Origin of the sequence: Natronomonas sp. CBA1123, from assembly GCF_009741925.1 — an archaeon.
Classification (GTDB): Archaea; Halobacteriota; Halobacteria; order Halobacteriales; family Haloarculaceae; genus Natronomonas.
Genome location: NZ_WPCC01000011.1, coordinates 1 through 53,666 on the forward strand (window position 1 = coordinate 1; position 53,666 = coordinate 53,666).

63 protein-coding genes and 3 pseudogenes (1 of these 66 running past the window's edge) are annotated in these 53,666 nt (G+C 64.3%); 30 read left to right on the top strand and 36 right to left on the bottom strand.

Annotation, left to right across the window (positions count from 1 at the left end; translation table 11 throughout):
• Positions 1–773 (bottom strand): annotated as a pseudogene (locus GJ631_RS07015) (hypothetical protein); the annotation flags it as partial.
• A 97-nt stretch (positions 774–870) separates the two neighbouring features.
• On the opposite strand from GJ631_RS07015, the gene hisC reads away from it, so the two are divergent.
• Genes hisC through GJ631_RS07035 form a run of 4 tightly spaced genes read left to right on the top strand, consistent with a single transcriptional unit; the run spans position 871 to position 3,672 of the window.
• Positions 871–1,938, top strand: coding sequence for a histidinol-phosphate transaminase (gene hisC / locus GJ631_RS07020; protein WP_156708475.1), 1,068 nt, complete (start codon positions 871–873; stop codon positions 1,936–1,938).
• A complete protein-coding gene (locus GJ631_RS07025; protein ID WP_156708476.1) occupies positions 1,935–2,441 on the top strand; it encodes an adenylate kinase family protein in 507 nt (168 codons plus the stop codon). Before hisC ends, GJ631_RS07025 begins: the two co-directional genes overlap by 4 nt.
• Positions 2,438–3,067: a CDP-alcohol phosphatidyltransferase family protein gene (locus GJ631_RS07030; RefSeq protein WP_156708477.1), complete on the top strand. Its 630-nt coding sequence runs from the start codon at positions 2,438–2,440 to the stop codon at positions 3,065–3,067. Before GJ631_RS07025 ends, GJ631_RS07030 begins: the two co-directional genes overlap by 4 nt.
• 38 nt (positions 3,068–3,105) lie before the next feature.
• The gene (locus GJ631_RS07035) at positions 3,106–3,672 is read left to right on the top strand and encodes a multiprotein bridging factor aMBF1 (protein WP_156708478.1); all 567 of its coding nucleotides are present in this window, start codon (positions 3,106–3,108) and stop codon (positions 3,670–3,672) included.
• On the opposite strand, the gene GJ631_RS07040 is transcribed toward GJ631_RS07035, so the two are convergent.
• Both GJ631_RS07040 and GJ631_RS07045 read right to left on the bottom strand, forming a co-directional pair.
• Positions 3,656–4,462, bottom strand: coding sequence for an alpha/beta fold hydrolase (locus tag GJ631_RS07040; protein ID WP_156708479.1), 807 nt, complete (start codon positions 4,460–4,462; stop codon positions 3,656–3,658). The genes GJ631_RS07035 and GJ631_RS07040 overlap by 17 nt on opposite strands.
• Positions 4,462–4,650 (bottom strand): hypothetical protein, encoded by a 189-nt coding sequence (locus GJ631_RS07045; protein WP_156708480.1) that lies wholly within the window; start codon positions 4,648–4,650, stop codon positions 4,462–4,464. The genes GJ631_RS07040 and GJ631_RS07045 overlap by 1 nt, the downstream gene beginning before the upstream one ends.
• A gap of 171 nt (positions 4,651–4,821) precedes the next feature.
• Between GJ631_RS07045 and GJ631_RS07050 the strand changes: the two genes are divergently transcribed.
• The 6 genes from GJ631_RS07050 (at position 4,822) to tpiA (ending at position 8,884) form a co-directional block, all read left to right on the top strand.
• Positions 4,822–5,637 carry a spondin domain-containing protein gene (locus GJ631_RS07050; protein WP_156708481.1) on the top strand — a complete coding sequence of 272 codons (816 nt, stop codon included), beginning with the start codon at positions 4,822–4,824 and terminating at the stop codon, positions 5,635–5,637.
• A 24-nt stretch (positions 5,638–5,661) separates the two neighbouring features.
• Complete coding sequence (locus GJ631_RS07055; protein ID WP_156708482.1) at positions 5,662–7,164, top strand: molybdopterin-dependent oxidoreductase; 1,503 nt, start codon at positions 5,662–5,664, stop codon at positions 7,162–7,164.
• Positions 7,165–7,210: 46 nt separating this feature from the next.
• Positions 7,211–7,489, top strand: coding sequence for a winged helix-turn-helix domain-containing protein (locus GJ631_RS07060; protein WP_156708483.1), 279 nt, complete (start codon positions 7,211–7,213; stop codon positions 7,487–7,489).
• A gap of 2 nt (positions 7,490–7,491) precedes the next feature.
• Entirely contained in the window at positions 7,492–7,788 is a 297-nt protein-coding gene (locus tag GJ631_RS07065; RefSeq protein WP_156708484.1) for a hypothetical protein, read from the top strand.
• A 205-nt stretch (positions 7,789–7,993) separates the two neighbouring features.
• Positions 7,994–8,191 carry a hypothetical protein gene (locus tag GJ631_RS07070; protein ID WP_231753915.1) on the top strand — a complete coding sequence of 66 codons (198 nt, stop codon included), beginning with the start codon at positions 7,994–7,996 and terminating at the stop codon, positions 8,189–8,191.
• A 48-nt stretch (positions 8,192–8,239) separates the two neighbouring features.
• Positions 8,240–8,884 carry a triose-phosphate isomerase gene (gene tpiA / locus GJ631_RS07075; RefSeq protein WP_156708486.1) on the top strand — a complete coding sequence of 215 codons (645 nt, stop codon included), beginning with the start codon at positions 8,240–8,242 and terminating at the stop codon, positions 8,882–8,884.
• A gap of 6 nt (positions 8,885–8,890) precedes the next feature.
• On the opposite strand, the gene GJ631_RS07080 is transcribed toward tpiA, so the two are convergent.
• The 7 genes from GJ631_RS07080 to GJ631_RS07110 all read right to left on the bottom strand — a co-directional run bounded on the left by GJ631_RS07080 (position 8,891) and on the right by GJ631_RS07110 (position 15,348).
• Positions 8,891–9,367 (bottom strand): HTH domain-containing protein, encoded by a 477-nt coding sequence (locus GJ631_RS07080; RefSeq protein ID WP_156708487.1) that lies wholly within the window; start codon positions 9,365–9,367, stop codon positions 8,891–8,893.
• 143 nt (positions 9,368–9,510) lie between these two features.
• Positions 9,511–10,125 (bottom strand): HTH domain-containing protein, encoded by a 615-nt coding sequence (locus tag GJ631_RS07085; RefSeq protein WP_156708488.1) that lies wholly within the window; start codon positions 10,123–10,125, stop codon positions 9,511–9,513.
• A 103-nt stretch (positions 10,126–10,228) separates the two neighbouring features.
• A complete protein-coding gene (locus GJ631_RS07090; RefSeq protein WP_156708489.1) occupies positions 10,229–12,130 on the bottom strand; it encodes a helicase HerA domain-containing protein in 1,902 nt (633 codons plus the stop codon).
• 65 nt (positions 12,131–12,195) lie between these two features.
• Entirely contained in the window at positions 12,196–12,630 is a 435-nt protein-coding gene (locus GJ631_RS07095; RefSeq protein WP_156708490.1) for a DapH/DapD/GlmU-related protein, read from the bottom strand.
• Positions 12,631–12,669: 39 nt separating this feature from the next.
• On the bottom strand, positions 12,670–12,945 hold the full coding sequence (locus GJ631_RS07100) for a hypothetical protein (protein WP_156708491.1): 276 nt from the start codon (positions 12,943–12,945) through the stop codon (positions 12,670–12,672).
• Positions 12,946–12,984: 39 nt separating this feature from the next.
• Positions 12,985–14,199 (bottom strand): DNA polymerase IV, encoded by a 1,215-nt coding sequence (dinB, locus tag GJ631_RS07105; RefSeq protein ID WP_156708492.1) that lies wholly within the window; start codon positions 14,197–14,199, stop codon positions 12,985–12,987.
• Between the two features lie 63 nt (positions 14,200–14,262).
• A complete protein-coding gene (locus GJ631_RS07110) occupies positions 14,263–15,348 on the bottom strand; it encodes an SMP-30/gluconolactonase/LRE family protein (RefSeq protein ID WP_156708493.1) in 1,086 nt (361 codons plus the stop codon).
• 117 nt (positions 15,349–15,465) lie between these two features.
• On the opposite strand from GJ631_RS07110, the pseudogene GJ631_RS07115 reads away from it, so the two are divergent.
• Both GJ631_RS07115 and GJ631_RS07120 read left to right on the top strand, forming a co-directional pair.
• Positions 15,466–16,327 (top strand): annotated as a pseudogene (locus tag GJ631_RS07115) (RimK family alpha-L-glutamate ligase).
• Positions 16,328–16,368: 41 nt separating this feature from the next.
• Positions 16,369–16,986 (top strand): DUF2391 domain-containing protein, encoded by a 618-nt coding sequence (locus GJ631_RS07120; protein ID WP_156708494.1) that lies wholly within the window; start codon positions 16,369–16,371, stop codon positions 16,984–16,986.
• Here the strand turns inward: GJ631_RS07120 and GJ631_RS07125 are convergent, their stop codons facing one another.
• Positions 16,987–17,259, bottom strand: coding sequence for a hypothetical protein (locus tag GJ631_RS07125; protein WP_197424888.1), 273 nt, complete (start codon positions 17,257–17,259; stop codon positions 16,987–16,989).
• Positions 17,260–17,324: 65 nt separating this feature from the next.
• Positions 17,325–18,944, bottom strand: a complete 1,620-nt coding sequence (locus GJ631_RS07130) for an FAD-binding oxidoreductase (protein WP_156708495.1) — start codon at positions 18,942–18,944, stop codon at positions 17,325–17,327.
• Between the two features lie 94 nt (positions 18,945–19,038).
• Between GJ631_RS07130 and GJ631_RS07135 the strand changes: the two genes are divergently transcribed.
• Both GJ631_RS07135 and GJ631_RS07140 read left to right on the top strand, forming a co-directional pair.
• Positions 19,039–19,344, top strand: coding sequence for a hypothetical protein (locus GJ631_RS07135; RefSeq protein ID WP_156708496.1), 306 nt, complete (start codon positions 19,039–19,041; stop codon positions 19,342–19,344).
• Positions 19,344–19,529 carry a hypothetical protein gene (locus tag GJ631_RS07140; protein WP_156708497.1) on the top strand — a complete coding sequence of 62 codons (186 nt, stop codon included), beginning with the start codon at positions 19,344–19,346 and terminating at the stop codon, positions 19,527–19,529. Before GJ631_RS07135 ends, GJ631_RS07140 begins: the two co-directional genes overlap by 1 nt.
• A 3-nt stretch (positions 19,530–19,532) precedes the next feature.
• Here the strand turns inward: GJ631_RS07140 and GJ631_RS07145 are convergent, their stop codons facing one another.
• On the bottom strand, positions 19,533–20,516 hold the full coding sequence (locus GJ631_RS07145; protein WP_156708498.1) for a hypothetical protein: 984 nt from the start codon (positions 20,514–20,516) through the stop codon (positions 19,533–19,535).
• A 133-nt stretch (positions 20,517–20,649) separates the two neighbouring features.
• On the opposite strand from GJ631_RS07145, the gene GJ631_RS07150 reads away from it, so the two are divergent.
• The gene (locus GJ631_RS07150; RefSeq protein ID WP_156708499.1) at positions 20,650–21,819 is read left to right on the top strand and encodes a HAMP domain-containing sensor histidine kinase; all 1,170 of its coding nucleotides are present in this window, start codon (positions 20,650–20,652) and stop codon (positions 21,817–21,819) included.
• A 155-nt stretch (positions 21,820–21,974) separates the two neighbouring features.
• Positions 21,975–22,319, top strand: coding sequence for a hypothetical protein (locus GJ631_RS07155; RefSeq protein ID WP_156708500.1), 345 nt, complete (start codon positions 21,975–21,977; stop codon positions 22,317–22,319).
• Positions 22,320–22,644: 325 nt separating this feature from the next.
• Here the strand turns inward: GJ631_RS07155 and GJ631_RS07160 are convergent.
• The 3 genes and pseudogenes from GJ631_RS07160 to GJ631_RS07170 all read right to left on the bottom strand — a co-directional run.
• Positions 22,645–23,070 (bottom strand): annotated as a pseudogene (locus GJ631_RS07160) (DUF5796 family protein); the annotation flags it as partial.
• A gap of 123 nt (positions 23,071–23,193) precedes the next feature.
• On the bottom strand, positions 23,194–23,817 hold the full coding sequence (locus GJ631_RS07165) for an OsmC family protein (RefSeq protein ID WP_156708501.1): 624 nt from the start codon (positions 23,815–23,817) through the stop codon (positions 23,194–23,196).
• 223 nt (positions 23,818–24,040) lie between these two features.
• A complete protein-coding gene (locus tag GJ631_RS07170) occupies positions 24,041–24,835 on the bottom strand; it encodes an aldo/keto reductase (RefSeq protein WP_156708502.1) in 795 nt (264 codons plus the stop codon).
• 77 nt (positions 24,836–24,912) lie between these two features.
• On the opposite strand from GJ631_RS07170, the gene GJ631_RS07175 reads away from it, so the two are divergent.
• The 5 genes from GJ631_RS07175 to GJ631_RS07195 all read left to right on the top strand — a co-directional run bounded on the left by GJ631_RS07175 (position 24,913) and on the right by GJ631_RS07195 (position 28,635).
• Complete coding sequence (locus tag GJ631_RS07175; protein ID WP_156708503.1) at positions 24,913–25,329, top strand: VOC family protein; 417 nt, start codon at positions 24,913–24,915, stop codon at positions 25,327–25,329.
• A 56-nt stretch (positions 25,330–25,385) separates the two neighbouring features.
• Positions 25,386–26,228 (top strand): shikimate kinase, encoded by an 843-nt coding sequence (locus GJ631_RS07180; RefSeq protein WP_156708504.1) that lies wholly within the window; start codon positions 25,386–25,388, stop codon positions 26,226–26,228.
• Entirely contained in the window at positions 26,186–26,536 is a 351-nt protein-coding gene (locus tag GJ631_RS07185) for a chorismate mutase (protein WP_370518579.1), read from the top strand. The genes GJ631_RS07180 and GJ631_RS07185 overlap by 43 nt, the downstream gene beginning before the upstream one ends.
• Before the next feature lie 665 nt (positions 26,537–27,201).
• Positions 27,202–27,846, top strand: coding sequence for a CPBP family intramembrane glutamic endopeptidase (locus tag GJ631_RS07190; RefSeq protein ID WP_197424890.1), 645 nt, complete (start codon positions 27,202–27,204; stop codon positions 27,844–27,846).
• A 504-nt stretch (positions 27,847–28,350) separates the two neighbouring features.
• Positions 28,351–28,635: a ribbon-helix-helix domain-containing protein gene (locus tag GJ631_RS07195; RefSeq protein ID WP_370518582.1), complete on the top strand. Its 285-nt coding sequence runs from the start codon at positions 28,351–28,353 to the stop codon at positions 28,633–28,635.
• 82 nt (positions 28,636–28,717) lie between these two features.
• Here the strand turns inward: GJ631_RS07195 and GJ631_RS07200 are convergent, their stop codons facing one another.
• Together GJ631_RS07200 and GJ631_RS07205 are read right to left on the bottom strand one after the other, a co-directional pair.
• Positions 28,718–29,071, bottom strand: a complete 354-nt coding sequence (locus GJ631_RS07200) for a type II toxin-antitoxin system PemK/MazF family toxin (protein ID WP_156708506.1) — start codon at positions 29,069–29,071, stop codon at positions 28,718–28,720.
• Positions 29,068–29,307, bottom strand: a complete 240-nt coding sequence (locus GJ631_RS07205) for a hypothetical protein (RefSeq protein WP_156708507.1) — start codon at positions 29,305–29,307, stop codon at positions 29,068–29,070. The genes GJ631_RS07200 and GJ631_RS07205 overlap by 4 nt, the downstream gene beginning before the upstream one ends.
• A 358-nt stretch (positions 29,308–29,665) precedes the next feature.
• Between GJ631_RS07205 and GJ631_RS07210 the strand changes: the two genes are divergently transcribed.
• Both GJ631_RS07210 and GJ631_RS07215 read left to right on the top strand, forming a co-directional pair.
• Positions 29,666–29,986 (top strand): hypothetical protein, encoded by a 321-nt coding sequence (locus tag GJ631_RS07210; protein WP_197424892.1) that lies wholly within the window; start codon positions 29,666–29,668, stop codon positions 29,984–29,986.
• Entirely contained in the window at positions 29,987–30,511 is a 525-nt protein-coding gene (locus GJ631_RS07215; protein ID WP_156708508.1) for a hypothetical protein, read from the top strand.
• Positions 30,512–30,671: 160 nt separating this feature from the next.
• Here the strand turns inward: GJ631_RS07215 and GJ631_RS07220 are convergent, their stop codons facing one another.
• From GJ631_RS07220 to GJ631_RS07240, 4 genes are all read right to left on the bottom strand, one after another.
• Positions 30,672–31,106, bottom strand: coding sequence for a hypothetical protein (locus GJ631_RS07220; RefSeq protein WP_156708509.1), 435 nt, complete (start codon positions 31,104–31,106; stop codon positions 30,672–30,674).
• 447 nt (positions 31,107–31,553) lie between these two features.
• Entirely contained in the window at positions 31,554–33,356 is a 1,803-nt protein-coding gene (locus GJ631_RS18520) for a hypothetical protein (RefSeq protein WP_197424894.1), read from the bottom strand.
• 205 nt (positions 33,357–33,561) lie between these two features.
• Positions 33,562–34,242: a carbonic anhydrase gene (locus GJ631_RS07235; RefSeq protein ID WP_156708510.1), complete on the bottom strand. Its 681-nt coding sequence runs from the start codon at positions 34,240–34,242 to the stop codon at positions 33,562–33,564.
• A 58-nt stretch (positions 34,243–34,300) separates the two neighbouring features.
• Positions 34,301–34,693, bottom strand: coding sequence for a CopG family ribbon-helix-helix protein (locus GJ631_RS07240; RefSeq protein WP_370518580.1), 393 nt, complete (start codon positions 34,691–34,693; stop codon positions 34,301–34,303).
• A 142-nt stretch (positions 34,694–34,835) separates the two neighbouring features.
• On the opposite strand from GJ631_RS07240, the gene GJ631_RS07245 reads away from it, so the two are divergent.
• The gene (locus GJ631_RS07245; RefSeq protein ID WP_156708512.1) at positions 34,836–35,708 is read left to right on the top strand and encodes a hypothetical protein; all 873 of its coding nucleotides are present in this window, start codon (positions 34,836–34,838) and stop codon (positions 35,706–35,708) included.
• 3 nt (positions 35,709–35,711) lie between these two features.
• Here the strand turns inward: GJ631_RS07245 and GJ631_RS19460 are convergent, their stop codons facing one another.
• The 10 genes from GJ631_RS19460 to GJ631_RS07290 form a co-directional block, all read right to left on the bottom strand.
• Positions 35,712–36,083, bottom strand: a complete 372-nt coding sequence (locus GJ631_RS19460) for a molybdopterin-binding protein (RefSeq protein ID WP_370518581.1) — start codon at positions 36,081–36,083, stop codon at positions 35,712–35,714.
• A 67-nt stretch (positions 36,084–36,150) separates the two neighbouring features.
• Positions 36,151–36,402, bottom strand: a complete 252-nt coding sequence (locus GJ631_RS18975) for a winged helix-turn-helix domain-containing protein (RefSeq protein WP_231753917.1) — start codon at positions 36,400–36,402, stop codon at positions 36,151–36,153.
• A gap of 37 nt (positions 36,403–36,439) precedes the next feature.
• Positions 36,440–37,204, bottom strand: coding sequence for a phosphate ABC transporter ATP-binding protein (locus GJ631_RS07255; protein WP_156708513.1), 765 nt, complete (start codon positions 37,202–37,204; stop codon positions 36,440–36,442).
• Positions 37,204–37,920: an ABC transporter permease gene (locus tag GJ631_RS07260; RefSeq protein ID WP_370518583.1), complete on the bottom strand. Its 717-nt coding sequence runs from the start codon at positions 37,918–37,920 to the stop codon at positions 37,204–37,206. Before GJ631_RS07260 ends, GJ631_RS07255 begins: the two co-directional genes overlap by 1 nt.
• Positions 37,917–38,846 carry a substrate-binding domain-containing protein gene (locus GJ631_RS07265; protein ID WP_156708514.1) on the bottom strand — a complete coding sequence of 310 codons (930 nt, stop codon included), beginning with the start codon at positions 38,844–38,846 and terminating at the stop codon, positions 37,917–37,919. The genes GJ631_RS07260 and GJ631_RS07265 overlap by 4 nt, the downstream gene beginning before the upstream one ends.
• A gap of 119 nt (positions 38,847–38,965) precedes the next feature.
• Complete coding sequence (locus GJ631_RS07270) at positions 38,966–39,856, bottom strand: DUF4382 domain-containing protein (RefSeq protein ID WP_156708515.1); 891 nt, start codon at positions 39,854–39,856, stop codon at positions 38,966–38,968.
• Positions 39,857–40,000: 144 nt separating this feature from the next.
• Positions 40,001–40,777 (bottom strand): 5'/3'-nucleotidase SurE, encoded by a 777-nt coding sequence (surE, locus tag GJ631_RS07275; RefSeq protein WP_156708516.1) that lies wholly within the window; start codon positions 40,775–40,777, stop codon positions 40,001–40,003.
• Positions 40,778–40,828: 51 nt separating this feature from the next.
• Positions 40,829–42,250 (bottom strand): small ribosomal subunit Rsm22 family protein, encoded by a 1,422-nt coding sequence (locus tag GJ631_RS07280; protein WP_156708517.1) that lies wholly within the window; start codon positions 42,248–42,250, stop codon positions 40,829–40,831.
• Positions 42,247–42,978, bottom strand: coding sequence for an NAD(P)-binding domain-containing protein (locus tag GJ631_RS07285; RefSeq protein ID WP_156708518.1), 732 nt, complete (start codon positions 42,976–42,978; stop codon positions 42,247–42,249). Before GJ631_RS07285 ends, GJ631_RS07280 begins: the two co-directional genes overlap by 4 nt.
• Positions 42,979–43,161: 183 nt before the next feature.
• On the bottom strand, positions 43,162–44,331 hold the full coding sequence (locus GJ631_RS07290) for a Xaa-Pro peptidase family protein (protein WP_156708519.1): 1,170 nt from the start codon (positions 44,329–44,331) through the stop codon (positions 43,162–43,164).
• A 78-nt stretch (positions 44,332–44,409) separates the two neighbouring features.
• Between GJ631_RS07290 and aroA the strand changes: the two genes are divergently transcribed.
• Complete coding sequence (gene aroA / locus GJ631_RS07295; protein WP_156708520.1) at positions 44,410–45,720, top strand: 3-phosphoshikimate 1-carboxyvinyltransferase; 1,311 nt, start codon at positions 44,410–44,412, stop codon at positions 45,718–45,720.
• A gap of 16 nt (positions 45,721–45,736) precedes the next feature.
• Here the strand turns inward: aroA and GJ631_RS07300 are convergent, their stop codons facing one another.
• The 3 genes from GJ631_RS07300 to GJ631_RS07310 all read right to left on the bottom strand — a co-directional run bounded on the left by GJ631_RS07300 (position 45,737) and on the right by GJ631_RS07310 (position 50,006).
• Positions 45,737–46,126, bottom strand: coding sequence for a MaoC/PaaZ C-terminal domain-containing protein (locus tag GJ631_RS07300; RefSeq protein WP_156708521.1), 390 nt, complete (start codon positions 46,124–46,126; stop codon positions 45,737–45,739).
• 148 nt (positions 46,127–46,274) lie between these two features.
• A complete protein-coding gene (locus GJ631_RS07305) occupies positions 46,275–49,301 on the bottom strand; it encodes a PAS domain S-box protein (RefSeq protein ID WP_156708522.1) in 3,027 nt (1,008 codons plus the stop codon).
• A gap of 69 nt (positions 49,302–49,370) precedes the next feature.
• Entirely contained in the window at positions 49,371–50,006 is a 636-nt protein-coding gene (locus tag GJ631_RS07310; protein ID WP_156708523.1) for a helix-turn-helix domain-containing protein, read from the bottom strand.
• An 85-nt stretch (positions 50,007–50,091) separates the two neighbouring features.
• Between GJ631_RS07310 and paaA the strand changes: the two genes are divergently transcribed.
• From paaA to paaE, 5 genes are read left to right on the top strand one after another with little or no spacing between them, the layout of a single operon-like run.
• A complete protein-coding gene (gene paaA / locus GJ631_RS07315) occupies positions 50,092–51,033 on the top strand; it encodes a 1,2-phenylacetyl-CoA epoxidase subunit PaaA (protein WP_156708524.1) in 942 nt (313 codons plus the stop codon).
• Between the two features lie 2 nt (positions 51,034–51,035).
• Positions 51,036–51,365, top strand: coding sequence for a 1,2-phenylacetyl-CoA epoxidase subunit PaaB (gene paaB, locus GJ631_RS07320; RefSeq protein WP_156708525.1), 330 nt, complete (start codon positions 51,036–51,038; stop codon positions 51,363–51,365).
• Positions 51,365–52,201, top strand: a complete 837-nt coding sequence (gene paaC / locus GJ631_RS07325) for a 1,2-phenylacetyl-CoA epoxidase subunit PaaC (RefSeq protein ID WP_156708526.1) — start codon at positions 51,365–51,367, stop codon at positions 52,199–52,201. The genes paaB and paaC overlap by 1 nt, the downstream gene beginning before the upstream one ends.
• Positions 52,194–52,616 (top strand): 1,2-phenylacetyl-CoA epoxidase subunit PaaD, encoded by a 423-nt coding sequence (paaD, locus tag GJ631_RS07330; RefSeq protein ID WP_156708527.1) that lies wholly within the window; start codon positions 52,194–52,196, stop codon positions 52,614–52,616. The genes paaC and paaD overlap by 8 nt, the downstream gene beginning before the upstream one ends.
• Positions 52,613–52,783: a 1,2-phenylacetyl-CoA epoxidase subunit PaaE gene (gene paaE, locus GJ631_RS18525; RefSeq protein WP_197424896.1), complete on the top strand. Its 171-nt coding sequence runs from the start codon at positions 52,613–52,615 to the stop codon at positions 52,781–52,783. The genes paaD and paaE overlap by 4 nt, the downstream gene beginning before the upstream one ends.
• Before the next feature lie 19 nt (positions 52,784–52,802).
• Here paaE and GJ631_RS07335 read toward each other — a convergent pair whose 3' ends face one another.
• Positions 52,803–53,666 carry the 3' portion of a hypothetical protein gene (locus GJ631_RS07335; protein ID WP_197424898.1) on the bottom strand. It continues 12 nt past the right edge of the window, so 864 of the gene's 876 nt are visible here — the last part of the coding sequence; its start codon lies off the right edge, out of view; it ends in the stop codon at positions 52,803–52,805.

The window sequence follows — 53,666 nt, forward strand, 5'->3', positions numbered from 1 at the left end:
CAGTCGCTCCAGCGCCATCGTCGGTTCGCCGAGTCGGAAGTCGTCTTCAGCGGCGACGACGTGCCACTCGCCGGCGGCTTCGAGTCGCTCGACGGACGAGGGGGGTCGTCGGGCGCCAACACGACCACGTCCTCGGCGCCGAGGACCGCGCTGGCCGCGCTGGCGGCGTCGTGCAGTCGTCCGGCAGCGGACGCACACAGCAGTCTGTCCGCGCCGGCTTCGGGGTCGGCATCGGCGGCGTTGACGACGAGAACTGGGCTGCCGTCGCCGTCGCGTATCTCCGCCCACGATTCGGTCAGAGGTTCGTCTGTGGCCGCGTCGGCACGACCGCGTCCTCGCAGACCAATGCGCGCGACCGTCTCGAAGGCGCCCTCGGGGTCGGCACGGATTTCGGGGGCGACCGTGTCGAGAACCGTCGTGGGGGCGTGCCAGCCACAGCCACCGAGAACGCGACGCGTGCCGACCGACAGCGGGCCCTCGGTTGGCTGCGGTTGGCCGTCGCCGTCGGCGACGGCCTCGGCCTCGGCTGTCGGGAGTCGTCCTTCTTCGCAGGCATCGAGGAGTCGCTGGACCGTCGAGGCGGTGACGGCGGCGTACAGCGCCGTTCGGTCGTCGACTGTCAGATAGGCGTACGGGCCGTTCGGGCCGCCGGTGGGTCCAGTTTCGACTACGCGCGTCTGCTCGGCACGGTCGCGGGCGGCATCGAGACACGCTCGGTCGGCCGCCCCGGCGACGGTCAGGCGGAGCGTCGGGCCATCGGCTGAATCCGTCATCTCGTGGAGGGTGGGCCGATGTCGTGAAAAGCGTTGTCGCACCTCCTCGCAGACCGGATGGACGCCTACTTATGGCCCGCCGCATACAACGTCGGATATGGAACCACGGGACCTGTCGGCGCACGTTGCCTACGAGGCCGGCCGGGGCGTCGAGGAAGTCGCCCGCGACCTCGGTCTCGACCCCGAGTCCCTCGTGAAACTCTCCTCGAACGAGAACGCCTACGGCCCCGCGCCGAAGGCGGCCGAAGCGATTCGGGAGTACGCTCCGAACGTCCACACCTATCCGAAGTCCTCGGCGGCGGACCTCCGGGAGGCGCTCGCCGAGCAGTGGGCCGTCACACCCTCGCAGGTGTGGCTCGCAAACGGCGGCGACGGCGCGCTGGACTACCTCGCCCGCGCCATGCTCGACCCCGGCGACGGCGTCCTCGTCTCCAAGCCCGGCTTCGCCTACTACGCGATGAGCGCCCGGTACCACCACGGTACCGTCTCGGAGTATCCGATTCGGAAAGCCGAGGACTTCGAGCAGACCGCCGAGGCGGTCCTGCAACACTACGACGGCGAGCGCATCGTCTACGTCACCAGTCCGCACAACCCCTCCGGGAGCGAGATGTCGCTGTCGGAAGTCGAGAAACTCGCCGAGAGGACCGACGAGGAGACGCTCGTCGTCGTCGACGAGGCGTACGGCGAGTTCTCCGACTCCCCGTCGGCGGTCGCACTCGTCGAGGAACGCGACGACGTGGCCGTCCTCCGGACGTTCTCGAAGGCGTACGGACTGGCTGGGGTCCGACTCGGCTACGCCGTCGTCCCCGGCGAGTGGGCCGATGCCTACGCCCGTGTGAACACGCCGTTTGCGGCGTCGGAAATCGCCTGCCGGGCCGGCCTCGCCGCACTGGACGACCCGGACCACGTCGAGAAGACCGTCGAGGGGGCCCGCTGGGCGCGACAGTACATGTACGATGAACTCGACTGTCACACCTGGGAAAGTTCGGGTAACTTCGTGCTGTGTGAGGTCGGCGACGGGTCGGCCGTCGCCGAGGCGGCCCAACGCGAGGGCGTCATCGTCCGCGACACCACCTCCTTCGGTCTGCCGGAGTGTATCCGCGTCACCTGCGGCACGCGCGAGGAGACGGAACGAGCGGTGGAGGTGTTGAACGAACTGGTATGAGGGTCGCTATCACCGGCACCCCGGGAACGGGTAAGACGACGGCGACCGACCGCCTCGACACCGACCTCGATGTTGTCCACCTCAACGCCCTGATTCGGGAAGAGGGACTCGCCACCGGTGAGGACCCCGACCGCGGCAGTCTCGTCGCCGACATCGACGCGCTTCGCGAGCGACTGGCCGACCGCGAGGACGCGATAATCGAATCCCACCTCGCACACCACCTCGAGGCCGACCGAGTTGTCGTGTTGCGCTGTCATCCCGAAACGCTGCGGGAGCGACTGCTGGACCGCGGCGAGGACGAATCGAAGGCCGAGGAAAACGCCGAGGCGGAGGCACTGGACGTAATCCTCTCTGAGGCGGTCGACGCCCACGGCCTCGATTCGGTGTACGAAATCGACACGACCGACCGAACACCCGACGAAGTCGCCGCCGACATCGAAGCCGTCATCGCCGGCGAGCGGGCGCCCTCGGCAGGGGAGGTGGAGTTCCTCGATTACCTATGACACTCGATAAGTTCCGGCCGCTGGCCGACCGCATGCTCGACCCATTCGTGACCGCCGCCGACCGCGTCGGCCTGTCGCCGGACGGCGTCAGCGTCATCGCCTTCGGCTTCGCCGTCTTCGCGGGTACCGCCTACGCACTAGCGGGGGCGGCGGCGGGCATCTGGCGTCCCGACCCGCTTCTGTACCTCCTCGGTGCGGCCTTCGTGTTGGTCAACGGCTGGCTGGACCTCTTGGATGGAGCGTTGGCTCGTCGGCAGGGCACCGATTCGAAAGCCGGCGACCTCTTGGACCACGTGCTGGACCGCTACGCCGATATCGTCATCATCGCCGGACTGGCCGCCGGCACCGAGGAGTACTTGCTGGGCTTCCTCGCAGTTACCGGCGTGTTGATGACCTCCTATCTCGGGACGCAGGCACAGGCCGTCGGCCTTGACCGGGTGTACGGCGGCCTCGTCGGTCGCGCGGACCGGTTGGCCATCATCGGCGTCGTCACTGCCGCCGCCGCCTTCTACACCGCCGAACCGTACGGGTTGACGCTGGTCGGGTGGCTTTTGGTCTTCTTCGCCGTCGTCGGCCACGTCACCGCACTCCAGCGGTTCTACTACTCGATGGTCGCCCTGGAGTAGGCGGAAAACCCTTTTGCGCCCCGACGGTAAGGGCGAGTATGGTACAATGTGAGATGTGCGGCGCCGAGACGGCGTCGCCGAAGACCGTCAAGGTCGAGGGGGCCGAACTCGACGTGTGCGACGACTGCGCGGACTTCGGCACGGAGGTCCAGACGCAGGACACGTCCTCGTCGTCGACGAAGTACTCCACGTCGTCCTCGTCGTCGTCCTCGTCGTCCAGTTCCACGTCGTCTTCGTCGTCGTCCTCGTCGTCCAGTTCCACGTCGTCTTCGTCCTCGTCGGGTGGCGGCGGTGGCGGCCGCCGTCGCGACATGTTCGACGAGATGGACGAGGTCGTCACCGATTACGACGACCGCATCCGTACCGCCCGGGAGTCCGAAGGGCTCACCCAAGAGGAGTTGGCGAACCAACTCAACGAGAAGGCCAGCCTCATCCGGAAACTGGAGCGGGGTGACGTACTGCCGAGCGACAAAGTCCAGCGCAAACTCGAGAAGGCCCTCGACATCACGCTGTCCGAAGGCGGGTCGACCGACGACAGCGAGTGGTCCGGTGGGTCCTCGACGGGCGGGACGACCCTCGGCGACGTCGTCAAGCGGAAGGACTGACGAACGAGACGCAGTCGTCTCGCGCTTCGCACAGCGTTTCGAGGTGGTCCGTCGATAACGCGACGGTTTCTGCGCCAGTTTCGTCGGCGACAGCCTTCGCGACAGACGGCGGGACGTTCTCGTCATCCTCGCCGTACCAGACGGTTACGGCGACCTCCGGGTTCGGAATCGACCACGATTCACTGAGCAGTGCTAACTCCCGTGCGAGCCACTTGCCGCCCTGCTCGGTTGCGGTCAGGGCGTCCTCGGCGAACACTTCGACCGGGTCGACGCCGTCGGGAATCGATAACTCGGAGGGGTCAGCATCGGTGTACAGCGATAGTGCGGCATCGGGGTTCCGGCGAACGATTGGGCGCTGGACCGCAAAGAGCCCACGGAGCAGTATCGGCGCGTACCGACCGGCCACTGTGAGCGGGTCGGTTGGGCTCACTTCGGGGGGACCGCTGGGGGCGAGGAGTCCCACTGCCGTCGCGCCTGGTGCGTCTCCAGCGGCGAGTGCGAAGGGGCCACCACCGGAGAAGCCGACGACGCCGAACTCATCGATTCCGAGTTCGTCGGTCAGGGCGACCACGTCCTCGCGCCAGGAGTCGAAGTCCCGTCCGGGGTCGGGGTCTGACCCACCGATTCCGGGGCGGTCGGGAGCGATGACGCGAACCGAACAGTCGTCGAAGACGGCCGCAGAGCGCCGCGACCCGGGCGTGCCGTGACAGAAGACGACCGGCGGCGCGTCGGCGTCGCCGTACTCGTCGTAAGCGAGGCTGCGGCCGTCGGGGAGGGCAATCGAATTCATCAGGCGTCGCTGTCGAACAGTACGTCGTCTATCTGTGGGTTTACGACCACTTCGTCGGTGTCGCCGACCGGGTCGTCCAACTCGACGGCCAGAAGCGGTGCCCCCGTCTTCGGGGCGTACGAGTACCTGACCACCGTCCCGAGTCGCGGTTCGCCGTCGACCGACACCCACGTGCGGCGTCCGTTCATGTGTTGGCGTAGCGACTCCGGCACCGTGTATCCGTCGCTCTCGATATCGGTACGTCGATGCCGGATAACGATTTGAGACGAATTCTAGAGGGAGTTCCAACGGACTCACCTCGAACCTGCGACGGACCTTGAAAAATCTCCTTTATCCACTACCCTCTCCGCCCGAGTGTGATGACGGACGACACGACTCGACGGAAACTACTGCTCGCAGCGGGAACGACCGGTACCGTCCTCGCCGCCGGCTGTGCCGGCGCTGGCGGGATGGACGACGGCAACGACGGCGGGATGAACAACGAGAGCATGGACGACGGCGGGTCGACTGACGACGGGATGGACGGCGACGCGACGACCACCTTCACCGTCCGAATCGAGAACGTATCGACCGGCCAGACGCTCGAAACCTCCGAGGGGACGGTTGCCGTCCCGCTGTCACCGACGGCCTACGCGGTTCACGAGTCCGAGGGCGCACTCTTCGAGTCGGGTGGGTCCGCGAGTGCCGGTCTAGAGCGACTCGCGGAGGACGGTTCTCCCGCGGAGTTGGTGAACGAACTGGAGATGAGCGAGGCGACGGTCGGCGCCGCGACGACGCCCGTCGATGGCGAGGGCCCCGCGCCTATCGGTCCCGGTGAGGCCTACGAGTTCACCGTCGAGGCGACCGACGGGCAACGCCTCTCGCTGGCAACGATGTTCGTCCAGTCAAACGATCTGTTCTATGCGCCCGAACCGACCGGCATGCCGTTGTACGAGATGGGGGAACCAATCGAAGGCGACGTGACAGACCGCCTGCTGTTGTGGGATGCCGGTACCGAGGAAAACGAGGACCCCGGCGTCGGCGGAAATCAGGCACCGAGACAGATGGAAGCGGGTGCCGGTCCCGAAGAGAACGCGACTGTCCGTCGTATCAGTGAGGTCGACGACGGCTACGACTACCCCGACACGGCAGACGTCGTCCGCGTGACGGTGAGTACCGGTAGCATGGAGAACTAAACCCTTGGCGCACCTACAGGAACCATGAACGCCGGTTCGCTCCGAACGGTCCGGCGACTGCTCCCTGACGCCGGGAGAGCTTTCGTCTCGCTACTCGCCGGTGTCGCGGGCGTCGCCGGCTCCTACGCCGTCGCCGGGTTCACGCCCTCCTTCGTCGTCGGCCCTATCGCCGGGACGATGGCACGACAACTCCCGAGCGAAATCATCACGTTCGGCATCGTCCAGTTCGGTGAAATCGGCAGCCAACTCAACGTCGTGGCGGCCATCGGCATCGCCGTCGGCGTGTTCGCCCTCGTTGCGCTGGGCTGTTCTGCCCTCGGCCGGCGTCTCGATGCACCGCCGGTCGGCGTCCTTCTCTCGATAGCCTTCGGCGTCGGCATCGCGTTCGGCCTCACGGCCGCGCCGCTGCCGTCGATAGCGGCCGGCGTGTCGGTGGGGGTCGTCCTCGCCACCAGCGACCTGTTTATCGGGGTCGATTCGGATGTCTCGCCGGCCCGTCGGCGCGTCCTCGGCGGTGTCGCCAGCGCGCTGGCGCTGTCGGTCGGCGGCTTCGTTTTCGGTCGGGGAGGGGGACTTCGGGGGACGGAGGAAACGTCCGAACTCGATGTCTCCCAATCGATTACGGCCGAAATCGACTCCCTGCTCGATGACGCCGAGGGGAACTCGCTCGCGGTATCTGGGCTGGAACCGCTCGTGAGCGAGGAGTTCTACGAGGTCGACATCAATGCGACGGACCCCACAATCGATGCCGAGGAGTGGTCGGTTTCGGTCACCGGCGCTGTCGAGGAGGAGGTGTCCTACACCTACGACGAGATACGAGCGATGGGTGCGGAGAACCGCTTCGTCTCGCTTCGCTGCGTCGGAGAGAGCCTGAACGGGAAGAAACTCGACAACGCGCTGTGGACCGGCATCCCAATCATGGACCTCGTCGACCCCGCGGTTCCCGCCGAGGAGTGTTGCGTGATGCTGCGGGCGGCCGACGGGTTCTACGAGGAGTTCCCACTGTCGGCGCTGTCGGACGGCTTCCTCGCCTACGGGATGAACGGCGACGTCCTGCCGCGCGGCCATGGCTACCCGGCACGGGCGCTCATCCCCGGCCACTGGGGCGAAATCAACGTCAAGTGGCTCACCGAAATCGAGGTGCTGGAGCAAGAACAGGACGGCTACTGGGAAGAGCGTGGCTGGCACGGTACCGGCCCGGTCAACACCGTCGCGAAACTGCACGTCGTCAACGTCGGCGAAGACAGGATCGAGGTCGCGGGCCACGCCTACGCTGGCACGCGGGGTATCGAGCGCGTCGAGGTGTCGACCGACGGCGGCGGTTCGTGGTCGGAGGCGACCCTCTCGGAGCCGCTCCCCGGCGATGACGTGTGGCGACAGTGGACGTACAGCTACGACGCACCCGAAAGCGAACACGAGGTTGTCGTCCGGGCGACCGACGGCGAAGGCACTCTCCAACCCAAAGAGGAGTCCGAGGCCTTCCCGAGCGGCCCCTCTGGGTGGGTCTCACGGACAGTACGCCCGTGACCGCCACAGATATACGACTGTTCGATGAACCCGTAGGCGAGTTCGGATGGAGAAGGCTCTCTGGTATCTGTTCGTCGGCACGCGGGGCGGGAAGAACCGCGCCCGCCTCGTCGACGCACTCTCCGAGCGCCCGCGGAACGCGAACCAACTCAGCGAGGCGCTGGACCTCGAGTACAACACCATCCGGTATCACCTCGAAAAACTCGTCGACCACGACATCGTCGAAACCGGCGGCGACGACTACGGTGAACTGTACTTCCTCACGGACCGCTTCGAGCGCCACCGCGAGGAGTTCGACCGAATCACGGACCGAATAGAGGACTGACGATGGCAATGAACACGACCCTAACGATTGCGAGTGCGTTGTCCGGTGTGAGCATCCTGCTTCTGCTAGGCCTCGTCGGCGTGTGGCTACGCAACTACCGGACGTTCAAGTCGTCGCTGACGCTGGGACTGCTGGCGTTCGGCCTCGTGCTGTTGGTCGAGAACGTCCTCGCGCTGTACTTCTTTTTCAGCACGAACATGCTGTACGCCGGCGACCCCTTGGCACAGCGAGCATTGTTGACCCTCCGCGGACTGCAACTCTGTGCCGTCGCGTTCCTCACCTACGTCACGATGAAGTAACCGGTGGACGGTCCCGATTTGGGGTGCGGAATAGTGGCCTCTACCATCGACGGCGTCGTCAACGCCATCGAGACGGCCGCGGACCGCCTCGACGTGATGCGTGCGACGCGGCTCTGATGGGTCCGGAACGCTCAATAGTTCTGTAGAGGACAATTAGCAGCCGTTTTGCTCCGGTAGACCAGCCTCCGAGATGTCGATGACGACTATGGGCGAGAGACTCGACGGGACGGACCGGACACGAAACCACCAGCGGCCGGTTACGCTCGCCGCGACCCTCGTCCGGTACGACGGTCGGCCCGACCGGCGGACGGTGTACCCGCCGGGACTCTCCAGCGTCGCCCGGATGTCGACGTGGCTGACCGCCGATGCCGACGCGTTCGTCGACCTCGACAGCGCCCGCTGACGCGGCCGGCATGGACAACTATTTTTGGCCGGCAACCGCCCTCCCGCTATGTTCGTCCTCGTCAACCTGAAGGCGTACCCCTGTGACCCCGTCGAAGTCGCGGAGGCGGCAGCCGAAGTCGCCGACGACACGAGCGTCCGAATCGCCGTCGCACCGCAGGCCGCACACCTCGACCGCGTCGCCGAAACGGGTGTCGAAACGTGGGCACAACACGTCTCGCCAGTCGAGTACGGCTCTCACACGGGGTCGACGCTCGCGGAGGCCGCCGCCGACGCTGGCGCCGTCGGCACGTTGTTGAACCACTCGGAGAACCGCCTGAAGCTGGCCGACATCGATGCCTCGCTCCGGGCCGCCGAGCGCGCCGACCTCGAAACCGTTGTCTGTGCGAACAACCCCCGACAGATAGCGGCCGCCGCCGCCTTGGACCCTGACGCCGTCGCCGTCGAACCGCCGGAACTCATCGGCACCGGAACACCGGTGTCGAAAGCCGATCCCGACATCGTCACCGACTCGGTCGATGCTGCCGCCTCGGTCTCTGACGTGCCCGTCCTCTGTGGGGCCGGTATCTCTACGGGCGAGGACCTCGATGCCGCCGCTGGCCTCGGTGCCGAGGGCGTCCTTCTCGCCTCGGGCGTCGCGAAAGCCGACGACCCGAAGACGGCACTCGAATCCCTCGTCGACCCCGTGGCCTAATCACCGTTACTTCGGCGCCAATCGGTCCGGTCGTCGTCCCGGCTGCCAGGGTGTCGGGAGTTCCCCCGAGAGAAGCGTCTCGATGGCCGCTCTGACCGTGTAGGTCTCCCCGTCGACGGAATGCGGAAAGACCGCCGACAACTCTTGGTTTCGGTAGATGGCGAGACACAGCAACGGCGTCACGAGAACGCTGTGTTCGTCGTCGGCGATGGAACACCGGGTCCGTCTCTCGAAGGCCGGCTGGAGGCTGACCCCGTGGCGGTCCCCCCACGCCTCGAACGCCTCGAACTGGCCGACGACCTCGCGAGTAGGGCTTTCCTCACCATCCAACCGGACGCTCCCTGGCCATCCACGGAGAACGACCCGGTCGACGAGTTGTCCTCCCTCACAGCGCTCCAGTAGCTCGAGGTTCGATTCGACTGATTCCGAGACGATCGGCTCCCGTGCATAACAGAGTACCGTGATTTTCGTGTCCTGGGACATGTCTCTCCCCACGCAGTTCATCCGGCACTGCTGCCGGCATCGATAGAGGCTACTCCAGTGTTGGGAATAAGAGTAGTTACGAGGTAGTTGTAGTTCGCTTGGCACCGGCGAGGGCGTTCGGTCCCGTTCGATGGGTTATCGCGTCAGTCCGAAGGCGCCTCGACGGTCCGCGTGCCGGCCGTCGGCAACTCCGCCCACCCGTCGTCGGTCGCCGCGCCCACCCACGCACAGTCCGGGCAGATGAACACGCCCTGTCCGTTGACGAGAGACCCCTCACAATCGGGACAGCGTCGCGGCTCGGCCGCGGGCTTCGGGTCGATAGACCCGAGCGGACGCGGCAGTTCACCGCTCTGAAGGGTTTCGACGGCCTCCTCGACGGTGTAGGTCTCCCCGCCAGCGGAGTGGGGGAAGACGCCGACTAACCGCTCTTCGCGGTAGACGGCGAGACACAGCGTCGGCGTGACCAACACGTCGACACCGTCTTCCTCGACTATCGACGACCGGGTTCGCGTCTCGAACGGCGGCCGGATGGAGACGCCGCGCCGGTCGGCCCACGACCGGAATCGCTCGTATCGGGCGAGCGTCTCGTGGTCACCCTCGTCGTCGAGCCGGACGGTGTCCGGCCAACTCCGAACGACGACGGTGTCGACGAGTGGGCCGTCTTCGAGGGAACGGAGCGTTTCGACGCGCGATTCGATTGGGTCCGCAACCAGCGGTGCCCTGACGTGACAAACGAGCGTGATTTCATCTTCGTGCATGCGGTTTCACCTCCGAACGCTCGTACCGACACACACGTCGCTTCCGACTCGTTGTAACCAACGGCAGAATCGAGATTAAAAATTTCGCCGGCGTGTGACCCGATTACTCTTCCGGCCACGGCGTCACGCCGTCGGTGGGGTCGGCTTCGACCTCGCCGCCGTCGGCAGCGGCGGTTTCGTTGCCCTCCTCGACCGTCTGTGGCTCGATACCCTCCACGAACACCGCCTCGATTTTCCGGACCAACTCGTCGCGCTCGTCGTCGGGCAGTCGCTCGTTCGGCTCGAAGGGGTCGACCGACTCCTCGGCGACCAGCGACGGCAGCGCGTAGTCGTGTTTGCCGCGACCGACGTGGGCGACGAACCCTCGCTGGCGCAGCGCGCGGTTGACGGCGTAGGATTCGGTTCTGTCACCTGACCCGCCCGCGGCGGCGTGGGCCTCCTGTGGCGTCGTCGGACCGTAATCCCGGTAGTGTCGGAGCATCTCGACGGCGATGTCCTCAAGGGAGTAGATTTCGTCCCGCAGTCGGGTGACGAGCGGGTCGCTGGCTGTCTCCGTCGCAGTCGCCGTCGGCGAGCGCTCCTCGCCGCTTGCGACTTCCGAGACGGTCGGTTCGGTGTCCGTTTCGGACGTTTCCTCGGTTTCGACCGAGTCGATTCCGGCGAACGCGTCCCCGAAGTTCGCCGGTCCCTCGGCGTCGTCGACGGGGTCGGCCTCCGGTTCCACCGACTCGGATTCGACGGGTTCGTGGTCCTGCTCGTCTTCGGAATCGGTTCCGGTTGCGTCGCCGGCGCTGTCGGTGCCGTCTCGGTCCCAGTCGTTGCTGGCGTCGGGTACCTGCCCGGATTCGGGTTCTCGTTCACCGCTTCGGACGGCGTCCAGTTCCGCTTCGAGTTCGGGGTCGCGGCGAACCGGCTTCCGGGCGACCTCTTCGAGTTCGCTCTGTCGTCCCGGCGCGGCCGACAGCGGTCGGCCGGTCACCTGCTCCATCATCGCCCGCGAGAAGCGGTCGGCCATCTGTTTGAGGTCTTGGGCCTCCGACAGTTGGCGTTCGAGGTCCTGAATACGTTCGTCCTTCTGCTTCAGTTCCCGCTGCAGTTCCTCGATGCGGTTCTCGCGTTGCTGTTGGGTCTCGGTTATCTCCTGGAGCTCCTCGACGAGGTCGCCGGAGACGCTCTTCAGTTCGGGGCGCTCGAAGTCGTCCAACCCGGGCGTCGCGCCGGCGTCGAAGGTCCGCTTGCGCTCGAACTGGACGACGCGGATGTCCTCCGACCAGTCGGTCATGAGGAAACACTCCCCGTCGTCCATCTCCTCGATGTGGTCGGCGTACTCGCTGCCGAGGATGCGGCCGACGACTTTCGTGTCGTTGTTCCAGGTCAGCCGGTGCCAACAGAGCCAGTCACACTGGGTGATGAAGTCCTTCTTCACGTCGGCGGGCCGCTGGCTGATGCCGACGATGCCGAGGCCGTGTTTGCGGCCGCGTTTGCCCACCTTGATGAGCATCCGGCCGCACTCGTCCATGCCGCCGCCCTCGGGGATGAACTCGTGGACCTCCTCGACGAGCATCATGAACGGCTGTTTCAGTTTCTTCTCCTTGGCGAAGAGGTGTTTCGTCACCTCGGTCAGCAAATCGCGGGCCTCCGACTCGTCCAAGAAACTGGAGATGTCGAGGATTATCGGGACGTTCTGTTCGAGCGCCAACTCGGCGATTTTGCCGGCGTGCTCCTCGTTGACTTGCAGGTCACACTCCTCGTCGCCGCCGACGTGGAGGATTTCGTACTCCTCTTTCAGCCCGTAGTACTCGCCGTCGATGTCGACCGCGAGCAGGCTGTAGCCGCGGTCGAGCAGTTTCTCGGCGACGACGCTCGCGCTGTTGGACTTCCCTGAGCCGGACTTGCCGGTGATGAATCCCCGTCCGGTGAGCAAGTCGACGATTGGCAACTCGACGCCCGTTCCGGCGTCGTCGCCACGACTCACTTCTCCGACGGTAATCGTTTCCTCGCCCATTGGGGAATCGAAGACGCCCACCGCACATAGTTCTCCGTCAGACGGGCGTCGTGCGCGTGATTCCGCTATCGGTCGCTTCGAACGACCGCTCCGGCCGCGACGTCTTCGGTCACCGTCACGCCGGCCCCGAGGACGGCGTTCTCGCCGACGGTCACGCCCGGCAAGACGACGGCCCCGGCACCGACGAAGGCGCCGTCCTCCAGTGCGACCGTCTCGAAGGTGTCCTCGCGGAACGTCATTCCGCTCTCATCGCGGTCGTGGGTGACCCCGACGACGGCGGCGTTGGGACCGACCTGTACCTCCGACCCGATACGGGCGTTCTCGACGTAGGCGTTGGCGTTGATGTCACTCGGGCCGTCGATGTCGGATTTCTTGATGGACGTGCGCTCGTAGATGCGACAGCCGTCGTCGATTTCGGAGTCGTGAATCGTCACGTACTCCCGTATCTCTACGTCGCCGAGCGTCGAGTCTTCGACTCGGGCCGTCTCGTCGACCGTCATACCGGCCCGACTGTCGGCGGAAAAATCAATCCTCCCGTCTCACTCCGCCCGGATGACGAAGTGGTCGTCGCCCTGTTGCTCCAGCGTCGACTCCTCGCGCAGTTTGGCGATGTAGCCGGTCGGCTGATTCAGGAGTTCGTGGTCGGCGTCGACGCGGACGAGGTTACCGATGAGTTGCGCAGACGGGGGCTTCTGGGCGGCCCCGCAGTCGTAGATGGTGATGAACTCGTTGCCGTCGGGCGTCTCGTGGACGATGACGTGGGCGTGTCGGGGCAGGTGCCACGTCTCGTCGCCGGCGACGGCGAGGTGGTTCATACCGACACTTCGCCCCGGACAGCCAAAAGCCTGCTCACCCTACTGGAACTCCGAGAGGTCGGCCTGTCCGCCCGTCGACCGCTCGCGGTGGCGTTTCCGGATGTCGTGGTCCGTCTCGACATCGTCGTCGGAACCCTCCCATGCATCCAGACTCGCCTGTTCGCGGTCGTCGAAGGAGAGATTCGAGACGCGAACGCCGAGTTTCCGCACCCGGTCGTCGTCGAACTCCGAGAGCAAATCGAGGGCGACGGCTTCCACGAGGTCCGGGTCGTCGACCGGCCCCGACAGCGACCGAGCGCGGGTGTTCACGTCGAACGGCGGTTCGACGACCTTGATGCCGATGGTGCGGTACAGTGCGCCCTTCGCGGTCGCGCGGTCAGCGACCTCCTCGGCCAACCCTTTCACTTTCTCGCGTTTCGTCTCCGAGTCGTCGGTCGCCTCGACGAACGCCGATTCGCTGGAGAGGCTCTTCGGTCGGCCCTTCGGTTCGACCGCGCGGTCGTCCTCGCCGCGCGCTTGGGCGTGGAGGTCACGACCCCGTTCGCCGAAGGCGTCGAGTAGCGTCGTCTCCTCGGCGGCGGCGATGTCGCCCGCTGTCTCGAACCCCATCTCGCGTAACTCCCGGGCGGTGACTGGACCGACGCCGTGGAGGTCCTCGACGGCCATCGGCGCGAGGAAGTCCCTGACTTCGTTTGGTTCGACCACGACGTGTCCGTCCGGCTTGTCGGCGTCGGAGGCGAGTTTCGCCGTCGTCATGTTCGGCGCGATACCGACCGAGGCGACGACGCCGGCCTCGTCTTCGATGTCGGCTTTCAACTCGCGACCGAACGCGCGGGCGTCGTCCCACGCGAGGTCGCCCAAATCGAGGTACGCCTCGTCGATGGAGACGTTCCGGACCGTCTCCGCGGCGTCGTCGAGGACTGCCTTCACGTCGGTGCTCACGGACTCGTAGAACGACATGTCGACGGGGCGGTAGACGCCGGTGTCCTCGTCGTCCTCGGCGGTTGCCCGGCGGGGGAGCAATTCCAAGGCCTCCGAGATGGCCATCGCCGACTCCACGCCGTACTCCCGTGCTTCGTAACTGGCGGTGGCGACGGCGCCGTGTTCCTCGCCCGACTCGTAGCCCATCCCGACGACGAGCGGCTCTCCCTCCAGTTCCGGCTCTTTGAGTCGCTCGCAGGCGGCGTAAAAGCAGTCCATGTCGACGTGGCAGACCACCTGGTCGGGCATCGACACGCCCGGAAGCCGAGCCATACCGTCGTTTCCCGCCACGCCGTCTATAACCTTGCGAGAGCGCGGTGAAACTGAATCGGTCGCCTACTCCAGCGGACAGCGCACGACCCGGTAGCCGAACAGCGACCCGAGATACAGCGCGCCGTCGTGTGGGGTCGCGGAGGTGACGCCGAAGACGCCGCCGGTGGGGTCGTGCAGCGATTCGACGATGTCACCCGTCGAGTCCAGCCGCAACACGAGTCCGTAGGCGTCGCCGCTGACCTGCTCTAAGACGGCCTCGGGAAACTTGCCGAGTTGGCGTTTCACCCACGGTACTCGGTGGAGGCCGTCCAGCGTCGAGTCCCGGAGGCTCGGAATCGCCACCCAGTGGTCGCCGTCGCCGGCGACCTCGATGTTGTCCGGGTAGCCGGGGAGGTTCTCGGCGAAGACCTCGGATTCGCCGGCGCGGTCGCCCTCGGTGTAGTATCGCGTGATGCGATATCGGGAGGTCTCCGTTATCAAAAGCGACTCGCTGTCCTCGTGGGGACAGACGCCGTTGGCGAAGCCGAGGTCCGCCAGCTCGACGGTCGTCTCCCCGGAGTCGGGATGGTAGGCCAGCAGCCGACCGGTGTCCTGCAGTTCGAACAGTTCGTCCTGGAACAGTTCGTGGACCGTCGCGTCGGTGAAGTAGACGGTGTCGTCGTCGGCGACGTAGAGGTCGTCGGCGAAGACGATGTCGCGGCCGTCGGCGCTGTCCGACAGGGTCGTCACTTCTCCAGCGGAGTCGATAGACAGCAGGCCCGCACCTTCGGCGGCGACGAGCAAGTTCTCGCCGTCGAACTCCATGCCGAGTGCGCGACCACCCGTGTCGGCGAACGGTTCCAACTCGGCGTTGGTCGTTCCGTCGTCGACCGGTTCCGTCGTCCGGACGACCGCGCCGTCCTCGGTACCGGTGTACAGTCTCCCTTCGTCGTCGAAGGCCACGTCCTCTGGCCCCTCACACTCCACGACGGTCTCCCGACCGGTCAGGCTCCGATTGGAGTTCAGTGGACCGGTCATCGCCGGAGGTTCCGGGGGGTTCCAGCCCGCGGGGTCCAGTCGTGACTCGACGCGCGAACCGGCGATGCCGACAGCACCGACCAGTATGCCTGCCGTCGCGAGCGGATGCCGTCGGACGAATCCGAGTGCCATGGTGTCGTCTGACGCGGCGTCGTGTCAAAAGTTTGGATTCCGACGGACCCGGAGACTTCGTATTGTGGGTTGTTACCAGTACACAACTGGTAAGCGAGAGCCGGCCGTAGTAGCGCCATGCGTCTGGGCTTCGTCTACACGAGAATTCGAGAGGACGAGAAGTTACTGTTGAACGCGCTCCGAGAACGCGGTCACGACGGTAGTGAAAGTCGACGCCTCGCGGATGGGGTTCGGTCTGGAGGGGCCGCATCCGCCCGATACCTTCGACGGGGTCGAGTTGGCGTACAACCGCTGTCTGGAGTCGAGTCGCGTCCGGTACGTCAGCCGGTTTCTCACTCACTACGACGTGCCGGTTGTCAACGGCCCCGAACCGACGTGGGTGTGTGCCGACAAAGTTCGGGGGAGTCTCGCCCTCGATAAGGCCGGCGTGCCGACGCCCCGAACCGAAATCGCGTTCAGCGTCGAGAGCGCCCTCGACACCTGTGACCGCTTTGGCTATCCCTGTGTCCTCAAGCCGGTCACGGGCTCCTGGGGCCGGCTCATCGCCCGCCTCGACACTCGCGCCGCCGCCGAGGCCGTCCTCGAACACAAAGACGTCCTCGGCGGCTACGAGCACAAGGTGTTCTACATCCAGGAGTTCGTCGAGAAACCGGACCGCGACATCCGCGTTCTCGCGGCCGAGGGCGAACCGATTGCGGCGATGACCCGCTCGTCGGGCCACTGGATTACGAACGCGGCCCGTGGCGGCAGCGTCGAGGCCTTCGAGATGACCGGCGAGGTGCGGCATCTCGTCGAGGAAGCCTCGAAAGCCGTCGGTGGCGGCTTGCTTGGCGTCGACCTCATGGAGACCGGGACCGGATACACCGTCCACGAGGTCAACGCGACCTGTGAGTTCAAGGCGCTGAACGCGGCTAACCCCGACGTCGACGTGCCCGAGCGCATCGTCGACTGGCTCGAAGCCCGCGCGGCGACGGCCTGAACCGGCGACAACTCTTTGCCCGCCGTGGGCGAGACCCCCCTATGGCCGACGAGGACCCGACGACCGCCGAGGTACTCGAACGGTTGGAGTCCCTCGAGGAGTCGGTGTCGGCCGGAGAGGAGCGTCGCCGTGCCCGTCGAATCCGCCGCCTCGCCGAGGGACTGCACCGATTCGAGCAGCGGACGCTCGACAATGTCGAGCGGAACATCCAGCGATACACGACCAGAGACGTACTGGAGGCGTTCGTCGGGTCGACCATCTTCTCGCTGCCGCTGGTCGTCGAGGGCGGCGTCCTCGAAATCGGCTCTCACTTCGCCACCTCGCTGGTGTACGGCGTTCCGGTGTACTTCTTGGCCAACGCCGTCTTCGTGGTCACCATCACGGCCGGCCTGCTGTACTACGCGGAGTTTCGGGAAGTCGAGATACAACTCGCCTTCGGATTCGTCCCGAAGCGGCTGGTCGGCGTCCTCGTCATCGCGTTTCTGACCGCCACGGCGACGATGGCGCTGTGGGGACGCCTCGACACCGCAGAGCCGTTTCTCAGCCTGTGTCGAATCAGCGTCGTCTGGACGGCCGGCGCGTTCGGTGCCGGCATCGGGGACATCCTCCCCGGCGAAAACGAGGGCGAAGAAATCGGCGACCTCTTCGGCGGAACGTAGCTACTCGAAGCCGGTCGTCGGGTCGCGGGCGTTGTCCTCTTCGGGTGGCTCGGTCAGGCCACGGAACGGGACACCGCCGAGTAGCGCCGCGACGACCAACAGCGCCGCCGCCAACACGACGAAGTCACCGCTGGGGTCGTAGCCGGCCAGCCCCGCCCCCGTCGAGACGACGAAGACGGTGACGTAGAAGGCGGCGATGGCGAGGATTATCAACACGACGAACGTGACGACGGTCTGGACGAGGCCGCCCAGCACACGGAGCAGTTTGCTCATGGTGTCGGACGTTCGACACGGTGTGGTAAGAAACCGATGGCCCCCGGACGAGACGTCGGTGAGGCCTACAGCAGCACGCCGGGGTTCATGATGCCGTCGGGGTCCAGCGTCCGCTTCATCGACCGCAGGGCGTCGAGGTAGCCGTCCGGCACCTCCTCGTGGTAGTGCTCACGGTGGACCCGGCCGACGGCGTGGTGGTGGGTGATGGTCGCGCCGTACTCCATCAGCGTATCCGATGCGGCCTGCTTGATGACGTTCCACTGCTCTAGCTCTCTGCCCACCTCGGCCGGCGCGAGCAGGGTGTAGTACGGCGCGGGGCCGTCCTCGTAGACGTGCGTGAACCGACACGAGAGAAACCCGGCGCCGCATTCGTCCTCCATCGCGCCGACGACGTTCTCCTGGAGCGCCTCGTGGAGGTCGGGGAACTTCTCCCAGGTCACTGCCGTCTCGAAGGTGTCGACGAGGACGCCCATCGAGACCAGCGAGTTGAACATGTACGGCGCCTCGATGAAGGAATCGCGCCAGGACCCCTCAGAGGAGTCCGAGCGGTCGGTGTCCGATTCGCCGTTATCGGCCGAGCGGTCCTCTATCGTCGGTCCCTCGGGGCAGGTGCCGCCGTGGGCTTCGGCCAACGCCATCGCCCGCTCGAGGTCGTCGTCGACGGGATGGTCCGTCGACTCGAAGCCCAACACGAGCAGGTGGCTGCCGTCGAAGGCGAGTTCGTTCAACATCGCCTCGTTGCTGTCGAGGAGTCGGCAGTTGGCGGGATACAGTCGCGCTTGGACGATGTCCCGTGTCGCCTCGACGGCGTCCCAGTAGTCGTCGAAGTACATCGTCGCCCGGGCCCGATGCGGTGGCCGGGGCTGGACCCGGGTCCACCCCTCCGTGATGACGCCGAAGGCGCCCTCACTACCCAACAAAAATCGGTTCGGGTCTGGCCCGGCGCCGGAGGCGGGCAGTCGGCGCGTCTCCAGGGTTCCGGCGGGGGTCACCGCCCGGACCGATTCGACGAAGTCGTCGATGTGGGTGTATCGCGTCGCGAAGTGGCCGCCGGCGCGGGTGGCGACCCACCCGCCGAACGTCGAGAACTCGTAGGACTGCGGGTAGTGGCGCAACTGTAGGCCGTACTCCCGCAGTTGGTCCTGTATCTCGGGGCCGGTCGCACCAGCCTGAATTTTCGCACTTCGGGAGTGGTCGTCGACTTCCAGTACCGCGTCCATCTCCCGCATGTCGAGCGAACAGACGCCGGCGTAGCCGTCGCCGTCGCACTCGATGCCGGCGACGACGCTCGTGCCGCCGCCGAAGGGGACGACGGCGACGCCGTCGGCCGTCGCCCACTCGATGACCGCCTCGACGTCGCTTTCGTCTCGGGGCATCGCCACGATGTCGGGAGCCTTCGAGAAGTCGCCGTGGAACCCGCGAACGAGGTCCCGATACCCCTTTCCGTAGGTGTGGCTGGCCCGTGCTCGGCGGTCAGTCGTCACGAACTCGGCAAGTTCCTCGGGCACGTCGATGCGTGAGTCGGGGATGTCGATGTCGTCGAGCGTCGGATACTCCATCACCGGCCGCTCCGGGAAGCCGAGCATGCCCTCGATTCGGGCGGCCAACTCCCGGCGCTCGTCGTCGTCCGGGAGTTTGTCCTCGTACCCCCACGCCCAGAAACTCAGTTGTCGGTCGTCCGTCATAGAGGGGTGTGAACGCGAGGCGTGCATAAATCCTGCCGGCACGGGCGAGAGTTCGACCGGAACTGTTGTATCGGACGACTCCGAGGCAACCGGTATGCTTCCGCTTCACTCCGGTCACCCGGCAGGGGAATCGGCGTTCATCATCGTCCTCGCGCTCGTCGTCGTCGCGGCAGCGTTCGCGCTCACCCGCGGCGGGTGGGCGAGGGTCGGCGGGCTTGTCGGCTCGGCACTGCTGGCCGGTTCGACCGTTATCGCGTCCGAAGCGTTCAATATCGCCGTACACGGACCGCTTCACATCCTCGGCCACGGCCTCGAAATCGGCACGCTCGCGCTGCTCGGTCTCGCCGGGTTCTACGCCCTGTTCGACACCGACGTCTCGGTCACGTTCGACGACGGATAATGGAGGTTCCCGGAACCGCACGCGAACAGATAATCGCGCTCCTGTCCGTAGCGTTGGTGCTTCTTTTGGCTCGGTTCGGGGCCGTCCAACTCGGTGCGCCGTCGGTCGTCGCTCGGGGATTGTACACACTCGCTGTCGGCTGTCTCCTCGGTTGTGTAGTCGTTATCGCCCTCGACAACCGCTGACGTTCAGTCGTCCGCCGACGGTTCGTCGGCGTCGTCACGAATCTCGGCGACGAGGTCGTAGGCTGGCGAGACGTCGGCGAGGACGAACAGCGAGTAGTGGCGGAGATACGTCGAGACGGGCGTCTGGACGACGGTGACGCCGACGACGGTGACGGCGATGGCGTAGAGGACGATACCGACGACGGCGAGGAACAAAAAGACCGGGCCGAGACCGACGAAGTACTGGACGACGAGAACGACGCCGGCGAGGATGGCGAAGGGGATGCCGACCAGCACTCCGACGGCGACGAAGCCGATGCCCACGACGACGCCGAACGCGATGCCGAGGCCGATTCGGACGAGTGCGTAGACGCCGTACTCGGCGGCGTTCTCGCGCAGTTCGGGGGCGAACGTCTGCCAGCCTCCGACGACGCCGACGTCGTCGACGAGCATCACCGGAACGACGAAGTCGACGGTGAAGCGGTGGAGGAGATACAGGCCGATTACTCCGACGACGATGACTGGCGACAGCAGCACTGCGATGACGGCGCCGGCGACGCCTAACCCCCAGACGAGCGCGGCGAGAAACAGTACCGTCGCGAGAAGCACTACCCCGACGAGGAGACGAAACAGGAACAGCGAGACGCCGTTCCGGCTGTTCTCGCCGAACGGGCCGCGAATCCGAACGTCTCGCCGCTCGACGATGCGTACGAAGACGAACTCCATGAGTGACCCGACGAGGGTGAAGGCCAGCGCCACGAGCAGGACAACTCCAGCGATGGCGAGTACGGCCGGGAGGCTATCGAAGATGGACGGCCCCGAAACCCCCGGTCCCGGCGGGGCCGGGAGGTTACTGACCGACCCGGTGTTGAGAGTGACCCCACTCAGCCCGGAGACGAAGAAGACGACGACGGCGAGACGGAGCCACCGCCGGAGTTCGAACGGGAGGAGGAGCCCTTTGGTGGCCCGATATGCGTCCTCGATGTCGTCGACCGCGCTGTACGCCATACCGTCCCCAGCGACGGCGACGGACAAAAGCGTTCATGCGAGTTGAGCGGCGACGCCCGTGGCCCACCCGCCGTCCGACGACTTCAGACAATCGGGCGACACGTATACTAATCTGGGGCCTGAAGGAGGGACGATGCTCGGAAGCCCCGGTCGACGGTGGGGGTTCGTGTTCATTTCCCTCGGCGTGACCCTCGCAGCCGCGGGACTGACCTTCTGGTTCGCCTGGGGACTTCCGGGGACCTCGTCGGTCAATCAAGCGGTGCTGGGAATCGTCGTCCACGTCGTCTTCGGGTACATCGTCGTGATGTCGGGGCTGACCATCTACCGGAGCGACCTCGACGCCGCGGAGTGTTTCAGCGCCGCGAAGTGGTGTGCCGGCGGGTTCGGACTCATGGCGCTGTTCGTCCTCTGGGCGTCGGCTCCCGACCTCCTCGCGGGGCAGTTAACCCTCGAACTCCTCAACGAACTCGTCGTCGTCGGGTCGGTCGGCGCCGCCGCGGGCGTCCTCATCGGCCTCAATCGGGGGCAGGCCGTCCAGAATCGACGGCTCGTCGAGGAGAAGGAAGACCAGCGGGACACGCTGTTGTTCCTGCTTCGACTCCTCCGACACGACGTTCGCCACGACCTCGTGACCATCGGCGGTTACGCCGACCTCCTCGGTGACGAGGTCGAGGGCGAGCAGAAACGCGAGTACCTCGAACACATCGAGGGCCGGACCGAGTCGATGCGACAACTGCTCGAAACCGCCGATGCGATTATCGAATCCGAGACCGGGGGCCGCGACCTCGAACCCATCGACCTCGCCCCCGTGCTTCGGGAACAGAGCTCGCTGATACAGTCGAAGGCCCCCGAGGCGAACGTCGTCACCGACATCGACGACGCACTGTACGTCGAGGCAGACGACCTCGTCGTCGAGTTGTTCAAGAACCTCCTCGACAACGCCGTCACACACAATCCGACCGAGAACCTCACCGTCACGGTCGATGGCACAACCGACGGCGATGCCGTCGTCGTGGGCATCGACGACGACGGAGAGGGGATTCCGGGGTCGGTTCGAGACGACCTGTTCGACCCCGAGGTCCGGGGAAAATCGAGCGATGGAGACGGACTGGGACTGTACCTCGTCCGGAAACTCGTCGATTCTTACGACGGCAGCATCGATGTGGTCGACACCGACGACGGTACTCGTTTCACGGTTCGCTTCCCGAGGTCCGAGGCCGGACCCGACGGCTCATCCGGTCCGTTCGAGGACGAAAACGGGGTGGGGAGTGGTGGGGGAGAACGTCACGCACTCGATGCGTGACGGTGGCACCGTCTCGACAGGTACCCAGTGCCGCCGAGCGGTGCACTCGCAGTTCCGCCGCGTGAGGTATGGGCGTACTGCCCAACAAATTAGGTATCGGTCGGTCACAGCGCGAACCGGACCCTCTATTGTCCGTCGGGACGGTGACGCGTTTGATGGGTTCCGAGGAGTCACGACCCGACAGCGAGAGGACGTGTGAGCGCTGCGGTGGGGACGCGGTTCCGAGCGAGACGCCCGGCGTCACGCTGTTGGAGTGTGTCGACTGCGGCAACGTCGTCGGCATCGCGGGAGAGCCGGAGGAAACACCCGATTCGGGGTCGGTCGATACCCAGACGGTCACCGCGACGGACGGCGAACTCGACCAACTCGTGACGCTGTTGCGGTCCCGCGGCGCCGACGGCATCCACGCGGACGAACTCCGAATCGAGGCTGCCGGGGCGACCCTCGCGATTACGGCCGCCGATGGCGAACTGCGGATTCGGGAAGCCGACAGCGAGTGATGGGCGTCGGTTACAGCCGGTCCCGGTGGTCCTCGGTGAGACGTTCGGCTTCTTCGCGGTTCTGGGTCGTCTGCCACCGAACTTCTTCGCCGTCGCCGTAGGCGAGGGCTTCCTTCAGGCTGTCACGGAGCGGTCCGTGGTCGATTGCGAGAACGTTCCCGTTGCCGTCGCCGAGTTCGTACACGCCGTAGCGGTCCGGAGCCTTCCCCACGGTCGCCCGTTCGAGCGGTTCCCACGCTTTCTTCAGTGGCATTACTCGCCCCCGTCGGCGGTGTCCTCGTCCTCGGTGCCGTCTTCGTCGGCACCGCCTTCGCCCCCCGTCGTCGCTCGCCGAGACGATTTCGTAGGAGGCCTCTCCCATCTCGTCTTCGGCGAAGACGAACACCCGTCCACGGGCGGCTTCGGGGTCGGCGGACACTTCGACTCGGTAGCCGTGATTTTCGGCGTCGACGCCGGGGAACAGCGAGGTCTCCTCGCCGCGTTCGATGATGACCCGGCCGACGCCGGTCGATTCGAGGATGTCGTCGTGGGTGTTGCGGTCGTTGACGTACACCATCACGCCCTCCCGTTCGTCGGGGGAGGTGACGAGGACGTGAACGTCCTTGCCGGGGCCACAGACGACCGACTCCTCCCGCTTTGCCGGCACGCCGTGGTAGAACACCGACCGCCCGTCGACGTACTCCACCTCGACGCCCTCCGGTTCCAGCGAGACCGAGAGGGTGTCGGGTGCGATGTCGCTTCGCTGGCTCATTGACGGTGGTTCGGCCGGCGACGGCAAAAGCGGGGCGGTTGGGCGACGAGGGGGACCGGCCGCTCGTCGCTGGGATGCCCGCTCGAAACTCGAAAAAAGACGTAGCGGGGCGTTCGTCCTCGGTCAATCGTCAGCCTCTATCGGCCGTTGGATATCGACGACCGGCTCCATCTCGTGGGCGAGATGCATCAGGTTCCAGACCGGCGAGCGCTTTGCGCCCTCGGCGAGGAGTTCGGCGTCCGCCTCCGAGAGGTCGTCGCCGCTGACTTCTATCTCGACGCGGATGTTCTCGAACGTGTTTTCGGAGTCCTCGATATCGTGAATCATGAGGACCACGCGCGGGTCGAAGTCGAGTCGGACGTTCGTCTCGAGGCCCTCGAGTTCGATATCGTTGGCCAACGCGGTGACGCCTACAGCCACGTTCAGACAGCCGCTGAGTGCGGCCAGCGCCACCTCGATGGGTTCCATTCGGTCCGTCGGGTCGACGAAGCCGGAGGCTTCCTCTACCTCCCTCCAGGCCCCCATCGGTAGGGTGTACTCCCGGGTCTCTCGTTCGATTTCCTCGTCGCCGAGCGTGTACTCGTCGACTCTCGCCAGACTGTGAAAGAGCCGTCCCTCGTAGGGCGCACGTGCCCCGAGTTCCATCTGTATCTCCTCGGAGTTGGCCGTCGCGTGCTCGACGAACTCGTGGAACGCTTCCAGGTCGACTCCTTGCTTTACCGTCTCCGATTGGTGTGTTGTTGCCATGAGTTCCTCCTGCCGCTGTAATCCACTCCAACGCGACGACAAGTTCGGACAGCGCTGTCCGCTGAATCTCGTCGACCGTGGATTACGTCCTATCCTACGTCAAACATAATTAACGTTCGTTAAGATTTCATGTCGCTTGCGCGTCGTTTCTTACCACATACCACCCACTCACTGTGGTCTCACCAGGCGGGACGTTGCTGTCGGTTCGGGTCGTGCTTCGCCGTCAGTTCCACGGCGCACCGTCGGGGTCGACCACGCGTCGTCGTTCGTCGATGCCGTCGAGGCGGTCCCGGGCGTCGTCGGTGAACTCGACGTCCGTGGCACCGATGTTCTCCCGGACGTGTTCGCCGCGGGCCTTGGGAATCGGGACGATGTCACGGTCAAGGTGCCACGCCAACACCGCCTGTGCGGGCGTCACACCGAGGTCGTCGGCGACCGACTGAACAACGGGATGGTCGAGTAACTCCCCCTGTGCGAGCGGGGAGTACGCGACGAGCCGGTGGCCCGTCTCGCGGGCGATGTCCGCCAACTCGGATTGTGGTAACAGCGGATGACACTCCAGTTGGTGGGCGACGATTGGCGAGTCGAGCAGTTCGCGGGCCTCCCTGAGGAGTTCGGGCGTGAAGTTCGAGACGCCGATGTGGCGTGTCAACCCCGCCTCCCGGAGTTCGTCGAACGCCGACAGCGTCGCCTCGGCGTCGTAGGCTCGAATCGGCCAGTGGACGTACAGCAAGTCGACGATATCGACGCCGAGTCTGTCGAGACTCGCCACAGTCGTCTCGCGTACATCCTCGGGCGCCAGCGAGTCGGGGTGTACTTTCGTCGCGAGAAACACCGCCTCGCGGTCGACGCCGCTTTCGGCGAGCGCCTCGCCGACCGCCGCTTCGTTGTCGTACATCTGTGCGGTGTCGACGTGGCGATAGCCCGCTTCGAGCGCCGAACCGACCGCGTCGATGCACTCTTCGCCCGCTAATCCCGACGTGCCGAACCCCGGTGCCGGAATCTCCGGTCGTGACATGGATTCATTACAGCGGCGAGCACCAACTGTCTTCGCCCGTCGGAAGTGCCTTTGTCGGTCAGTGAGTGGTGCCATCCATGACCGACCTCACGGCTCACCACGTCGGCCTTACTGTCTCGGACCTCGACCGTGCTGTCGCCTTCTACCGCGACACGCTCGGTCTCGAAGTCGTCTCCCGGTTCGAGGTCGGCGGCGAGGCGTTCGCGACCGCCGTCGACGTCGATGGCGCCTCCGGAACGTTCGCACACCTCGACGCCGACGGCGTCCGCATCGAACTCGTCGAGTACGACCCCGAGGGCGCGGCATCTACCTCGGCGCTCAACCAACCGGGCGCCTGCCACGTCGGGTTCGCAGTCGAGGACGTCGACGCCTTCGTCGCAGGCCTGTCCGACGACGTCGAGACGATTAGCGAGCCACAGACGACCGAAAGCGGGACACGACTCGTCTTCCTCCGTGACCCCGATGGGAACCGAATCGAACTACTCGAAGCGTAGTCACGCCGTTGCGCTAACCGCCACCGCTTTGTAGCCGCCCGGTCGAGGTTCGGCCGATGGATGGTCGCGCAGTCGCCCCCGCAGCGGGCACCGTACTGAACGCCCTGGCGAACGGCTACGGGTCCGCCTTCGCCATCGACGCCTACACCGAGGCGACCGTGGAGTTAGACGCCACCGGCGAGGTCACCGGCGAGGTGGCCGAAGCGCCCGACGCCGACACCCGCCTCATCGAGCGATGTGTCGAGAGCGTCGTCGAGCGCTTCGGCGACGGCGAGGGCGGCCACGTCCGCACCGAAAGCGAGGTGCCGATGGCGTCGGGACTCAAATCCTCCAGTGCCGCCGCCAACGCGACCGTGCTGGCGACACTGGACGCCCTCGACGCCGAGATGGACCGCGAAGACGCCTGCCGCCTCGGCGTCGAAGCCGCTCGCGACGCCGGCGTGACGATTACGGGCGCTTTCGACGACGCCTCGGCGTCGATGCTCGGTGGCGTCACCGTCACCGACAACACCGACGACGTACTCCTCCGACGGGACGAACCGACGTGGGACGTACTCGTCTACACGCCCGACGAACGCTCGTTTTCCGCCGACGCCGACGTTGGCCGCTGTGAGCGGGTCGCGCCGATGGCCGACGTGGTGTACGAACTGGCGTCCGACGGCGACTACGAGCGAGCGATGTGCGTCAACGGACTCGCCTTCTGTGCGGCCTTGGGCTACCCGACGGAACCCATCGTGGAGGCGATGCCGGAATCGGCGGCGTCGCTTTCGGGAACCGGACCGAGCTACACCGCCGTCGGCGACCGCGAGACACTCGAACGACTGAAAGACAGCTGGAACCAACGAGACGGACACACATGGCTGACAACGACACAACAGACGGGAGCGACGACGAAGTGAGCGACGAGGCCGCCGCTCGAACGGGTGGCGACCCCGCCGAAATGGACCTCGACGAACTCCGCGAGGAGATACAGACAATCGACCGCGAAATCGTCGAACTCATCGCCCAACGGACCTACGTCGCCGAGAGTATCGCCGCGGTGAAACGCGAACAGGGACTCCCGACGACTGACGAGTCCCAAGAGCAAGCCGTCATGGACCGCGCCGGCGACAACGCTCAGCGATTCGGCGTCGACGACAACCTCGTGAAAGCGATTTTCCGGCTGCTCATCGAGTTGAACAAAGTGGAGCAACGCGAGTCTCGGTAGCACATAACACAGTTTTGTACAGTCCTTTCTTTCACGTTAAATTGGCCTGACTAGCCGCTCGGTCGAGTCTGCGCATCGGCCACTGACGATTCTACTAGTTCGGATAGATGTTCTTCGCGGCGTGCAAAATGTCGAAGCTGTATGCGGTACGAGATTCTAGTGTGCTATTCGTTCAGGTTTCGTCGGATGTCCTGGACATAGTTGCCGGTGGATATTCTATCCGGACCTGATGACACTCGTAGGTATCATAGAACTGTTCGAATGGATGGGTTTTCACCTCTGAGGGCGGTGAACCACCAACTCAGTATTCGTACGTATCAATCGTCGGCCCTAGTGTTATTACTGTATTGAACGAACATATCCACGTGTCGAAAAGAACGTTACGACAGACTCCGGTAGATATTCGAAAAGTATCGGAGTTTCTCGTCCTCACGTTTGCCATCTCCTGGGGTGGTATGACTGTGCTATATTTTACCGATGTCGATATCGGAAGTAGCGCCGGGCAGGGCATTGGTACTATTATTTTCATGGGGGGCCCCGCCATTGCGGCGATCACACTTCTTCGGTATCGCCGAGCATCCATTCGGAAGGGAACCGGTCTTTACCGAGGGCGCATTCGGTGGAATGTCCTCGCCTGGATAGCACCGGGTGGGCTTACTGCCGCGATGATTGGCGTCGGTCTCGCGCTTCCGGACACGACGTTTACGACTGAATATTCGGCGTTCTTGCTCGAACTCGGTTTCACAGAGGCGGAAGCCGTTGACACGATTGCAGAACTGGAACAGACCGGCGTTCCGGTATTCGTCCTCTTGACTGGACTGGGACTCGTCCTTGGGGGAACGCTCTTCGCGCTCGCCGCCCTCGGCGAAGAACTCGGCTGGCGGGGGCTGTTACTTACGGAGTTGGCACCACTCGGGTTCTGGAAACTGTCGCTATTGACGGGTGTCGTCTGGGGAATCTGGCACACTCCGCTCATCTTTCTCGGACTCCAGTTCCCGGACGAACCGGTGGTCGGGATTGCTACGATGACTGTTGCAACCGTGGCTTTGTCGCCGATTTACACCTACCTAACTGTCCGGGCCCAGTCGGTGCTCGCCGCGACGTTTTTTCATGGCTCATTCATCCTGGGTGTATTCACATCGGTGTTTTTGCTAAACGGGAGCGAACTCGTGATTTCCTCCTTTGGCGTCGTCGGAATCGTGGCCGCGCTGTTTGGCATTGTAGCGTGTATGGTACATGATCGGCTCCTTGCTGATGAGCAAATTACAACAAGTGGCCCTCTAAGTCCCTGGTCCCGTACTGAAGCGTGAAACTGCCGTGTTGGGTTGAGCAGATGCCGGGAGCGTATCATAGAGTCCACCTCATAGCTTCTTACAGTTTGGGTCGTCTGCTCGTTCGTACCAGTGCATACTGATGGGGGACTGCTCCACGCTCTCTACCGGATGATTCGGTCAGGGAACTCTTGATCCAGCTTTCGTGACCGATACGCGCCCTCTATTCAGCACCGAACTTCTGATAGATTGCGGGTGGGTCTCGACTGCTGGTGTTACATTGTTGACCTTCATCGGCCGATTCGCATTTCTCTGTTCAGGGAAAGCCGCCGTAGATTGACGACCGGTGCTCTACTGCGCTGATTTGTACGATTCTCTCGCTTCGGTCGAATCGGACGATATCTCGATAGTCACTGACTCACAACGACGGACATGATTTCAGTCCAAAACAACGGCTTGGCGATTCTGGCGTCGCTTCGTTCCTCTCAGAGGTGCCGTATCTGCCAGCGAAACAACTTAGTAAGAAAGTAGTAACACAAAAATATATCTGGAGCAGCCACAGAAGAGAACGACGAGGACGAAATCGTCACGGTGAATTTCAAGGTCACCCAGTCGTTTCTCGACGAGATAGACGGGACGTGGCAGGGACGCGGTTTCAACAGTCGGAGCGAGTTCATCCGGTATACGCTGCGCGACGCAATCGAGTTCCCGACGTTCGACCGCGACGAACTCGTCGCCCTCCTCGAAGCGGAGGAAGACTTCCGCGAGGGGCGAACCATGAGTGCCGAGGAGGCCCGAGAGCGGTTCGGCACGGATGGCGATGAGTGACGAGGACTGGACGTGAGACACAGAATATCCTCACCGCGCGAAGACCGATATACGGCGGCAACAGGTGTATTTAACCCGTGTTTCAATCCAGCCCGAGGCTCAGTTTTAGAGCTTCGTCCACCTCGGCCATGGTCGGCTCGCTCAGACTCCCGAGAACTGAGTGAATCCGTTTTTCGACAGAGACGACGCGAATCTGATCCAGACGAACTGAGGAGTCCTTGTCGAACGGTGACCCATCCGCTTCGACCAACACCTCGAACGGATAGCCTTGATGGATACCGGTTGCCGGAGCTACGATAGTCGTGCTGGAGTTGCGATTTCCAATATCGTTTTGCACAATCACCGCAGGTCGAGTCTTTTTCATCTCGTGGCCCTCAGCAGGGTCGAGACGAACAACTACGACATCGCCACGCCGAATCTCTGTATCATCGCTCATTCATCGAGTCCGTTCCATGCCTCGTCGGATGCCTCCGTCCACTCCTCAGTGAGATGGTCAGCGCTCTCGGAAGCCTCGCGGTACGCAGCGGCTAATTCGGCCTCGTCGGGTGACTCAGACTCGACTTCGACGACCGCGACGGTCACGCGCTTGTTCGCGTACTCCGTACCGAGGTAGATTCGACCTCGGTCGTCGGTTTCGTTGGTTCGCAGGTCGTGAGCGTCCACTTTCGTCATGGTATCCACTACGGCCTACCGTTGGATAAGACTTACCCACTATTACCCACGAGCTTATTTTCCGTGAACATGCGTACGCCGCCGACGATGACTGAGTTTCGAAGAAAGCGGCAAAGTAGACGCAATCGTGTTACATCAGTCTACGACCTGAACAAAGTCGAACAACGAGAGAGTCAGTAGCTCGAAATCTGGCAATAGACGCCGTATTGAGCCTGATTAGCTCTCAGGATATTCTTCCGATAGCTACTCTTTCAATTCAGGCTCGGTGAAAAACACCATGTCCGGTTTCGGTGGCTCCGAAGGATGTGGTAGTGACGAGGGGACAAGCGTTTTGGCTCTGCACTCACATTGTACACATATGAGTTCCGAGTCCAACAAAAAGCGCGTCCAGTTCCGTGCACCGAGGGGGCTGGTAGACCGGGCCGACGCGCTCGCTGCGGTGTTCGAGACGGATCGGACTGACATCCTCATTTCCGCGCTTCGGGACTACCTGCGGGACGCCGCGCATTCCGACGAAGTGAAACAGGAGATCGCGGACGCCTACTACGACGACGACATCACGTTCGAGGAACTGAAGGACCTCGTCGGGCACGAGGAGGCCGCCAACTTCCGACTGCTGAAAGAGCAACTGACCGACGAGTTCGTGGACGGAGTCGCAGAGGAACTTGCCGACTCGTAGATGGTTTTGATAGTCGCCGACACGTCCGCCCTCGTGAGCCTCGGAACCGTGGCGGACAGTTCACCGAACCCACTCGACTTCCTCCTCGATTCGCACACCGTGGTCGTCCCAGAGCAGGTCGTTGACGAACTCACCGAGACGGCGTCCTACGACGACGCCTCCGGCGAGGGGTCACAAGCGGTTCTCGACCGTCGCTCCGCGTTCGAGGTGCGTTCCGTCGAACTGGACGAGACGTTTCCGTTGGACGATGGTGAGAACGCGGCGGTCACGCTGGCGAACGAGGTGGACGCCGTGCAGCTGCTCTGTGACGAGTTCAATCGGCTCGCGCTCGTCCATGCGTCGCTGGCCGAAACCCGCCTCGTCACAACACCGATTCTTCTCACCGCGCTGGTTCGGAACGACGCGCTCTCAGCCGACACCGCTGAGGTGATTTTGGCCGAGATGAGTGACGCCCGCAGCTGGTCGTCAAACTCCTACGTCGAACGCGCGAATGCCACGCTTCGACAGCAACGCGAGGAGAGATGAGGTACGTTTCACACCCTCAGTGGTGGAACAACCGCTAGGTAGGTCTGCGGATTGAGCGACTTGGTGATTATCTATACTCCGTGAAACCTCGGATGATAGGTGCTGAGAGAGGGAACTGAAATCGCCAGTGAGGCCACAGTAGACTTGCCGAGTTTCTGTTCTATACCTTCGCAGAATACAGTTCTGTTGTGTAGGTGTCTTCGAATAGCGTAATTCCGACACCGTCCGAATCATCCTCTCGGTTGGTTGGTTCTGCCGGCTCATCAAAAAACACGGTTACCTCGTAGGGAAGAGACAGATTGAGTCGAAGCGTATACGACCCCGGTTCTGTGATTATATTCGAATAATACCTACACTCGGAGTCACTCCCTGTCTCCGACTCAATTCCGAGTTCGCCCCGTTCGTCAAGCAGGATTTGATTCTCTGCTGTCGTCCGCTCTAGTTCAATATTGTATTCTACGTGTCCATCCGTCTCGTTACAGACGTAGAGGTCGGGTCTATTCGGGTCTGGGGCTGTGACGCTCTCGAAACTACACCCGGCAGTTACCGAAGCGAGGATGGGTGCTATCCATATTACATCTCTGCGAGATTTCATTATGCCAGCACCCATACTGTGTATAGTTAAAATATTGGTGCATCAAATGATTAATAAAACACCTGTATCGACCGATTCGCATCTCTGTTCAGTGAAACCCGCCGCAGATTGACGACCGATCCCCTACTGACCTGCTCTGTACGACCCTCTCGCTCCGGTCGAATCGGACGATAACTCGATAGTCACCGACTCACAACGACTGACATGATTTCAGTCCAAAACAACGGCTTGGCGATTCTGGCGTCGCTTCGTTTCTCTCAGAGGTGCCGTATCTGCCAGCGAAACAAACGGCGCATCGTGGTTGCTCGAATTAAGCGCCGTGGTGGTGCGTACACCGCCGACGATGACTGAGTTTCGAAGAAAGCGGCAAAGTAGACGCAATCGTGTTACATCAGTCTACGACCTGAACAAAGTTGAGCAGCGGGAGTCACGCTGACCCGAGGTCGTTCAGTTCACGCTCTTTGAGAGTTCGGCGCCGGCTTTGAACTTCACGTCGTCAGCGGCGCTGGCCCCCGTGAAGTGGACGATTGGTGCCGACAGGTGGTTAGGTTGGCAGACGAACGTGTTCTCCGCCTCACCACCGGCTTCACTTTGGGCCTTCGTTCGCCCCGGTCGCTTCCGAAGGATGATGTCTTCACCTTCTGTTTCTGAAAGCACACCCTCGGCAACCGCATCCGATACCGTCCCATCGAACAGCCGCGCTCCTCGGTGGTCTCCGTCTCCCGACAGTCGACGGGCCATCACGTCACCGTAGCCATCGCCATCTAAATCACCACCCCCAACGCCGATGACTGCTGTTGGGCCACTCACCGGCAAGGTGGTGATTGTGTTCCCGTAGAGGCTGCCATCGTCGATGACCCAGCCACCCGTGTAGATGTACTGGTCCGCGTTCTTACATCGTCGGACGTACAACAGCGCGGGAAACGGCGATGGGCAGTCCGGTGGCGCGACCATAATCGGGCACACCAGCGTCGACGTGACCGCGCTCTCACCGTTTTCAGGACCCCACTCGTCGAAGTCGGCGCGGTCGGGAGCCGATTCATCAGCACTGACCGCAAGGGAGGGCGTCGTCTCCGTAGCCTGTGGCGGGTCGTTCTGTACGGTGACAGTGATTGTCCCGTTATCGCCCGATGCTTCGAGGTGAATTCCCGTGTCGACTGGTCCGGAGACGGCCGAGCGGAACGTGTCGGAGTCGTACAGCGTATTGTCGTCAGTCATGAGGCCCCTGTTGAGCGCGCTTTCTCCACCGACTGCGTCGCCTTCGTAAATCGGACTGGAATCGTTGTTTTCGTTGGAGACCCTATTGTCCCCCCACGCGTAGACGTGCCCGTCGTCGTCGGACCGGCCGGTCACGTACTCGATAAGGCGGCGAGGCGTGAGTTCGTCGACGAGCGCGACGTTCCCAGCGGAGAGACGAGCGTCAGGGACCGCGATGGTGAATTGCTCGCTGAGTATGGGTTCGCCAGCGAGGTACTCGTAGAGTGCAACGATGTCTTCGGCACTCGCTCCGGTCAACTCCTGTAGACGAGGATTGCCGAGAGACGCTTCAGAAGTGTCTTCCAACGATGATTCAAGCAGTTCGATGTCTCCTTCGACGATTTCCTGTACGTCTTGAAGGGCTTTGCCGGCGGCATCCCACTCGCCGTTTTCGATGTGCGCGGTCGCCTGCTGAGTCAGTTTCGTTCGACCATCTGCGTGCTCTCGGACGGTTACGCACACGTCATCGGAGCAGCGTTCGAGGGTCGCCTGTATATTTTCGATGGTGTCACCCATGTCTGCGATGCCGCGCCGCCCCGTGCGTGCGGAGCGCTTGCTGATTGAGTCGGTTGCTGCTTTCGTCTGGGAGAGCAGCTGGTTCTCTAGGTCCAGAGCTTTCGAGCGGAGTTCGACCGTGTCGTCGAGTCCGTCGGCGTCCGAGTCTGCGTCGCCCGGGCCGCGGATGACCGAGCGGTTGCTCCGAGTGTTGTTGTAGTTGGCTCGGTTGCTTCCACTCTCATCTCCATTGTAGTCGAAGCAGCAGGTGGCCCCGATAGCGGTTGCGGTCACCCACGCTTCGAGTTCGAGTTCGTCTGAGACGGGCCCGATGTCGGCGGAGACTGTTGGCGTGAGTTTGTATACGGTTGGCTCGTTAATTGGCGACGGTCCCGTGTACTCACCGACGCCCGCGAACGGTGCTGCGGGCGATGCTCCCGTGGTAGTCGTCGCGCTCGCGAGGCTGCCGAGACAGCCACTCAGGCTGCCAAGCGCCACCAGCCCACTTCCCGCTAGTACCTGACGACGGCTAAGCTGCGACGGCGACAAATCTCGCGACGAACGAGGAACTCTTCGTGGACTCATCTGTGTGTTAGACACTTCCACACAGCATAAGCATTTTTATATAAAATTACAAAGAAATACCGACAACGGTCGCTATTTTCATCGACCTACCGCTACAGACGACGCCCGTGAGTTGCACTCAGTACTCCCAGAGCCGCTCTATCCGGTCGGCTACCTCCGGGTTCTCCGCCCGGAGCGTCTCCGTGCTGCGCTCGCCGTCGACGTTGATGACGTGGACCTCGCCGCGTTTGCCACCGTAGACGTCCTGGAAGTCGTAGACGGCACCGACGGCGCTGACTCCCTCGGGTACGTCGTCGCTCTCACGCAAGAACTGCACCTGCCGGTCGACGTTGCACTCGACGAGGCGGTTGATAGCGTCGGACCGGTCGATGTCGTCGGGGAGGGCCTCGACGCCGTCTTCGAGGCGCGGTTTCAGGAGGTCGAGACAGCGTTCGATGCCCGGCGGTTCAGAGACGCCGTCGGTGAGTGCGTCGTAGGTCGCCGTGACGGCGCCACAACCGGTGTGGCCGACGACGACGGCGAGGTCCGTTCCGGTGTGTTCGATGGGATAGAGTACGTCACCGGAGACGAACTCCTCGCCGTCGGCGCCGTCGATGACTCGGTTACCGATGTTGCCGCAGGTGAAGAGGTGGCCGGGGTCGTCGTTGCCCCACATCTGGTCCTGCAGAACCCGAGAGTCCGAACAACAGACGGTGACCGCCTCGGGGTGTTGCCCGTGCTGGAGGCCCTCGAATCGGGTGTCGTACTCCGAGGCGTGCTTCGCGTTGTGTTTCAACAGCGCCACGAGCGTCGAGTGCATTACCAAGCGAACGATACACCCCGACCCAATAATCGGTTTCGGAGGCCGTCAAGACCATTCACGCCTCGTCGCGGATTATCATCGTCTTCACCCGTCGAACGCCGTCGAAATCCCGAAGACGGTAGGTCAACTGTCGAACGCGTTCCGATGTGCCCCGACAGAACAGCGACTCCAGACACCACTCACCCTGATGTGTGTGGCTCGTGTTCAGGATGACGTCTTGGTACTCGTGTTGAATCGCGTGGAGTTCACCGATGACCTCGTGGTGGCGGTAATCGAACCCCAACAGTGCGACGACCTCGCCGTCGGTGTCCTCCAGGCGAGCGTGGGACTCGATGTACTCGGACATCGCCTCCCGGACGGCACGCGAACGGTTCTCGATGCCTTCCGCCTGCCAGACGCGGTCGAACTCCGCGAGGGTCTCGTCGGGGATGTTGAAACTCGTTCGCACGTCGGTGCCATCGCGTCGAGGCCACAAATAGGGTCCGCGTCTGCTCACATAGTGCCCGCGTCACCTCCACGAATCGTATGACGATGCCCCCGTTCCGGTAGTAACAATCCCTAAGACGGCCCTTCACCGAACACGAAACGACATGTTACACGGCGAGGCGCTCGGACTGCTGTTCGGTGCGGTCGCCCTCGGCGCGGTTCACGGCATCGAACCGGGCCACGGCTGGCCGGTCGCGGCTTCCTACGCCCTCGACCAGCGATACAAGTGGGTCCACGGCTTCGCCGCCAGCCTCCTGCTCGGTATCGGCCACCTCGTGAGCAGCATCGCCATGGTCGTCGCGTTCTTCTATGCGAAGTCGTACTTCGAACTCACGCAACTTGACGACCCCATCGCGCTGTTCGGCGGACTCGAAATCGGCGGTCCGGTTAGCCTCGTCGCGGGCGCTCTGCTCATCGCACTGGGCATCCGTGAGTATCGCCACGGCCACAGCCACGGCATCGGAACCGACGACGGCGGGCACAACCACGACCACGGCGAACACAGTCATGGCCACGACGACGGTGGACACAATCACGATTACGGACACGGACACGACCACGGCCACGGGGGCCGTGGCCACACACACGCCCACGGGGAGAGACATGACCACGACAGCCTGTTCGAACGGCTGAAACGGAGGCTTCCGTTCGTGGGCGGTCACAGCCACGCCCACGACGCCGACAGCGCCGACGAGCGCGGCCTGTTGGGCATCGCGTGGTTCGCGTTCCTGCTCGGCTTCGCCCACGAGGAGGAGTTCGAAATCATCGCGCTTTGCAGCGGTTCCGCACACTGTCTGGAACTGATGACTGCCTACGCCCTCACGGTCATCGTCGGCATCGTCACGCTGACGATGCTGCTCATCGCCGGCTACGAGTCCTTCGAGGAGGACGTCGAACGCCTCGCACCGTACCTTCCGGTGTTTTCGGCGGTCGTCCTCGTCGGGATGGGTCTCGGGTTCGTCCTCGGCGTCCTCTAACCGTCAGGAATCGGTCGCAATCGCCCGCGCGGCGGTCGTCTTGAACGCCGCGACGACATCTCTCCCCTCCCGCAATCCGAGTCGGTCCCTGCTCTCGGCGGTCACGACTGCCTCGATGTCGACGCCCTCTGCGACGGTCACCGTCACCGTCGAGACGGCGTCGGCGGTTTCGACCCGGGAGACGGTCCCTGAGAGTTGGTTCCGGAGGCTGGTGTGGCCCTCGGCGGCCGTCTCGGGGTCCATGAGAACGACGGCGTCCGACCGGATGGCTATCTCCACTTCCCGAGAATCGTCGGGAACACGAGCGGCCATCTCGCCGGCGTCGGTTTCGACACTCGCCAACTCGCCGTCGCGGGCGACGACGGTCCCCGGCACGATGGACTCGGTGACCGAGGTGACCCCCGACAGTTCGACTCGGAGGCGGTCGAACTGTCTGATGAGGTCACGTGCCTCGTCGGTGAGGGCGGTCCCCCCCGCCGTCGCTCCCGCCGCGAACTCTGGTGGTCAGCGGACCGAAGGCGCCCTCGATTTCGTCGACGCGGCGCTGGAGGTGGGGGTAGGACCGACCGAGGGCGTCGGCCGCGCCGGACATCGACCCCTGTTCGTCTATCGCGCGCAGCATCTCGATGTCCCGGCCGGTGACGGTCACGCCGTCGCGAGCGAGTCGCGGTTCGAATCCCTTTTCGAGCGTCATGTGTGCTCAAACGCTCCCTCGAGGGGCAACATTGGGTTCAGTACACCAGTTCCCCGGAAATAAACTTCCGGGTGCGTTCGTCTTCGGGACTCTCGAACACCGCCTTTGCCGGGCCGACCTCGGTCAAGTCAGAATCGAGAAGGACGGCGACGCGGTCGGCGATACGTTCGGCTTGGTTCATGTCGTGTGTCGCGACGACGACCCCGATGCCGCTGTTTCGTGCCGTCTCGATGGCCGACTCGATGACCGCCGTGTTGCGGGGGTCGAGGTCCGAAGTCGGTTCGTCCAACAGGAGCACGTCGGGGTCGTACGCAAGCGCCCGCGCGAAGGAGACTCGCTGGGCCTCGCCGCCCGAAAGCGACCGGGCGTCCTGGTCGATTTTCTCTGTCATCCCCACGACTTCCAAGGCGTCTTCGACCGCGTCAGCGGTGCCGTTCAACCGGACCACGGACCGCAGTTGCTCCCGAAATCGTTCGCGCCACTGTCGCCGGATTCGGAGGCCGTACTCGACGTTCCGGGCGACGGAGGCGTCGAAGAGGCTGGCTTCTTGAAACACCATCCCGACCCGTCGGCGGAGGGCAAGCCGTTCGTCCTCGTCGACGGCCCACACGTCGGTGTCGTCGAAGGTCACGCGGCCGGAATCGGGTTCCAGAGACAGCGACAACAACCGTAGCAGCGTCGTCTTCCCGACGCCGGAGGGGCCGATGACAGCAACCACCTCGCCGGAATCCACCGACAGCGTGAGGTCGTCGACGACGGTTTCGTCGCCGTAGGCCAACGACACTGAGTCGGCTCGCAACATCAGCCCATCACCTTGTCGTCGCCGAGTCGGACGACGATGGCGTTCACGAGCAGGACGATGGCGACGAGGACGCCGCCGAGCACCATCGCCGTCTCGTAGCGACCCTGTCTGGCCTCCAGTTGGATTGCGGTCGTCAGCGTCCGCGTCTTCGAGACGCCCTCCGACCCCGCGATGTTGCCGCCGACGATGAGGACCGACCCGACTTCGCTAATCGCCCGTCCGAAGCCGGCCAGTATCGCCGTCGCGATGCCGTATCGGGCCTCCTTGATGACGACGAGCGCAACGTCCAGTCGCGTCCCGCCGAGACTGCGGGCAGCGTCGCGGACGTTCTCCTCGACGCTCGTGACGGCGGCGAGGCTGACCGCTGTTATGGCGGGTGTCGCCAACACGAACTGCGACATAATCATCGCCTCCTTCGTAAAGACGAGTTCGAGCGGTCCGAGCGGTCCCTGATTGGAGACGGCGAACAGCACGAGCAACCCGACGACGACGCTCGGAAACCCCATCCCGGTGTTGATGACCGACTTGATGAACCGTTTTCCCGGGATGTCGGTGAAGCCGACCACGAGCGCAATCGGGACGCTCACGAGCGTACTCAACACGACGGCGATGATGCTGACGTACAGCGAGACGAAGATGATACTCCGGACGTACACCGACTCGAAGGGGAACTCGGCCAACAGCGCGAGCGAGGCCAGCCCGGGAGTCACGGTCAGTTCTCGGCGGAGTCGCTACTCCAACCTTCCGGAACGTACTGTTGGAAGTCGGGGTCCTCCGACAGCGCCCGCGGGAAGAACAGCTGTTCGCCGTTGGCCTCGTAGCTGTCGATGATTTCCTGTCCCTCGGGGCTGGTGATGTAGCCGATGTAGGCCATCGCGAGGTCGTAGTTGACGTTGTCGTGGACGGCGGGGTTGACCGCGATAACGCCGTAGGGGTTCGCGAGGATTTCCGGGCCGTCCTCGATGGGCCCCTGGACGAGAATCGTGAGGTCGATTTCGGAGCGCTGGGAGAGGTACGTCCCGCGGTCCGACAGCGTGTACCCACTCTGCTCGTTGGCGATGTTGAGCACCTGCCCCATCCCCTGTCCGGTCTCGCGATACCAGTCGCCGGCAGGGTCGACGCCGGCTTCCTCCCAGATGATGAGTTCCTTGGTGTGCGTCCCCGAGTTGTCGCCGCGGGAGACGAACGTGGACTCCGATTCGGCGATGGTCGCAAACGCCTCCGTCGCAGAACTCATCCCCTCGATGCCCGCTGGGTCGCTCTCCGGGCCGACGATGACGAAGTCGTTGAACATCAAATCGCGGCGGTTCACACCGATGCCGTCGCGCATGAACTCGTCTTCCAGCGACCGGGCGTGGACCATCACCACGTCGGAATCGCCGTCGCGGGCGGTCTGTAGCGCCGCACCCGTCCCCTGTGCGACCGTATCGACGGTGACGCCGTACATCTCCTCGAATGGGGCGTTCAGCTCGTCGAGGAGGCCGGTGTCGTCGGTACTCGTCGTCGTCGTGAGGGTCAGCGTTTCCCCGGCGACGCCGGGGGCGTCGTCGTTTTCGCTTCCGCCCAACTGTGCACAGCCAGCCAGTCCGGCAACCGCACCTGTCCCGAGTGCCGTAATGAATCGACGGCGTTGTATCGGCATAGACACATCGATGGCAGGGACCATCAAGTAAGTTACGCTGAGCAGTAACCACTAGTCGTTACAATTTACGAGAAAATTCGCGTCCAAAAATCGATTGTAGCTACGTTTCGCAGCGTCGATTACGCCGATTCGTTGCCGGCCGGTTCGGGCGAATCGGTTGCTTCCGGCGTTTCGGTCGGTTCGGCGGTTTCGGTCCCGTCGTCTTCGTCGTCTTCGTCTTCTTCGTCGTCTTCCCCATCCTCGTCGTCATCGTCGTCGACCTCCTCGACTTCGACATCCTCACCGGCGACCCCACTCTCGGAGATGACCGGTTTGAGGATGTATCCGTTGTTGGGGCCTCGCTTGACGACGTTGATGTCGAAGACGAAGCTCACTTCCTCGCCCTCCTCGACTTCGAACGTCTTGGTAATCTGCAATTTCTCGCTGGGGAGTTTCACGTCGACTTCCTCGCCGTCGACGACGCCGACCACCTCGGAGGCGTGGAGTTCGATTTTCGTGTAGGTGCCCGCTTCGAGTTCGCCCTCCAGCACGGAAATCGCCTTGTCGCCGACGACTTCCGTCAAATCGACCGTTTCGCCCTCGAGGTCGAGTTCGGTGAAGCCGCCCTCACCGTCTTCGTCGTCGTCTTCCTCATCATCGTCTTCGTCGTCTTCGTCGTCCTCGTTTTCGGCTTCTGTCCCCTCCGGCGTCTCGGTCGGTTCTTCTGTCTCGGTGGGTTCGGCGGTTTCGGTCCCCTCGGGGGTTTCCGTTCCGTCGTCATCGTCGTCATCGTCGCCTTCCTCGTCGTCGGCAGCGCGGAACACTCGCGCTTTCGAGAGAGTGACGTCCAGCGACTCGAAGTCCCCGATGTCGGCCGGTTGGTCGCTGATGAGCAGTCGGAACGTCCCCATCGCGGACCCGCCGTTCCCGCCGTTCCCGCTAGGACTTTCGGAGTTACCGTTGCCCGTACAGCCAGCGACGAGAACCGTTCCCGCGCCCGCCGTGGCGGTCAGGAATCGTCGTCGGTTCATATCGTATCGCCCTCCGTCGTCGGTTCGCGTTGCCGTGTCTGTCGCATCGTTGATTCGTACTCGACAGCGACATAAACGGTTGATGGCCGAACGCGGGCCAGAAGGTTCATCAGAGAGGTCTCGACTCGCCTCTCGTCGGTCGATTCACCCGTCGTAGGCTTCCGCCAGTCCGTCGAGGGCCTCGTGGCGGGTGGTCGTATGCGGTGCCGTCAGCGGCGAGACGCTGACGCGACCCTCGACGACCGCTCGTCGGTCGCTGCCCTGCGGGTCGGGGACGGACCCCTCGGCCATCATCTCCCAGATGCGGTCGTGAATCGTCACCGTCCCGCGCTCGTTTTCGGCGTCCATCTCGTAGACGTGGGAGGGACGGGTGATTTCCATGTCGGCGTGGCCCTCCTCGGGCGGCAGCGGCGCGTTGACGTTCAGGTAGTCGGCGTCGTCGAAGACGCCCGCACCGAAGGCGTGTTCGATGAGGTACCGGACCGCGCGTGTTGCCTCCGAGAAGTGCTCCGGTTGGGGGGTGAACTCCTGGAAGGTGATGTCGCCGGCCGGGAAGTACACGGATGCGGCGATGGCCGGAACGCCGAAGAAGGCGGCTTCGACGGCCGCCGAGACGGTTCCCGAGCGGCCGAGGACGTACTCCCCGAGGTTCGCGCCGCGGTTACAGCCCGAAACGACGATGTCGGGGTCGAAATCCATCGCGGCGAGGGCGGCGACGACGCAGTCCGTCGGCGTTCCCTGAACGGCGTAGCCGAGTTCGTGTTCCGTCAGTTCGACGTTCCGTGAGAGCTGTCGACCGACCGCGCTCTGGTCGACCTCCGGTGCCACCACCGTCACGTCGCCGACCGACTCGAGGGCATCGTACAGCGCCCGGATGCCGACGGCGTCGATGCCGTCGTCGTTCGTCAGCAGAATATCCATACGAGCCGTCGGTGCCGGTGTCGCAAAAGTTCACCGCACGGACCGGGGTAATCAGCTAAGCCGGTCGACGACCGTCTCGGCGTCGACGACGAGGTTGTACGCCTCCTCGTCGTCGTTCCACAGGACGAGGACGTTCTCGAAGTGAAGCAGCGTGCCGTACGGCGCACGGAGGAGGGATTCGTTGAGCGCCGATTCCCGCGTGAGGACGGCGTAGTGGTCGACGGCCTCCGAGCCGTCGCTGATTTTGAACAGCGGATTGCCCTCCTCGGCGAGGTTCGGCGACAGTTTCAGCGCGTCGAGGTCGATTCGGTCGGTGACGTGGGACTCCATCTCGGCCATCTTCGCCACCTCGTCGGCGTCCGGCGTGTACTCGATGGCCCGCTTCCCGTCGGTCCGAACCAGGAGGTAGGCGTACTGTACGTCGGTGTTCAGGTACGTTCCGTCACCGGCGGCGAGACCGTCGTCGTTCCCGTCGACCGCGGCCCGGTCGAGTCGGCTCTGGAACGCCGGCGGTTCGAGGTCGGACTGACGGGCGAACGTCCACCCGCGGTCCTCCGGGGCTTCCTCGGGCCAGAGTCGAACCGTCGGCGCGTACACGGTCGCGTCCTCGCGGCGAGTCAGAAGGTCACGCTCGATGTTCCGCAACCGGGTCGCCGTTCGCTCTTCGGCGGGCGACAGCGCCACCAGCGTTCCGTCGTCGGCGAGGTACTCGAGATACCGCTCGGCGACCGAGACGGGGTCGTCTAACTCCGAGAGGACGTTTCCGAAGACGATGAGGTCGTACTCGCCGTCCGGGGTGAACGATTCGGCACGGTCGCGGTGGACCGTCGTCGAAAAGCCCGGGCGCGTCTCCTCGAGCATCGCTTCGAGGATGTCCGCGGCAGCGCTCGGTTCGACGGCATCGTACTCGACGAGGGTCTCTTCGGGGAGGTAGTCGTGAACCCCGAGCGCCGGCCCGCCCGTGCCGGCGCCGACCTCAAGCACTCGGAGTCGGCGGCCGAGCAGCCCTGCTCGACCCACCTCGTCGAGGGCGTACTGTATCGCCGCGTAGTAATCCGGCAGGTGGTAGATGGCGTAGGCGAGGGCCGTGTCCTCGTCGTAGGTGACCGCCTCGTCGGCGAAGTACGCCTCCTTCAGACGGTCGATGCGCTCCCGGAGGCCGGCGCCGCTGTCACCCTTCGGCCAACCGGGGCCGTACCGCTCGACGAGGAGGTCCTCAAGCCGCCGGGCGTAGGCCTCGGGGAAGCGCTCGACGCCGTCTAACCGCGGGGTTATCGTCCCGTCTTCGACCGGGACGAACGTACCGTCTTCGCGTTCCCGAATCCCCAACTCGAAGGCGTGGTCGCGCAGCGTCTCGCGGACGACCGCCGGATGTGGCTGGCCGTCGACGTACTCGTAAATCTCCTCGGGGTCGATGGGTCGGACGTTCCGGAGATATCGCGCGTTGTCGAGGATGGCGTCGGTGTCGGTCATCGTCCCGCCTCCTCGTAGAGGTCCAGAAAGGTCTCCCGGTCGGCTTCAGAGAGCGCGCGTGCGGCCTCGGCGACGGAGTCGCCGCCCTCGAAGCGCTCCTGAATCTCGGCGTACACCTCGGGCGTGTTGCCGACGATTCTGTCGACCAACTCATCGAGCGGTTCCGAGAGGTTGGTCTGGAACCGCGGGTCGACCTCCTCGGCGGCCAACGCGTAGGCCAACACCGCCGTGTGCGCTCTCGCCTGTACCGTCTCCATCGCTCGGTCGTGTTCCTCGGGTGTCGTCTCAAAGACCTCGTTGCCGGCCGTCGAAAGCGACTCGCGGATGGCGTCGACGGTCGCCCCACCCGAATCGACGACGATTGGGATGTTTCCGGGCGCGTTCGACGCCGAAAACAGCGGGTGAAAACTCGCCCGCTCGCGGCTCTCGGCGTGGGTCGACAGCGCCGCCACCGAATCGCGCATCTCTCCGGATACGTCGACGACCGCTTCGGTCGCCTTCGTGGCGTGTTCGGCGATGGCGTCCGGCACGGCGGTCATCGGAACGGCGACACAGACGACCTCGAATCGCTCGTCGGTGTCCAGCGGGACTGTCGTGGCGTCGGCCGTCTCGTCGGCAGCCTCTCGGGCCACCTCGGGGTCGCGGTCGGCGAAGGCGACGGCGTCGGCGCCGCTGTGACGGGCGAACCACCGGCCCATCTCTCCCGCGCCGACGACGAGCAGTTGCATGGCGATGGATTGCTCCCCGTCAGTCAAAAGGCGTTCGTCTGGTCCCGAGCGATAGTACGCAGTGGTCGCGTCGAATGGCGGCTCAGGAGTAGGCGTCGTCACAAGGGGCTCGGAGCGGGGGTAGGTGCCTCATCATCGCCGCCGTATGCTGGTAGGCGTGGCGGGGGTTTGTAGCTTACCGGATTACAGCACGAGGGATTTCTCGTAGTCGGTGAGGTTCTCGTGGCCGTCCTCGGTGACGACGACGAGGTCCTCGATGCGAATGCCGCCGACCGCGGGGTCGTACAGCCCGGGTTCGACCGTGACGACGTGGCCGGCTTGGAGTTCGTTGTCCTGTTCGGAGACCCGCGGGAACTCGTGGATATCGAGACCGACGCCGTGGCCCGTCGTGTGGATGAAGCCGGTTTCGGTCGTCTCGTCGCTCCGAAGGGTCGGCAGGCCGGCGTCCTCGTATACGTCACACACCGCGCCGTGGACCTCGCTGCCAGTGACGCCGGCCTCGATGGCATCCAGCGCCGCCTCCTGTGCCTCCAGCGTGAGGTCGTACCACTCGGCGATTTTCGCCGAGGGGTCGCCCACACAGAACGTCCGGGTCATGTCGGCGTAGTACCCCGTCTCCTTCGAGCGCGGGAAGATGTCGATGATGATGGCTTCGTCGGCCGAAAGCGGGCCGGACCCGCGGTCGTGGGGGTCGGCGGCGTCGGCCCCGCAGGCGACGATGGTCTCGTCGAGCGCACAGCCGTGCCGCAACAGTTCGATTTCGATTTCCTGCTTGACGCGCTCGGAGGTGAGCACCTCGCCGTCGAAAACGAGCGTTCCGTCCTCGACATCGGCCTCGGCCAGCAGTTCCTCGGCGCGGGCCATCGCGGCCTCGTTTGCCTTCTGTGCCGCCCGGATATGTTCGACTTCCTCGTCGGTCTTCGTCGCGCGGATGGATTCGACGGTGTCGTCGTAGTCGGCTTCGACGGTCACGCCGCGGTCTCGGAGGCCGTCGGCGGTGCCCAGCGGGAAGTCGACCGGCGTGGCGACCGATTCGACGCCGTGGGCATCGAGGAACGCGGCGAGCGTCCGGTGGCCGCCCTCCGTCTGGCCGTACTCTTCGAGGTTCTTCCGGTGGTCGTACTCGAAGTGGCGTTCGACGGTTTCGGCGCGTGCGTTGCGCTTGGCGCGGCCGTACTCCAGCGCCGAGACGAGCAGGTGTGTCTCGCCGGTGTACAGCGTCACGAAGGGGTCGGGAGCGGTGAAACCGGAGAGGTACCGCTGGTCCGAGTCCTCGCCGTCGGCCTCGACGAGGTAGCCGTCGAGGCCCGCCTCATCGAGGAACTCATCGAGCGCAGAGAGGTCGGGGTCCATACCGGATGCCGGGGGCGGGAGGAGTAAAGCCCTACCCCTTGTCGGCAGGCCTTTGTCGGCGGGCCGCCACCCGCCGATATGGACGTTCGCATCTCGCCCTCGCAGGTCCGCGGGAGCGCCCGCGCGCCGCCGTCGAAGAGTTACACTCACCGTGCGATTCTCGCCGCCGGATACGGTGGCGGCGCGCTCGTGAAGAACCCGCTTTTCAGCGCCGACACGAAGGCGACGGCCCGCGCCGTCGAGGCCTACGGCGGGTCGACGGAACGCGTCGACGACGACCTCGAAGTCGTCGGCTTCGAGGGGGCTCCCGAGACACCGGGCAACGTCGTCGACTGTGCCAACAGCGGGACGACGATGCGCCTGACGGCCGCCGCCGGCGCCCTCGTCGAGAACCTCGCGGTGTTGACCGGCGACACCTCGCTTCGTTCCCGACCGCAGGGGCCGCTGCTGGACGCTCTCGATGACCTCGGCGCCCGCGCGGAGTCGACGCGTCGAAACGGACAGGCACCGCTCGTCGTCGGCGAGGGCATCGACCGCGAGACGGTATCCATCCAGGGCGACGTGTCCTCACAGTACATCACCGGTCTGCTGATGGCCGGCGCAGTTACCGAGAACGGACTCGAAATCGACCTCACGACGGACCTCAAATCCGCGCCGTACGTCGATATTACCCTGGAGGTGCTCGCGGACTTCGGCATCGACGCCGAAGTCATCGGTGGCGACGACTCCGAGGTTCGGTCCTCGGGTGCCGACGGCTTCCGGGTCCCGGGCGGGCAGTCCTACGAACCGACCGACGGCGAGTACCACGTTCCCGGTGACTTCTCGTCGATGTCGTATCTACTCGCGGCGGGCGCACTCGCCGCCGACGGCGAGTTACTCGTCGAGGGTGCCTACCCCAGCGCACAGGGGGATTCGGCTATCGTCTCAATCCTCGAACGAATGGGCGCCGACATCGAGTGGGACCGCGCGAACGGCGCGATTTCGGTCGCCGAATCCGACCTCTCTGGCGTCGAGGTGGGCGTCGCCGACACGCCGGACCTGCTGCCGACCATCGCGGTACTCGGCGCCGCCGCCGAGGGGACGACCCGGATTACGGACTGCGAGCACGTCCGTCTGAAAGAGACCGACCGGGTCGCCGCGATGGCTACGGAGTTGACGAAGATGGGCGTCGACGTCGAGGAGTACGAGGACGAACTCGTCGTCCACGGTGGCGGCCTCGAAGGCGCCACCGTCGAAGGCTACGACGACCACCGCATCGTCATGTCGCTGGCCGTCGCCGCACTCGTCGCCGACGGCGAGACGACAATCGAGGGCGCCGAACACGTCGACGTGTCCTTTCCCGAGTTCTTTGAGGTGCTGTACGACCTCGGTGCGGACGTAGAGAAGTAAGGCGTCTCGACGGGCGTTACTCGTAGACCACGCCGTCGCTGTCGCCGGACATCACGACTTCGTCGGCCTCGTTTCGGCAGACGTACTCCGTCTGGAGGCGGACGCCGTCGTCGCGTTCGGTGACCGACGTGACCGTCATCGCACAGCGTATCTCCTCGCCAGTGTACACCGGCCGGTGGAAGGTGTAGTTCAACTCCCGGGCGATGTAGTTCAAATCGCCGCCGATTTTCGTCGGGAGCGTCCCCGTCAGGAGGCCGTGGACGACGAGTCGACCCTCCTCGTCGGGTTCGACGTGGTGGGGGTTCTCGTCTTCGGACACCTCGACGAACTGCTCGACGTCGGCGTGGGTGAACGTCCGACTGTGCGTGAACGTCTCGCCCTCGGTAAGGGCGTAGGGGTCGACCATACGCCGCTGCTCGTAGGGGAGCCGCTTGAACGTTTAGCGAGGTAGCAGCAAATGTTGTCGCTGTTCGCCACGTGTACCACGGAGTTACGGACCGCTGCAAACCGCATCACTTCGAGGACGTGGAACGGAACCCCCGAGCATCCCGGGGTCAGTCCTCGGGCCGCGGCAGTTCCAACACGACGGCAGCGCCGTCGTGGTCGTCGTCGAACGACAGCGAGCCATCGAGGGATTCGACGACGTAGTGAGCGAGCCACAGCCCGAGTCCCCGACTGTGGTCGAGTTGTGTGATGCCCTGTTTGCCCGAGACGACCTGGCGTTCACGTTCGGGGACACCCGGTCCGTCGTCCTCGATTCGGATGGTGACGGCCTCGTCGTCGGCCGACGCTCGCACCGTCACAATCGGTGCGTCGCCGGCGTGGAGTGCAGCGTTCTCCACCAACTCGGCGATTGCTTTCTGCAGCAGGTCGTCGTCGTAGACGGTGACGCCGTCGACGTCGGTCCTGAACGTCGCCTCGGTGTTTTCCGTGTTGGCACGCTCGATGGCCTCGTCGAGTACCGACATGAGGTCGATGGCCTGATAGTCGATGTCCCTCCGGTCGGCGTCGAACGTCCGTTCGATGTCGCGGACGTTCTCGGTGATGGCGGCGATTTGCTCGGCGGCGTCGCTCGCGCTGTCGATGTATTCGAGGGTTTCACCATCCGCGCCGTCCCTGAGAAGGTCCAGATACCCCTGTACGACGCCGATGGTGTTCCGGAGGTTGTGCCGCAGCACCCGATTCAACATCTCGATGCGCCGCTGGTCGGCTTTCCGGTCGCTGATGTCGGTGTAGATGCCGAATGCACGCGGTCCCTCGGCGGCGCGGCCGTAGTAGACGCCACGGAAGAGGAACGTCCGTACCCCGTTCGGTGTTTGCCGGCTCACTTCGATTGGTTCGGTCAACGCTTCGGGGTCGAGTTCGTCGAGCCGTTCGGCTTCCGGTCGGTCGTCCTCGGGGACGATGAGGTCGTTCGTCGACTGGCCGACCGCCTCTGCCTTCTCGACGCCGAAAGTCTCCTCGAACGAGCGGTTGACGTCACGGATGATGGGGCCGTCGTCGGTCAGCGTCGCGTCCGTGATGGCGTCGGGCGACTGCTCGAAGAGGTTCTCGAAGCGCGCCCGTTCGGCTTCGAGTTCGCTCCGGTCGCGGACGACGCCGACGCTGCCAAGCAACTCATCGCCGGGGTACTGCGAGAGCTCGATTTCGACGGGCAGTTCCTCGCCGTCGACGGTCAGAAGCGTCGTCTCGTAGCTCCGGCTTTCGGCCCTGTCCGTCCGGTGGAGGTCGGCCAAGAGCAACTCGCCGGTCTCGTATCCCGTCGCGGTGAGGAACTCCTCGACGGAGCGTCCGATGAGCGTGTCGGGGTCGAGGCCGAGCGTCTCGGCTAAGGGGTCCGTCACCAACCGAAGGTCGCCGTCGGCGTCGATGACGAACACCGACTCTCGGACGCTCTCGTGGACCGCACGGTACTGCTCGAGTTGCGTTTCGCGCTCGGTGCGGTCGAACGCCGCTTCGGCGTTGGCTGCGAGGATGTTCGCGAGGCTTCGTGCCACGGCGTCGATGCCGTCGGCGTTCTCGGTGCCGATAGACAGCGTCCCGTGTCGGCCGATGGGTATCGCAACCGCCGCACGTATCGGGCCGTAGGAGTCCGGAATCGGTCTGTCGTGTTCCTCGGTGTCGAGTGTCCGTTGTCGCTGGAACGCCGTCCCCGACAGCCCCTCGCCGGGGACGTACGTCGGGAGGGACTCCATCTCCTCGGTGGCCCTCTCGCTGAGAGCCGCGGGGACCAGTCGGTCCGTCTTGTCGTCGTACAACCGAACGGCGTTGAACGAGAGTCCGAGGATGTCACCGGCGGCCCCGCTGATTATTTCCGCGATTTCCGTCCGAGTAGTCGCGCTCATCAACTCCCGCGTCGTCGAGTGGAGGTCGTTGAGCGCTCGCTCGCGGCGTCTCTTCTCGGTCACGTCGCGGAAGAACACCGAAAGCCCCTCCTCGGAGGGGTAGGCTTCGACGCCGAGATGAGCGTCCAGCGGTTCGTAGTACGCTTCGAACGACTCCGGCTGTTGGGTCTCCATCGCACGTCGATAGTGCTCTTCGAACGCAGTTCCGAGGGCGTCCGGAATGGTCTCCCAGAGGTTCCGCCCCGAGAGGTCGCTTTTCGAGTAGTTCTCCGCTGCCGCTTCGTTGAGAACCTCGTAGCCACCGTCGTTGACGTAGGTGATTCGCCAGGCCGTATCGAGTGCGAAGAACCCGTCGTCGATGCGCTCCAGCACCGTCTCGAACTCGTCTCGGGCCGTCTGCAGTTCCGCTTCCCGGCGTTCCCGTTCGAGTTCGTAACTCGCACGGTCGATGAGCAGTTCGACGAACGTCCGCTCGGATTCGGTGAACGACACGTCCCTCGGTTCGGCGCCACCGAAACACACCGTCCCGTAGGTCTCGCCGTCGATACTGAGCGTGCCGCCGAGATAACACCGCAAGTCGGAGTCGTACGCCGGGTCGTCCCGCCAGCGGTCGGTCGCGTCGGTGATTGCCAATAGCCCGTTTCCGCGGACGGTGGCCTTGCAGTAGGCCTCTTCCAGTGGAAAGACGTCACCGGCATCGAAGCCCGCATCGCCCGCGACAGCGAGCATCTCCAAGCGGCGCTCGCCCGTGTCGATGGATGTCGCAAAGCCGATGTCGAGGTCCAGATACTCCCGGCCGACTTCGAGGATGCGTTCGAGTTTCTCCTCGAACTCCCCGTGACCGGTCGACAGCGCGTGTAAATCCCGCAGTGCCTGTTCGTTGCGGTCGACTCGGGCGGCCTCGCCGTCGACGATTTCGTGGACTCGCTCGGTGAGCGTCTCCTCGCGGTCCTCGAAGGCTTCCGTCGGCGCGTATTCGACGCCGAGTCGGGAGGCGAGGGCGCCAACCTCGGGGTCGGCCTCGCCTACGACGACAATCGGGAGGTTCGGCGCTCTGTGTCGAAGCTCTTCGACGCTTGCGCTCCAGTCGTCGTGTACGGCGAGGAGAACGCAATCAGTGCCGTGGTCGACGGCTGCCACGGAGTCGGCCCGCTGGACGGAAACGTTCCGAAGTGATTCGTCTTCGAGGCGGCTTCCGTTGGTGGGTTGGAGGTAGGTAACGGTCAGGCTCTGCACGTGTTCGCTGGCACCGTCTTTCGAAACGAGCCTCGAGATAATAAACTGGTGTGTGAGTTCACCGGCTGATTAGGTGAACACGCCACCGAGAAGCCGCGCCTGCCCCCGGCGCAGGCGTTCGAGGAACGCCGATTTCGAGATGTCGAGTTCGGCCGCAACTTCCGCGGACGTGACCCGTTTCGGCACTTCGAAGTACCCCATCTCGTAGGCGGTTTCGAGGGCGGCGGCTTGTCCGGGCGTCAGGTTCCAGCGCGTCTCGACGGAAACGTCGCCGTCGTCGCCCAGCGGGGAGATTCGTTCGAGCTTCACGCCGACGGCCTCGCCTGCTGCCTCGAGAACACCGTGGAGTACCTCCTGTCCGACGACGGCACCGACGTGTCGTTCGATGCCGTCGCGGTACTGGACCGAATCGACCAGAAAGCCCTCGTCGATGAGTTCGTGGACGACACAGCGGTCCTTCGAGAGACAGCGAAAGGTGTGGCGGCTATCGGCGCTCGTCCGGTGGAGGTATCGAATCCGGTCGTCGGCGTCGAGTGTATCGCCGACGGCGTCGTCGACGGTCGAAAACCGCAACAGCGTGTTGCCGTCGGCCCGCCGGAGCGGCGGTGCGGCTTCGATGGGTTCTTCGGCGCTCCGAGATGCTGCCGCAAGCGGGCAGTCGTCGCCGGTAACCCGGAACTCGACGACGAGACACTCCGAAATCATGAGTCTTGTTCGCACGATTAGTATTTAAAACCAGTCCATAGGCTGGTCAAACAGTATGTAAATTCGTGACAATAGTTCACGTAGAATGGACATCGACACAGTGAAAGAACGCGCCGGGCCGCGGGAGTTCGGCCCCGGCGACGACATGCCACGGGAGTACCGGGAGGCCGCCACGCGGATGATTCAGTTCCACGCCAACAGCGAAATCATGGGTGCCTACATCGAGCGTCCGTTCATCAGGCAGGCACCGAGCCTCGACAGGAAACTCGCCGTCTCGGCGCAGGTCCAAGACGAGGTCGGCCACGGACAACTGCTGTATCGGGCCGCCGAGGAGTTGGGCATCAAGACGCGCGAGGAGATGCTGGACGAACTCGAAGCGGGCGATGGGAAGTTCCTCAACTGCTTTCACTACCCGCTGGACGACTGGTACGAGTTGCCGATGATAATGTTCTTCGTCGATGGCGCGGCGATGCGCCGACAGGCGACGCTGAAGCGCACCTCGTGGGAGCCCTACGCCCACGCCATCGACAAAATCTGCTTCGAAGAGGGATTCCACATAAAACACGGCGAGGACATCCTCCGGACCATCGCGACGGGGTCGAAACGCGACCGCGAGCGGTTGCAGGCGGCCTTCGAGAAGTGGTGGCCGCGCATCCTGCAGTTCTTCGGGCCGACCGACGACCAGTCGACCCACGGGGAGTTCGCCATGGAGGTCGGCCTGAAGACGATGAGCAACGACGACCTCCGGAACGCCTTCCTCAACGCCTACGTCCCGAAGGCGAAGAAGTACGGTCTCGAACTGCCGGAGTACCCCCGCGTCGAGTACCACGAAGCCGACGACTACTACGAGGTCTACGAGGAGGACCTCGACTGGGAGGAGTTCTTCACCGTCGCGAAAAACGAGTATCCGACCGGCGTCGGTCAAATCGAGAAACGCGAACGCGCACAGGCGGCCGTCGAGTGGGTCCGCGATGCTATCGAATCACCCGAGCAGGGCGGGGTATCCCCTGCAGCAGCGGACGACTGACCATGATTTGGGAAGTGTTCAGACAGGAGAAAGCGAAGGATTACCACACCCACGTCGGTAACGTCCACGCGCCGGACGCCGAGTTGGCGAAACAGTACGCCCAGATTATGCACGCTCGCCGGAAGCCGGCCAACAGCCTCTGGGTCGTCCCGAAGGAGGAAATCGAGACGGTTCACGCCGACGACCCCGGAACCGAAATGGGCGGGACCACCCAGAAGCAGTACCGCTGGGCGACGAACTACAACACCGACGAGACGTTCGCCGAGGAAATCGAAGCCAGCCAGCGCGAACAGGAGGAAGCCGAACGCGACCTCGCGGAGGCCGATAACTGATGGTCGACGGACCCGAGGAACTGAGCGACCGCGAGCGGGCGGCCGTCGAAGCCGAACTCCGGACGCTGGCCGACGACGAGTTCGTCGTCGCCGAACGCTACACGGAGTGGCAGGTTCGCGGGCCGACGCTGGAAGCCGACATCGCAATCGCGAACATCGCCCAAGACGAGTTGGGTCACGCCCGATTGTGGTACGATTTACTGGAGGATTTCGGCTACGACCAGGTCGACCTCATCTGGGAGCGCGACCCCGCCGATTTTCGGCACGCGACGCTCGTCGAGTTGCCGTTCGAGGACGGCGACTGGGCCGACTGCGTCGTCCGCGGCTACCTCTACGACACCCACGAACACCTGCGTCTACAGGCGCTCGAAGACAGCGCCTACGCACCCATCGCCGACCGGGTGGGGAAGGTCAAGGGAGAGGAGACGTACCATCGCGAACACACGCAGAACTGGCTCGAACGGCTGGCCGAGAGTCGAGCGGGACGCGAGCGCATCCAGCGAGCCGTCGACCGGCTGTTTCCCCACGCGCTGACGCTGTTCGAGCGCACCGACCACGAGGAGACCATCGTCGACACCGACGTCCGGCCGGAGCCACTCGCGGACCTCCGTGCGGAGTGGCGCGAGGTCGTTTCCGGATTCCTCGCCGGCCTCGGCGTCGACGTACCGGTCGAAGATGCCGCCGAGCTGCTCCCCGATTCCCGCGGCCGGGACGGCACCCACACCGAGGCGTGGCGGTCTCTGTACGACGAGTTCACGTTCACCTACCGTCAACTGGGACGAAGCGAAGCGCCGTCGTTGATGCCCGCTCCCGAGGAGGCAGACGTCGATGTCTGAGGATGTCTCAGAGTTCGACGGAGGAACCCCTGAGTACTGTACGTACACCGACTACGAGGCCGGCAACACCCCGGATGGACTGCCGGCGACTGGCGATGGAGCCACCGGTGTCGAAGCGGCCGTCTGGGAACGGCTCTACGAGGTCGAGGACCCCGAGATGCCGATTTCGGCCGTCGACTTGGGGCTCATCTACGGCGTGACCGTCGAAGGGAGCCACGCGACGGTGACGATGACGCTCACCTACACCGGTTGTCCGGCCCGTGATTACTTGCGGGAGGACGTTCGTCGCGCCGCAGAGAGCGCCGACGGCGTCGACACCGCCGATGTCGAGTTGGTCTGGAGTCCCGAGTGGAACGTCGAGATGGTCACCGACGACGGCAAGGCCGACCTGCGTGAGTTCGGGGTGTCGGTATGAGACGGCGACCGGACCCCTCGGCGGACACCGATGCCGGCGACGAGGCGGCGACGTGCCCCTACTGCGGGTCGGAGAACACCGACCGAGAACACCCAAAGGGGCCGTCGCTGTGTCGGTCGATGCACTACTGTCGGGACTGTGGGGAACCCTTCGAGGCGTTCGGCTGACCGCGATGGGAGCGGGGCGCTACCACACCGACGGCGAGTACTCGAAGGTCAGGCCATCGACCGTCTCCGGCGGGAGCCCGACGTCCTCGAACATCCGTCGGAACACGCCACGATACTCCTCTTCGGGAATCTCCTCACCGACCGGCAGCCGAATCTCCAGATTGAACCCGCCCAGTCGGTCGAGTTTGAGCCTGTACCTCCGGGAGCCATCGCGGTGTATGACAGCCATACTCTGGACGATGAAGGCGACGGTTGCGAACCGCTGGCCGTCCCGAAGCGAGGTTTCGTTGTACCAGCCGTCGCCGCCGGTCTCGGAGCCGAGCACGTCCGTTCGTTCGGATTCGACCGCCCCGTAGAACCCCGGAAAATCCAGTGGCTCGCTCACCTCGACGCGGGGAGTGTCCGTCCCTTCGGCGGCCTGCTCGCGCAACCCCTCGGCGTACTCCCGGGCGTCCGTCTCGGAGACGTCGAACGCCAGCGTGAACTGTTCGATAAGCCATTCCTCCGGCGGCACGGAATCGACTGGAATCCCCTCGAAGGTGCCCCGGTCGTCGAACAGCCCCACCGACGGCTGTTCGCCGGTGAGGGAAAACTCCAGAAACACCGTCTCGGTGTGGTAGCGGGAGAACCCGAAGACGCGATAGTCGGGCCCGAACCGCTCGTCGAGGTCCGTGAGGCCGTCGGGATGGACCCCTCTGGATTCCGTGTCGTTGACGTAGTACGGTTCCTCGACATCGTAGCCGGCCTCGCGGGCGGCCGCCATCACGCCGTCGTAGTCGCCATCGAGTTGTCCGCTTTCGGACCAGTAGGTGGCGTGGTCGGCGCCGAGTATCGCACAGCCGGCGAGCGATGCAATCGCGCCGGCTCCGGCAACGGTCCCCGC

Bases quoted from the DNA above. Each gene is read 5' to 3' on its own strand.
- hisC (WP_156708475.1), top strand. From the start codon at position 871: ATGGAACCACGGGACCTGTCGGCGCACGTTGCCTACGAGGCCGGCCGG.
- GJ631_RS07025 (WP_156708476.1), top strand. From the start codon at position 1,935: ATGAGGGTCGCTATCACCGGCACCCCGGGAACGGGTAAGACGACGGCG.
- GJ631_RS07030 (WP_156708477.1), top strand. From the start codon at position 2,438: ATGACACTCGATAAGTTCCGGCCGCTGGCCGACCGCATGCTCGACCCA.
- GJ631_RS07035 (WP_156708478.1), top strand. From the start codon at position 3,106: ATGGTACAATGTGAGATGTGCGGCGCCGAGACGGCGTCGCCGAAGACC.
- GJ631_RS07040 (WP_156708479.1), bottom strand. From the start codon at position 4,462: ATGAATTCGATTGCCCTCCCCGACGGCCGCAGCCTCGCTTACGACGAG.
- GJ631_RS07045 (WP_156708480.1), bottom strand. From the start codon at position 4,650: ATGAACGGACGCCGCACGTGGGTGTCGGTCGACGGCGAACCGCGACTC.
- GJ631_RS07050 (WP_156708481.1), top strand. From the start codon at position 4,822: ATGACGGACGACACGACTCGACGGAAACTACTGCTCGCAGCGGGAACG.
- GJ631_RS07055 (WP_156708482.1), top strand. From the start codon at position 5,662: ATGAACGCCGGTTCGCTCCGAACGGTCCGGCGACTGCTCCCTGACGCC.
- GJ631_RS07060 (WP_156708483.1), top strand. From the start codon at position 7,211: ATGGAGAAGGCTCTCTGGTATCTGTTCGTCGGCACGCGGGGCGGGAAG.
- GJ631_RS07065 (WP_156708484.1), top strand. From the start codon at position 7,492: ATGGCAATGAACACGACCCTAACGATTGCGAGTGCGTTGTCCGGTGTG.
- GJ631_RS07070 (WP_231753915.1), top strand. From the start codon at position 7,994: ATGGGCGAGAGACTCGACGGGACGGACCGGACACGAAACCACCAGCGG.
- tpiA (WP_156708486.1), top strand. From the start codon at position 8,240: ATGTTCGTCCTCGTCAACCTGAAGGCGTACCCCTGTGACCCCGTCGAA.
- GJ631_RS07080 (WP_156708487.1), bottom strand. From the start codon at position 9,367: ATGTCCCAGGACACGAAAATCACGGTACTCTGTTATGCACGGGAGCCG.
- GJ631_RS07085 (WP_156708488.1), bottom strand. From the start codon at position 10,125: ATGCACGAAGATGAAATCACGCTCGTTTGTCACGTCAGGGCACCGCTG.
- GJ631_RS07090 (WP_156708489.1), bottom strand. From the start codon at position 12,130: ATGGGCGAGGAAACGATTACCGTCGGAGAAGTGAGTCGTGGCGACGAC.
- GJ631_RS07095 (WP_156708490.1), bottom strand. From the start codon at position 12,630: ATGACGGTCGACGAGACGGCCCGAGTCGAAGACTCGACGCTCGGCGAC.
- GJ631_RS07100 (WP_156708491.1), bottom strand. From the start codon at position 12,945: ATGAACCACCTCGCCGTCGCCGGCGACGAGACGTGGCACCTGCCCCGA.
- dinB (WP_156708492.1), bottom strand. From the start codon at position 14,199: ATGGCTCGGCTTCCGGGCGTGTCGATGCCCGACCAGGTGGTCTGCCAC.
- GJ631_RS07110 (WP_156708493.1), bottom strand. From the start codon at position 15,348: ATGGCACTCGGATTCGTCCGACGGCATCCGCTCGCGACGGCAGGCATA.
- GJ631_RS07120 (WP_156708494.1), top strand. From the start codon at position 16,369: ATGGCCGACGAGGACCCGACGACCGCCGAGGTACTCGAACGGTTGGAG.
- GJ631_RS07125 (WP_197424888.1), bottom strand. From the start codon at position 17,259: ATGAGCAAACTGCTCCGTGTGCTGGGCGGCCTCGTCCAGACCGTCGTC.
- GJ631_RS07130 (WP_156708495.1), bottom strand. From the start codon at position 18,944: ATGACGGACGACCGACAACTGAGTTTCTGGGCGTGGGGGTACGAGGAC.
- GJ631_RS07135 (WP_156708496.1), top strand. From the start codon at position 19,039: ATGCTTCCGCTTCACTCCGGTCACCCGGCAGGGGAATCGGCGTTCATC.
- GJ631_RS07140 (WP_156708497.1), top strand. From the start codon at position 19,344: ATGGAGGTTCCCGGAACCGCACGCGAACAGATAATCGCGCTCCTGTCC.
- GJ631_RS07145 (WP_156708498.1), bottom strand. From the start codon at position 20,516: ATGGCGTACAGCGCGGTCGACGACATCGAGGACGCATATCGGGCCACC.
- GJ631_RS07150 (WP_156708499.1), top strand. From the start codon at position 20,650: ATGCTCGGAAGCCCCGGTCGACGGTGGGGGTTCGTGTTCATTTCCCTC.
- GJ631_RS07155 (WP_156708500.1), top strand. From the start codon at position 21,975: ATGGGTTCCGAGGAGTCACGACCCGACAGCGAGAGGACGTGTGAGCGC.
- GJ631_RS07165 (WP_156708501.1), bottom strand. From the start codon at position 23,817: ATGGCAACAACACACCAATCGGAGACGGTAAAGCAAGGAGTCGACCTG.
- GJ631_RS07170 (WP_156708502.1), bottom strand. From the start codon at position 24,835: ATGTCACGACCGGAGATTCCGGCACCGGGGTTCGGCACGTCGGGATTA.
- GJ631_RS07175 (WP_156708503.1), top strand. From the start codon at position 24,913: ATGACCGACCTCACGGCTCACCACGTCGGCCTTACTGTCTCGGACCTC.
- GJ631_RS07180 (WP_156708504.1), top strand. From the start codon at position 25,386: ATGGATGGTCGCGCAGTCGCCCCCGCAGCGGGCACCGTACTGAACGCC.
- GJ631_RS07185 (WP_370518579.1), top strand. From the start codon at position 26,186: ATGGCTGACAACGACACAACAGACGGGAGCGACGACGAAGTGAGCGAC.
- GJ631_RS07190 (WP_197424890.1), top strand. From the start codon at position 27,202: ATGATTGGCGTCGGTCTCGCGCTTCCGGACACGACGTTTACGACTGAA.
- GJ631_RS07200 (WP_156708506.1), bottom strand. From the start codon at position 29,071: ATGAGCGATGATACAGAGATTCGGCGTGGCGATGTCGTAGTTGTTCGT.
- GJ631_RS07205 (WP_156708507.1), bottom strand. From the start codon at position 29,307: ATGACGAAAGTGGACGCTCACGACCTGCGAACCAACGAAACCGACGAC.
- GJ631_RS07210 (WP_197424892.1), top strand. From the start codon at position 29,666: ATGAGTTCCGAGTCCAACAAAAAGCGCGTCCAGTTCCGTGCACCGAGG.
- GJ631_RS07215 (WP_156708508.1), top strand. From the start codon at position 29,987: ATGGTTTTGATAGTCGCCGACACGTCCGCCCTCGTGAGCCTCGGAACC.
- GJ631_RS07220 (WP_156708509.1), bottom strand. From the start codon at position 31,106: ATGAAATCTCGCAGAGATGTAATATGGATAGCACCCATCCTCGCTTCG.
- GJ631_RS07235 (WP_156708510.1), bottom strand. From the start codon at position 34,242: ATGCACTCGACGCTCGTGGCGCTGTTGAAACACAACGCGAAGCACGCC.
- GJ631_RS07245 (WP_156708512.1), top strand. From the start codon at position 34,836: ATGTTACACGGCGAGGCGCTCGGACTGCTGTTCGGTGCGGTCGCCCTC.
- GJ631_RS18975 (WP_231753917.1), bottom strand. From the start codon at position 36,402: ATGACGCTCGAAAAGGGATTCGAACCGCGACTCGCTCGCGACGGCGTG.
- GJ631_RS07255 (WP_156708513.1), bottom strand. From the start codon at position 37,204: ATGTTGCGAGCCGACTCAGTGTCGTTGGCCTACGGCGACGAAACCGTC.
- GJ631_RS07265 (WP_156708514.1), bottom strand. From the start codon at position 38,846: ATGCCGATACAACGCCGTCGATTCATTACGGCACTCGGGACAGGTGCG.
- GJ631_RS07270 (WP_156708515.1), bottom strand. From the start codon at position 39,856: ATGAACCGACGACGATTCCTGACCGCCACGGCGGGCGCGGGAACGGTT.
- surE (WP_156708516.1), bottom strand. From the start codon at position 40,777: ATGGATATTCTGCTGACGAACGACGACGGCATCGACGCCGTCGGCATC.
- GJ631_RS07280 (WP_156708517.1), bottom strand. From the start codon at position 42,250: ATGACCGACACCGACGCCATCCTCGACAACGCGCGATATCTCCGGAAC.
- GJ631_RS07285 (WP_156708518.1), bottom strand. From the start codon at position 42,978: ATGCAACTGCTCGTCGTCGGCGCGGGAGAGATGGGCCGGTGGTTCGCC.
- GJ631_RS07290 (WP_156708519.1), bottom strand. From the start codon at position 44,331: ATGGACCCCGACCTCTCTGCGCTCGATGAGTTCCTCGATGAGGCGGGC.
- aroA (WP_156708520.1), top strand. From the start codon at position 44,410: ATGGACGTTCGCATCTCGCCCTCGCAGGTCCGCGGGAGCGCCCGCGCG.
- GJ631_RS07300 (WP_156708521.1), bottom strand. From the start codon at position 46,126: ATGGTCGACCCCTACGCCCTTACCGAGGGCGAGACGTTCACGCACAGT.
- GJ631_RS07310 (WP_156708523.1), bottom strand. From the start codon at position 50,006: ATGATTTCGGAGTGTCTCGTCGTCGAGTTCCGGGTTACCGGCGACGAC.
- paaA (WP_156708524.1), top strand. From the start codon at position 50,092: ATGGACATCGACACAGTGAAAGAACGCGCCGGGCCGCGGGAGTTCGGC.
- paaB (WP_156708525.1), top strand. From the start codon at position 51,036: ATGATTTGGGAAGTGTTCAGACAGGAGAAAGCGAAGGATTACCACACC.
- paaC (WP_156708526.1), top strand. From the start codon at position 51,365: ATGGTCGACGGACCCGAGGAACTGAGCGACCGCGAGCGGGCGGCCGTC.
- paaD (WP_156708527.1), top strand. From the start codon at position 52,194: ATGTCTGAGGATGTCTCAGAGTTCGACGGAGGAACCCCTGAGTACTGT.
- paaE (WP_197424896.1), top strand. From the start codon at position 52,613: ATGAGACGGCGACCGGACCCCTCGGCGGACACCGATGCCGGCGACGAG.